Annotated in this window: 58 protein-coding genes (2 of these 58 cut by a window edge); 10 read left to right on the top strand and 48 right to left on the bottom strand. The window is 60.3% G+C overall.

Features of this window, described 5'->3' with window-relative positions; translation table 11 throughout:
* From A3AY_RS0103115 to edd, 5 genes are all read left to right on the top strand, one after another.
* Positions 1-570: the final stretch of a glutamine synthetase family protein gene (locus A3AY_RS0103115; protein ID WP_026203057.1), read on the top strand. 867 nt of this gene lie to the left of the window's left edge; 570 of the gene's 1,437 nt are visible here — the last part of the coding sequence; its start codon lies off the left edge, out of view; it ends in the stop codon at positions 568-570.
* 16 nt (positions 571-586) lie between these two features.
* Positions 587-1,873 (top strand): NAD(P)/FAD-dependent oxidoreductase, encoded by a 1,287-nt coding sequence (locus A3AY_RS0103110; protein ID WP_018324220.1) that lies wholly within the window; start codon positions 587-589, stop codon positions 1,871-1,873.
* A 94-nt stretch (positions 1,874-1,967) separates the two neighbouring features.
* Entirely contained in the window at positions 1,968-3,443 is a 1,476-nt protein-coding gene (gene zwf, locus A3AY_RS0103105) for a glucose-6-phosphate dehydrogenase (protein WP_018324219.1), read from the top strand.
* A 10-nt stretch (positions 3,444-3,453) separates the two neighbouring features.
* Positions 3,454-4,152, top strand: coding sequence for a 6-phosphogluconolactonase (pgl, locus tag A3AY_RS0103100; protein ID WP_026203056.1), 699 nt, complete (start codon positions 3,454-3,456; stop codon positions 4,150-4,152).
* Positions 4,153-4,236: 84 nt separating this feature from the next.
* Entirely contained in the window at positions 4,237-6,057 is a 1,821-nt protein-coding gene (gene edd / locus A3AY_RS0103095; RefSeq protein ID WP_018324217.1) for a phosphogluconate dehydratase, read from the top strand.
* 53 nt (positions 6,058-6,110) lie between these two features.
* Here the strand turns inward: edd and A3AY_RS0103090 are convergent, their stop codons facing one another.
* The 7 genes from A3AY_RS0103090 to A3AY_RS0103060 form a co-directional block, all read right to left on the bottom strand.
* The gene (locus tag A3AY_RS0103090; protein ID WP_018324216.1) at positions 6,111-6,476 is read right to left on the bottom strand and encodes a GFA family protein; all 366 of its coding nucleotides are present in this window, start codon (positions 6,474-6,476) and stop codon (positions 6,111-6,113) included.
* A gap of 100 nt (positions 6,477-6,576) precedes the next feature.
* Positions 6,577-6,984, bottom strand: coding sequence for a hypothetical protein (locus A3AY_RS0103085; protein ID WP_018324215.1), 408 nt, complete (start codon positions 6,982-6,984; stop codon positions 6,577-6,579).
* 135 nt (positions 6,985-7,119) lie between these two features.
* On the bottom strand, positions 7,120-8,208 hold the full coding sequence (locus A3AY_RS0103080) for an ABC transporter ATP-binding protein (protein WP_018324214.1): 1,089 nt from the start codon (positions 8,206-8,208) through the stop codon (positions 7,120-7,122).
* A gap of 60 nt (positions 8,209-8,268) precedes the next feature.
* Entirely contained in the window at positions 8,269-9,933 is a 1,665-nt protein-coding gene (bglA, locus tag A3AY_RS0103075) for a beta-galactosidase BglA (RefSeq protein ID WP_018324213.1), read from the bottom strand.
* A gap of 27 nt (positions 9,934-9,960) precedes the next feature.
* Positions 9,961-11,109 carry a carbohydrate ABC transporter permease gene (locus A3AY_RS0103070; protein ID WP_018324212.1) on the bottom strand — a complete coding sequence of 383 codons (1,149 nt, stop codon included), beginning with the start codon at positions 11,107-11,109 and terminating at the stop codon, positions 9,961-9,963.
* 1 nt (position 11,110) lies between these two features.
* Entirely contained in the window at positions 11,111-12,121 is a 1,011-nt protein-coding gene (locus tag A3AY_RS0103065) for a carbohydrate ABC transporter permease (RefSeq protein ID WP_018324211.1), read from the bottom strand.
* 310 nt (positions 12,122-12,431) lie between these two features.
* Entirely contained in the window at positions 12,432-13,790 is a 1,359-nt protein-coding gene (locus A3AY_RS0103060) for an ABC transporter substrate-binding protein (protein ID WP_026203054.1), read from the bottom strand.
* A gap of 297 nt (positions 13,791-14,087) precedes the next feature.
* Between A3AY_RS0103060 and A3AY_RS0103055 the strand changes: the two genes are divergently transcribed.
* Positions 14,088-15,119 (top strand): substrate-binding domain-containing protein, encoded by a 1,032-nt coding sequence (locus A3AY_RS0103055; RefSeq protein WP_026203053.1) that lies wholly within the window; start codon positions 14,088-14,090, stop codon positions 15,117-15,119.
* A 17-nt stretch (positions 15,120-15,136) separates the two neighbouring features.
* On the opposite strand, the gene folD is transcribed toward A3AY_RS0103055, so the two are convergent.
* Together folD and A3AY_RS34405 are read right to left on the bottom strand one after the other, a co-directional pair.
* Entirely contained in the window at positions 15,137-16,036 is a 900-nt protein-coding gene (gene folD / locus A3AY_RS0103050; protein ID WP_018324208.1) for a bifunctional methylenetetrahydrofolate dehydrogenase/methenyltetrahydrofolate cyclohydrolase FolD, read from the bottom strand.
* Between the two features lie 224 nt (positions 16,037-16,260).
* The gene (locus A3AY_RS34405) at positions 16,261-18,252 is read right to left on the bottom strand and encodes a GumC family protein (RefSeq protein WP_051108252.1); all 1,992 of its coding nucleotides are present in this window, start codon (positions 18,250-18,252) and stop codon (positions 16,261-16,263) included.
* Positions 18,253-18,560: 308 nt separating this feature from the next.
* Here A3AY_RS34405 and A3AY_RS0103040 point away from each other — a divergent pair, with 308 nt between their 5' ends.
* Positions 18,561-19,826 carry a lipopolysaccharide biosynthesis protein gene (locus A3AY_RS0103040; protein WP_018324207.1) on the top strand — a complete coding sequence of 422 codons (1,266 nt, stop codon included), beginning with the start codon at positions 18,561-18,563 and terminating at the stop codon, positions 19,824-19,826.
* A gap of 6 nt (positions 19,827-19,832) precedes the next feature.
* On the opposite strand, the gene A3AY_RS0103035 is transcribed toward A3AY_RS0103040, so the two are convergent.
* From A3AY_RS0103035 to A3AY_RS34400, 3 genes are read right to left on the bottom strand one after another with little or no spacing between them, the layout of a single operon-like run.
* Complete coding sequence (locus A3AY_RS0103035) at positions 19,833-20,711, bottom strand: DUF6492 family protein (RefSeq protein ID WP_018324206.1); 879 nt, start codon at positions 20,709-20,711, stop codon at positions 19,833-19,835.
* An 11-nt stretch (positions 20,712-20,722) separates the two neighbouring features.
* Entirely contained in the window at positions 20,723-21,538 is an 816-nt protein-coding gene (locus A3AY_RS0103030) for a WecB/TagA/CpsF family glycosyltransferase (protein WP_018324205.1), read from the bottom strand.
* Positions 21,535-22,812 carry a glycosyltransferase gene (locus A3AY_RS34400; RefSeq protein ID WP_018324204.1) on the bottom strand — a complete coding sequence of 426 codons (1,278 nt, stop codon included), beginning with the start codon at positions 22,810-22,812 and terminating at the stop codon, positions 21,535-21,537. Before A3AY_RS34400 ends, A3AY_RS0103030 begins: the two co-directional genes overlap by 4 nt.
* Before the next feature lie 160 nt (positions 22,813-22,972).
* Between A3AY_RS34400 and A3AY_RS0103020 the strand changes: the two genes are divergently transcribed.
* On the top strand, positions 22,973-23,962 hold the full coding sequence (locus A3AY_RS0103020) for a glycosyltransferase family 2 protein (RefSeq protein ID WP_026203051.1): 990 nt from the start codon (positions 22,973-22,975) through the stop codon (positions 23,960-23,962).
* A gap of 16 nt (positions 23,963-23,978) precedes the next feature.
* On the opposite strand, the gene A3AY_RS0103015 is transcribed toward A3AY_RS0103020, so the two are convergent.
* The 36 genes from A3AY_RS0103015 to A3AY_RS0102840 all read right to left on the bottom strand — a co-directional run bounded on the left by A3AY_RS0103015 (position 23,979) and on the right by A3AY_RS0102840 (position 54,987).
* Positions 23,979-24,548: a hypothetical protein gene (locus A3AY_RS0103015; RefSeq protein WP_018324202.1), complete on the bottom strand. Its 570-nt coding sequence runs from the start codon at positions 24,546-24,548 to the stop codon at positions 23,979-23,981.
* Positions 24,548-24,910 carry a hypothetical protein gene (locus tag A3AY_RS0103010; protein WP_018324201.1) on the bottom strand — a complete coding sequence of 121 codons (363 nt, stop codon included), beginning with the start codon at positions 24,908-24,910 and terminating at the stop codon, positions 24,548-24,550. The genes A3AY_RS0103015 and A3AY_RS0103010 overlap by 1 nt, the downstream gene beginning before the upstream one ends.
* A gap of 101 nt (positions 24,911-25,011) precedes the next feature.
* Positions 25,012-25,578: a rod-binding protein gene (locus tag A3AY_RS0103005; RefSeq protein ID WP_018324200.1), complete on the bottom strand. Its 567-nt coding sequence runs from the start codon at positions 25,576-25,578 to the stop codon at positions 25,012-25,014.
* Between the two features lie 117 nt (positions 25,579-25,695).
* A complete protein-coding gene (locus A3AY_RS0103000) occupies positions 25,696-26,109 on the bottom strand; it encodes a hypothetical protein (protein WP_018324199.1) in 414 nt (137 codons plus the stop codon).
* 7 nt (positions 26,110-26,116) lie between these two features.
* Positions 26,117-26,869, bottom strand: coding sequence for a flagellar biosynthetic protein FliR (gene fliR, locus A3AY_RS0102995; RefSeq protein ID WP_018324198.1), 753 nt, complete (start codon positions 26,867-26,869; stop codon positions 26,117-26,119).
* Positions 26,866-28,953 carry a flagellar biosynthesis protein FlhA gene (gene flhA / locus A3AY_RS0102990; RefSeq protein ID WP_018324197.1) on the bottom strand — a complete coding sequence of 696 codons (2,088 nt, stop codon included), beginning with the start codon at positions 28,951-28,953 and terminating at the stop codon, positions 26,866-26,868. Before flhA ends, fliR begins: the two co-directional genes overlap by 4 nt.
* A gap of 208 nt (positions 28,954-29,161) precedes the next feature.
* The gene (fliQ, locus tag A3AY_RS0102985; protein ID WP_018324196.1) at positions 29,162-29,428 is read right to left on the bottom strand and encodes a flagellar biosynthesis protein FliQ; all 267 of its coding nucleotides are present in this window, start codon (positions 29,426-29,428) and stop codon (positions 29,162-29,164) included.
* A gap of 6 nt (positions 29,429-29,434) precedes the next feature.
* Positions 29,435-29,848, bottom strand: coding sequence for a flagellar hook assembly protein FlgD (gene flgD, locus A3AY_RS0102980; RefSeq protein ID WP_018324195.1), 414 nt, complete (start codon positions 29,846-29,848; stop codon positions 29,435-29,437).
* The gene (gene flbT / locus A3AY_RS0102975; protein ID WP_018324194.1) at positions 29,839-30,288 is read right to left on the bottom strand and encodes a flagellar biosynthesis repressor FlbT; all 450 of its coding nucleotides are present in this window, start codon (positions 30,286-30,288) and stop codon (positions 29,839-29,841) included. The genes flgD and flbT overlap by 10 nt, the downstream gene beginning before the upstream one ends.
* Positions 30,285-30,632: a flagellar biosynthesis regulator FlaF gene (flaF, locus tag A3AY_RS0102970; protein WP_018324193.1), complete on the bottom strand. Its 348-nt coding sequence runs from the start codon at positions 30,630-30,632 to the stop codon at positions 30,285-30,287. The genes flbT and flaF overlap by 4 nt, the downstream gene beginning before the upstream one ends.
* 37 nt (positions 30,633-30,669) lie before the next feature.
* Entirely contained in the window at positions 30,670-31,716 is a 1,047-nt protein-coding gene (locus tag A3AY_RS0102965) for a flagellar hook-associated family protein (protein WP_018324192.1), read from the bottom strand.
* A 2-nt stretch (positions 31,717-31,718) separates the two neighbouring features.
* Entirely contained in the window at positions 31,719-33,140 is a 1,422-nt protein-coding gene (flgK, locus tag A3AY_RS0102960; RefSeq protein WP_018324191.1) for a flagellar hook-associated protein FlgK, read from the bottom strand.
* 23 nt (positions 33,141-33,163) lie between these two features.
* Complete coding sequence (locus A3AY_RS0102955) at positions 33,164-34,372, bottom strand: flagellar hook protein FlgE (protein WP_018324190.1); 1,209 nt, start codon at positions 34,370-34,372, stop codon at positions 33,164-33,166.
* Positions 34,373-34,485: 113 nt separating this feature from the next.
* Positions 34,486-35,157, bottom strand: coding sequence for a transcriptional activator Rem (gene rem, locus A3AY_RS0102950; RefSeq protein WP_018324189.1), 672 nt, complete (start codon positions 35,155-35,157; stop codon positions 34,486-34,488).
* 281 nt (positions 35,158-35,438) lie between these two features.
* Positions 35,439-35,990: a transglycosylase SLT domain-containing protein gene (locus A3AY_RS0102945; RefSeq protein ID WP_018324188.1), complete on the bottom strand. Its 552-nt coding sequence runs from the start codon at positions 35,988-35,990 to the stop codon at positions 35,439-35,441.
* Positions 35,941-37,521, bottom strand: coding sequence for a flagellar hook-length control protein FliK (fliK, locus tag A3AY_RS36950; protein ID WP_018324187.1), 1,581 nt, complete (start codon positions 37,519-37,521; stop codon positions 35,941-35,943). Before fliK ends, A3AY_RS0102945 begins: the two co-directional genes overlap by 50 nt.
* Positions 37,518-38,831 (bottom strand): chemotaxis protein MotC, encoded by a 1,314-nt coding sequence (gene motC / locus A3AY_RS0102935; RefSeq protein ID WP_018324186.1) that lies wholly within the window; start codon positions 38,829-38,831, stop codon positions 37,518-37,520. The genes fliK and motC overlap by 4 nt, the downstream gene beginning before the upstream one ends.
* A 5-nt stretch (positions 38,832-38,836) precedes the next feature.
* On the bottom strand, positions 38,837-40,030 hold the full coding sequence (locus A3AY_RS0102930) for a flagellar motor protein MotB (protein WP_018324185.1): 1,194 nt from the start codon (positions 40,028-40,030) through the stop codon (positions 38,837-38,839).
* Positions 40,027-40,683, bottom strand: a complete 657-nt coding sequence (locus tag A3AY_RS0102925) for a hypothetical protein (RefSeq protein ID WP_018324184.1) — start codon at positions 40,681-40,683, stop codon at positions 40,027-40,029. The genes A3AY_RS0102930 and A3AY_RS0102925 overlap by 4 nt, the downstream gene beginning before the upstream one ends.
* Positions 40,684-41,209: 526 nt before the next feature.
* Positions 41,210-42,184, bottom strand: coding sequence for a flagellin N-terminal helical domain-containing protein (locus A3AY_RS0102920; RefSeq protein ID WP_018324183.1), 975 nt, complete (start codon positions 42,182-42,184; stop codon positions 41,210-41,212).
* Between the two features lie 336 nt (positions 42,185-42,520).
* Positions 42,521-43,495, bottom strand: a complete 975-nt coding sequence (locus tag A3AY_RS0102915; RefSeq protein ID WP_018324182.1) for a flagellin N-terminal helical domain-containing protein — start codon at positions 43,493-43,495, stop codon at positions 42,521-42,523.
* A 274-nt stretch (positions 43,496-43,769) separates the two neighbouring features.
* The gene (locus tag A3AY_RS0102910) at positions 43,770-44,744 is read right to left on the bottom strand and encodes a flagellin N-terminal helical domain-containing protein (protein WP_026203050.1); all 975 of its coding nucleotides are present in this window, start codon (positions 44,742-44,744) and stop codon (positions 43,770-43,772) included.
* Between the two features lie 310 nt (positions 44,745-45,054).
* A complete protein-coding gene (fliP, locus tag A3AY_RS0102905; RefSeq protein WP_018324179.1) occupies positions 45,055-45,792 on the bottom strand; it encodes a flagellar type III secretion system pore protein FliP in 738 nt (245 codons plus the stop codon).
* Complete coding sequence (locus tag A3AY_RS0102900) at positions 45,789-46,340, bottom strand: flagellar basal body-associated FliL family protein (protein ID WP_026203049.1); 552 nt, start codon at positions 46,338-46,340, stop codon at positions 45,789-45,791. The genes fliP and A3AY_RS0102900 overlap by 4 nt, the downstream gene beginning before the upstream one ends.
* Before the next feature lie 44 nt (positions 46,341-46,384).
* Entirely contained in the window at positions 46,385-47,095 is a 711-nt protein-coding gene (gene flgH / locus A3AY_RS0102895) for a flagellar basal body L-ring protein FlgH (protein ID WP_018324177.1), read from the bottom strand.
* Entirely contained in the window at positions 47,092-47,586 is a 495-nt protein-coding gene (locus A3AY_RS0102890) for a MotE family protein (protein WP_051108283.1), read from the bottom strand. The genes flgH and A3AY_RS0102890 overlap by 4 nt, the downstream gene beginning before the upstream one ends.
* A gap of 47 nt (positions 47,587-47,633) precedes the next feature.
* Entirely contained in the window at positions 47,634-48,749 is a 1,116-nt protein-coding gene (locus A3AY_RS0102885) for a flagellar basal body P-ring protein FlgI (RefSeq protein ID WP_018324175.1), read from the bottom strand.
* A complete protein-coding gene (gene flgA / locus A3AY_RS0102880) occupies positions 48,746-49,267 on the bottom strand; it encodes a flagellar basal body P-ring formation chaperone FlgA (RefSeq protein WP_026203047.1) in 522 nt (173 codons plus the stop codon). Before flgA ends, A3AY_RS0102885 begins: the two co-directional genes overlap by 4 nt.
* Positions 49,268-49,284: 17 nt before the next feature.
* Positions 49,285-50,073, bottom strand: coding sequence for a flagellar basal-body rod protein FlgG (gene flgG / locus A3AY_RS0102875; RefSeq protein WP_018324173.1), 789 nt, complete (start codon positions 50,071-50,073; stop codon positions 49,285-49,287).
* Between the two features lie 12 nt (positions 50,074-50,085).
* Entirely contained in the window at positions 50,086-50,421 is a 336-nt protein-coding gene (gene fliE, locus A3AY_RS0102870) for a flagellar hook-basal body complex protein FliE (protein ID WP_018324172.1), read from the bottom strand.
* Positions 50,421-50,840 carry a flagellar basal body rod protein FlgC gene (gene flgC / locus A3AY_RS0102865; RefSeq protein WP_018324171.1) on the bottom strand — a complete coding sequence of 140 codons (420 nt, stop codon included), beginning with the start codon at positions 50,838-50,840 and terminating at the stop codon, positions 50,421-50,423. Before flgC ends, fliE begins: the two co-directional genes overlap by 1 nt.
* A 5-nt stretch (positions 50,841-50,845) precedes the next feature.
* A complete protein-coding gene (gene flgB, locus A3AY_RS0102860; RefSeq protein WP_026203046.1) occupies positions 50,846-51,226 on the bottom strand; it encodes a flagellar basal body rod protein FlgB in 381 nt (126 codons plus the stop codon).
* 244 nt (positions 51,227-51,470) lie between these two features.
* Positions 51,471-52,004 carry a hypothetical protein gene (locus tag A3AY_RS0102855; protein WP_018324169.1) on the bottom strand — a complete coding sequence of 178 codons (534 nt, stop codon included), beginning with the start codon at positions 52,002-52,004 and terminating at the stop codon, positions 51,471-51,473.
* 6 nt (positions 52,005-52,010) lie between these two features.
* Positions 52,011-53,405, bottom strand: a complete 1,395-nt coding sequence (fliI, locus tag A3AY_RS0102850) for a flagellar protein export ATPase FliI (RefSeq protein ID WP_018324168.1) — start codon at positions 53,403-53,405, stop codon at positions 52,011-52,013.
* Positions 53,406-53,480: 75 nt separating this feature from the next.
* Positions 53,481-54,206, bottom strand: coding sequence for a flagellar basal-body rod protein FlgF (flgF, locus tag A3AY_RS0102845; RefSeq protein WP_018324167.1), 726 nt, complete (start codon positions 54,204-54,206; stop codon positions 53,481-53,483).
* Between the two features lies 1 nt (position 54,207).
* Positions 54,208-54,987, bottom strand: coding sequence for a DUF1217 domain-containing protein (locus tag A3AY_RS0102840; RefSeq protein ID WP_018324166.1), 780 nt, complete (start codon positions 54,985-54,987; stop codon positions 54,208-54,210).
* A gap of 186 nt (positions 54,988-55,173) precedes the next feature.
* Here A3AY_RS0102840 and motA point away from each other — a divergent pair, with 186 nt between their 5' ends.
* The gene (motA, locus tag A3AY_RS0102835) at positions 55,174-56,052 is read left to right on the top strand and encodes a flagellar motor stator protein MotA (RefSeq protein WP_018324165.1); all 879 of its coding nucleotides are present in this window, start codon (positions 55,174-55,176) and stop codon (positions 56,050-56,052) included.
* 4 nt (positions 56,053-56,056) lie between these two features.
* Positions 56,057-56,393, top strand: partial view of a FliM/FliN family flagellar motor switch protein gene (locus A3AY_RS0102830; protein WP_018324164.1) — the 5' portion only. Its footprint extends 611 nt past the window's final position; 337 of the gene's 948 nt are visible here — the first part of the coding sequence; it begins with the start codon at positions 56,057-56,059; its stop codon lies off the right edge, out of view.

Below are 56,393 nucleotides of genomic sequence, written 5' to 3'. Positions count from 1 at the left end.
CATCAGTCGGTCATCGAGGTCAATACGGGACGCAACCTGTTTTCCAACGCCGACGGCTCGGCATCGAAGGAATTCTTCTCCTTCATCGGCGGCATGCAGAAATATGTCCCGAAGGCGCTGTCGATGATGGCGCCTTATGTGAACTCCTATCGCCGTCTGACGCCCGACATGTCGGCGCCGGTCAACAATGCCTGGGGATACGACAACCGCACCACGGCCTTCCGCGTACCGGTTTCGGAGCCGGTTGCACGGCGCGTCGAAAACCGGCTGCCTAGTTCGGACGCCAATCCCTATCTCGCGCTGGCCGCCTCGCTCGGTTGCGGCTATCTCGGCATTTTGGAGGCGCTGGAACCATCTGCTCCATCCGACGACACGGTCAATGACGGCACCATCGACCTGCCGCGCGGCCTGCTCGAGGCCGTTTCGCTGCTCGAATCGGAACCGGCCTTCGCCGACGTCTTCAGCCCCGAATTCATTGCCATCTATGCCGGTGTGAAGCGTGGCGAATTCGAAACCTTCATGCAGGTGATCAGCCCCTGGGAACGCGAATTCCTGCTTCTCAATGTCTGACCGGAAAGGTTAAGCCATGCCTTGGCAAAGCCCGATCTCGCCGGGGATCTGCTGGTATGAAGACACCGTGCCAGAGCGGCCGGAATATCCGGCACTGTCCGGTTCGATCGAGACCGACGTGGCGATTGTCGGCGGCGGTTTCACCGGCCTGCAGGCCGCCCATAATCTCGCCCTGAAGGGGGTTCGCGTCACGCTGATCGACGCCTGCCGCTTCGGCGACGGAGCCTCCGGCCGCAATGGCGGGCAGCTCGGCACCGGCCAACGCTGGTCGCCGGAGGAACTTGAGGATTCGCTTGGTTTTGCGCGATCGAAGGCTTTGTTCGATCTCGCCGAGGACGCCAAGAAATACCTTCTCGCCTTTGCGTCCACGCATGGCATCGACATCGAATATGTTCCCGGCCAACTCAACGTCTCTCACAAGAAAAGCCTCGAGAAGGATTACCGCGACAGCATCGAGATCGTCGCCTCTCGCTACGGTTACCCACATCAAAGCTTCATGGATCGCGACGAAACCGTCGCCCGGCTGGGGTCGACGCGTTACCTCTTCGGTATCCGCGACACCGGCACCGGGCATATCCAGCCGATGAAGCTGCTTGTCGGCCTGGCGAGGCAGGCAGCGCTGGCCGGCGCCTCGCTGCACGAGAAGACCAGGGCGCTGAAAATAAACCACAGCAATGGCCGGATCGTCATCGAAACCGACAGGGGCAACATCCGCGCGGAAAGAGCGTTGATCGCCTGCAACGGCTATATCGGCAATCTCGAGCCGGTGACGGCGCGGCATGTGATGCCGATCCGCTCCTTCATCGGCGCGACACAAGTCCTCAGCGATTTCCCGGACGTGCTGCCCGGCGGCGAGGCCGTTGCCGATTCGCGCTTTGTCGTGCGCTATTTCCGCAAATCCAAGGACGGTCGGCTGCTGTTTGGCGGGCGCGAAGCCTATACGGCCGACAATCCGCGCGATATCACCGACCATATCCGCCGCCAGATCGCGGAAATCTACCCGTCGCTGGCCAACATCGACATAACCCATGCCTGGGGCGGCTCGGTCGGCATCACCCTACCGCGACAGCCCTTCGTGCGCGAAGTCATGCCCGGCGTCACCTCGATCGGCGGCTATTCCGGCCATGGCGTCATGCTGTCAAACTATTGTGGCAAGCTCTATGCCGACCTCGTGACCGGCAACCGTTCGGATCTCGAACTTTTCCGGGATCTGAACATTCCTGCCTTTCCGGGCGGCACGCGGTTCCGTTCCGTGCTTTTGTTCCTTGCGCTCAGCTGGTATGCCTTGCGCGACAAATTCTAAAAGCCGTGCCTGTCATTTTATTGCATCGCACCCTAGCGCTTTTAAATCGATTAGATTATAAGCTCCCCAGACCAGAACGAGATCGAGATTTCTCATGAGTAGCCAGATCATTCCTGTGGAACCCTTTGACTATGTGGTTTTCGGAGGCACCGGCGACCTTGCCGAGCGCAAGTTGCTTCCGGCCCTCTATCATCGCCAGCTGGACGGCCAACTGAGCAATCCGACCCGCATTATCGGCGCGTCGCGCAGCGTTCTCAGCCACGAGGAATACCGTAAATTCGCCCGGGACGCCCTCAAGGAGCATCTCAAGCAGGGCGAGTATGACGAGGCACAGGTCAAGATTTTCACCGACCGCCTCTTCTACGTTCCAGTCGACGCCAAATCGGACAATGGCTGGGACCAGTTGAAGCAGCTGCTGGACGAAGGCAAGGACCGGGTCCGCGCCTTTTATCTCGCCGTCGCACCAGCCATCTTCGGCGACATCTCGGAAAAGATTCGCGACCACAAGCTGATCACCAAGATGACGCGCATCGTCGTCGAAAAGCCGATCGGCCGCGACCTCGCTTCCGCGCTCGAACTCAACGACACGATCGGCAAGGTCTTCAAGGAAGAACAGATCTTCCGTATCGACCACTATCTGGGCAAGGAAACCGTGCAGAACCTCATGGCGCTGCGCTTTGCCAACACGCTTTATGAACCACTGTGGAATTCCTCCTATATCGATCACGTGCAGATCACGGTGGCGGAGTCCGTCGGGCTTGAGAGCCGCGCGGGCTATTACGACAAGGCCGGTGCGCTCCGCGACATGGTGCAGAACCATATCCTGCAGCTTCTCTGCCTTGTCGCCATGGAGGTGCCGCCATCGATGAACGCGGAAGCCGTGCGCGATGAAAAGCTGAAGGTGCTGCGCGCGCTGAAACCGATCAACCCCAGCAATGTCGAAAGACTGACGGTGCGCGGCCAGTACAAGGCGGGCGCCTCCGCCGGCGGTGCGGTGAAAGGCTACCTCGAAGAACTTGAGGGTGGCGTCTCTAACACCGAGACCTTCGTCGCCATCAAGGCCGAGATCAGCAACTGGCGCTGGGCGGGCGTTCCCTTCTATATCCGCACCGGCAAGCGTATGGCGGGCCGCATGTCGGAAATCGTCGTCAGCTTCAAACCGATCCCGCACTCGATCTTCGACGAAGCGGCCGGTCGCATCGCCGCCAACCAGTTGATCATCCGCCTGCAGCCGGACGAAGGCGTCAAGCAGTCGCTGATGATCAAGGACCCCGGTCCGGGCGGCATGCGTCTGCGCAACGTTTCCCTCGACATGACCTTCGCGGAAGCCTTCAATGCCCGCAGCGCCGATGCCTATGAGCGTCTGCTGCTCGATGTCGTGCGCAACAACCAGACCCTGTTCATGCGCCGCGACGAGGTCGAGGCCGCATGGAAGTGGGTCGATCCGATCCTGAAATCCTGGGAAGCCGTTGGCCAGCCGGTTCAGGCCTATACGGCCGGCACCTGGGGTCCGAGCCAGGCGATCGCGCTGATCGAGCGAGACGGCCGTACCTGGCATGAAGTGATCTGAGGGCAACGGCATGAGGGCTACGATGCATGTTTTCGATAGCGGTGCCGCCCTTGCCGAAGGGCTGGCCGGCGCCGTGGCCTCGGCGCTCTCCGCGGCCATCGCCACGCGCGGGCAAGCCTGCATCGCCGTCTCCGGCGGTTCAACGCCGAAGGCCTTCTTCAAGGCGCTCTCCGGCAAGCCGATCGAATGGTCCAAAGTAGTCGTAACGCTGGTGGATGAGCGTTTCGTTGCCCCCGACAGCGACCGCTCCAACGAGAAGCTCGTTCGCGACAATCTGCTGATCGATGCCGCCGCCGCCGCTAGGCTTGAGCCGCTCTACTATCCGGCGCCGACCGCGGAAGCTGCGGCTGCAGCTGCAGCCAAGCAGACGGCCTCTATCGGCCGTCCCTTCGATGTCGCTGTCCTCGGCATGGGCAGCGACGGCCATACCGCTTCGTTCTTTCCCGGCGGTACCCGCCTCGCAGAGGCGCTCGACCCCGCCACGCCGCGCGGCGTGATGACGATGGAAGCCGAAGGCGCTGGCGAGCCGCGCCTGACATTCACTTTCTCCAGCCTTGAGGACGCGCGGCTTCTCGTGCTCCATATCGAAGGCAACGGCAAGAAAGAGGTTCTTGCCAAGGCAGAAGCGCCCGGCGACGAGGCGGAGATGCCGATCCGGGCGATGTTGCGCCGGGCCTCGTCTCCGCTTCAGGTTTACTGGGCACCATAAAGCCAGGATCCGGGGACCCAAGACCCGGATGACCGCAACCATGCTGACTAGAGGAGTCACGAGGACTCCGGAACAGGATATATCATGTCCGCTGATTCCCGCATTGCCGCCATCACCGCCCGCATTGTCGAGCGTTCGAAACCCTACCGCGAGCCCTACCTCGATCGCGTGCGCAACGCCGCAGCTAAGGGTGTGCATCGTTCGGTTCTCGGCTGCGGCAACCTTGCCCATGGCTTCGCCGTCTGTTCCCCCTCGGAAAAGGCTGCCCTTTCGGGCGACACGGTGCCCAATCTCGGCATCATCACCTCCTACAACGACATGCTGTCGGCGCATCAGCCATTCGAGACCTACCCTGCCCTCATCCGCCAGGCGGCGCATGAAGCAGGCGGCATCGCGCAGGTGGCGGGCGGCGTGCCGGCGATGTGCGACGGCGTGACCCAGGGCCAGCCCGGTATGGAGCTTTCGTTGTTTTCACGCGACCTGATCGCCATGGCGGCGGGTGTCGGCCTGTCGCACAACATGTTCGATTCGACCGTCTATCTCGGCGTCTGCGACAAGATCGTGCCCGGCCTGATGATAGCCGCAATGACGTTTGGCCACCTGCCGGCCGTTTTCATTCCGGCGGGGCCCATGACCTCCGGTCTGCCGAACGACGAGAAGTCGCGCGTGCGGCAACTGTTCGCCGAAGGCAAGGTCGGCCGCGACGAACTGCTCGAAGCCGAGTCGAAGTCGTATCATGGCCCCGGCACCTGCACTTTCTACGGCACGGCAAACTCCAACCAGATGCTGATGGAGATCATGGGCTTCCACTTGCCCGGCGCTTCCTTCATCAATCCAGGTACGCCGCTGCGCGACGCGCTGACCAGGGAAGCGACGAAACGGGCTTTGGCAATCACCGCCCTCGGCAACGAATTCACCCCGGCCGGCGAGATGATCGACGAACGCTCGATCGTCAACGGCGTCGTCGGCCTGCATGCGACCGGCGGCTCGACCAATCATACGATGCACCTCGTCGCCATGGCGCGCGCGGCCGGCATCGCGCTGACATGGCAGGATATTTCGGAACTTTCCGACATCATTCCTCTGCTTGCCCGCGTCTATCCGAACGGTCTTGCCGACGTGAACCATTTCCACGCAGCCGGCGGCATGGGCTACCTGATCAGTCAGCTCCTGAAAAAGGGGCTGCTGCACGACGACGTTCGCACCGTCTTCGGCCAGGGGCTCGATGCCTATGCGATCGACGTGAAGCTCGGTGCCAACGGCGCCATTCACCGTGAACCGGCACCGGCACAGAGCCACGATCCGAAGGTGTTGGCGACTATCGACCATCCGTTCCAGCCGACGGGCGGCCTGAAAATGCTGACGGGCAACCTCGGCAAGGCCGTCATCAAGATTTCCGCCGTCAAGCCGGAGCGCCATGTGATCGAGGCGCCCGCCAAGATCTTCCACGACCAGTCGGAACTGCAGGCCGCCTTCAAGGAAGGCAAGCTGCAGGGCGATTTCGTCGCCGTGGTCCGCTTCCAGGGTCCGAAGGCCAACGGCATGCCGGAACTGCACAAGCTGACGACCGTGCTCGGCATCCTGCAGGATCGCGGCCAGACCGTCGCACTAGTTACCGACGGTCGCATGTCCGGCGCTTCCGGCAAGGTTCCTTCAGCGATCCACATGACGCCGGAAGCCAAGGAAGGCGGACCGATCGCCCGGATCCGCGAAGGCGACATCATCCGGCTCGACGCCATCCAAGGCACGATCGAAGTGCTCGTCGACGCGTCCGAACTGGCGAGCCGTGCGCCGGCCGAAGCCGATCTCTCCCACAATGAATTCGGGATGGGTCGTGAAATGTTCGCACCGTTCCGGGCCGCAGTCGGCGCGGCGGAACACGGTGCCAGCGTCTTCTTCCACTAATGAGCAGGAGCGCCCCCGGTATCAAACCGGGGGCCTTCCTTTCCAGCTCTTGATCAGGGCAGCGGACCCGGATGCATGTCGCTGCGGCCGTCGTAACGCTCGATCTGCAAGTCGAAAATGTCGATGCCTTCGATGCAGCGCGCATTGACCGACACGCGCTCGCCGGGGTAGCCAGTGCGCATCAGGGCAACGCCGCATGTCGGACAGAAATGATGGCCCTCGGTGACGCAGCGCCAGACATAGGTGGATAGGCGTCGCCGTTCGCTGAGCAGCGTTATCTTGTTGGCAGGAACCTTCCAGTGGAGAAAGCCGGAGCGCCGGCAGGTCGAACAATTGCATTCGATCAGCTCGGAAATCTCCTCGTCGACTTCAAGGAAGATATCGCCACAATGACAGGATAGGCGATAGGGTCGTTCCATCGGTGATCATCTCGCTTTGCCGTGTCCGATGCCTATCAATCCGCCTCTCGCGAGCAGAGTCAAGCGTGTCGTCACCGACACTCAAACAGGATCACAACCATCAGCCATAGATGTCGAGAACCCGGTTCCGGTGGTTGGGATGGGTGCTGTAGACAAAGATGCGGTTGAGGTCGCGTTCCGACATCAGGCGCAGGAAACGCGCTTCCAGGAGATTGTTGGCGTGGATGCGCTTGACGATGCAGCCGATCATGCCGATGCGCGCGCTCGGAATATCGAGATAGAAGTTCTGGGGCAGCTTGAACTGCGTGGCGATGCCGATGACCGCGCTGCTTTTTGAGATCTGCAGCAATTCGCAGCGGCGCGAGGACAGGTTGAGCATACCGTTTTCGGTATATTCGATACGTGCCTCGTTGCGCGTTTCCTCCATCGGGAAGTTGGCCTCCCGATCGTACATGAAGGATTCTTCGCGGCTGAGATATGTCGGTCTGTCGGATGCCTGCCCCCGCATCGCTGCTCTCCCCTGCTGTGTTTTCAAACACGTTAGCAGCGGAGATTTTAACAGAGTGTGGAGCCGGGATGAAATTCGTGCTGGTTGCAACAAAATCCGGCCGGAACGGAGATCCGGACGGATTCATCGAGCAATCTAAGCGCGATAACTTTTGCCGCTTGCGTCGAACAGGTGCAGCTTGGCCTTGTCGGCGGTGAACCGAACCTTGTCGCCACGCTTGATATCAAGAATGCCGGGTATCTTGGCGATGATCGGTTCGTTTGCGACCAGTCCCTCGATATAAAGGAGAGTGACCTCACCTAGCGCTTCGATAATCGCGACCGTGCCCTCGAACAGGAAACTGTCGCCGGTCGAAACCCGCAGGTCTTCCGGGCGGACGCCGAAACTTGCCGTCTTGCCGTTTTCGGAGGCCGCGGTCGCGATGTCGAGAACATCCCGCTTGCCGCCCGTCAATTCGACCGTCGTTTCCGCGCCGGTCGCCACGATCTTCGCCGGAATGATATTCATCGCCGGAGAGCCGATGAAGCGGGCGACGAAAAGATTGGCGGGGCGCTCATAGAGTTCGAGCGGCGGGCCGACCTGCTCGATATGACCGGCAGACAGAACCACGATACGGTCAGCCAACGTCATCGCCTCGACCTGGTCGTGGGTGACGTAGATCATCGTCGTGTCGGCCATCGCCTCGTTCAGCTTGGCAATCTCGATGCGGGTGGCGACGCGAAGCGCGGCGTCCAGGTTCGACAGGGGCTCGTCGAACAGGAACACCTTCGGATCGCGGCAGATGGCCCGCCCGATGGCGACGCGCTGGCGCTGACCGCCGGATAGCGCCTTCGGCAGACGGTCGAGATATTTGGTGAGTTGCAGGATATCGGCGGCCGAGCGGACGCGCCGGTCAATCTCCTCCTTCGATTCCTTGGCGATGCGCATGCCGAAGGCCATGTTGTCGTAAACCGTCATGTGCGGATAGAGCGCATAGGACTGGAAGACCATGGCTATGCCGCGCTGCGAGGGCGGCACATCGTTGACCAGGCGATCGGCGATATACATTTCGCCGCCGGAGATTTCCTCAAGCCCGGCGATCATTCGCAAGAGCGTGGACTTGCCGCAGCCGGATGGCCCGACGAACACCACGAACTCGCCCTGCTTGATCTCCAGATCGATGCCGTGAATGACATCCACCGCGCCGTAGGACTTACGGATATCCTTCAGTTGCAAACCCGACATGTCATCCTCCCCTTCCATCTCTCATTTTTATCGGCACCCGCGGATGCCGGCTTGATCCGATTAATCGACACGGGCGAAAAAGCCGCTCCAGGCCGGCAGCGTGATCTTGTCGTCGCCCAGATGTGTTTCGAAACCGTGCCCTTCGAGCACTTCGAGCTTTTCGACCGGGCGGTCGACGGCTGTCGCCTCGCCGCTCATATTGAACAGGCACAGGATCGTCTCGTTGCCGAACCTGCGCTCGAAACCGAGCACCGGCGCCTCATAGGGGCGGAACTCGATCTCTCCCTTTGCGAAGGCCGGATATTGTTTGCGGAACGCCAGGAACCGCCGATAGTGGTTGAGCACCGAGCGCTGATCCGTCTGCTGCACCGAGACGGCACGGGCGAGATGCTCCTGCGGCACCGGCAGCCAGGGTTTGCCGTCGCCGAAACCGCCGTTGACGGCGCTGGCATCCCAGACCATCGGCGTACGGCAGCCGTCACGTCCCTTGAAATCGGGCCAGAACTGGATGCCGTAGGGATCCTGCAGGTCCTCGAAGGCAAGGTCTGCCTCGGTCAGGCCGAGTTCCTCGCCCTGGTAGATGCAAACGGAGCCGCGCAAGGTCATCAACAGGCTGGCGAGAAACTTCGCGTGCGCTTCGTGATCGCTGATGCCGAGGCTCCAGCGGCTGACATGGCGGACAACATCATGGTTTGAAAACGCCCAGCAGGCCCAACCTTGCGGCGCCGCCTTGGCAAAATCATGCAGCACCTGCGCAACACCTGCCGGCGTCAGCGGATCGGGGGCCAGGAATTCGAAGGCGTAGCACATATGCATCTTGTCGCCGCCGGACGTGTACTGGCCGGCGATCTCGAGGCCGATCTGGCTGTCACCGACTTCGCCGACGGCGGCGATCGCCGGGTACTCGTCCATGACGGCGCGGAAGCGCTTCAGGAACTCCAGGTTCTCCGGCTGGTTCTTGTCGTAGAGATGTTCCTGATAGTTGTACGGATTGACCGCCGGCGCCGTGTTGGCATTGCGGCGCTCCGGCGCCAGCGCCGGATTGTCGCGCAGCTGCTTGTCGTGGAAATAGAAGTTGATCGTGTCCAGCCGGAAACCGTCGACGCCGCGCTCCAGCCAGAAGCGCTCGACGGCGAGCAAAGCATCCTGAACGTCCGGGTTGTGCAGGTTGAGGTCCGGCTGCGACGTCAGGAAGTTGTGCATGTAGTATTGCAGCCGCGTCGGGTCCCACTGCCAGGCGGAGCCACCGAAGATGGACATCCAGTTATTCGGCGGCGTGCCGTCGGGCTTGGAATCCGACCAGACATACCAGTCCGCCTTCGGATTGAAACGGCTGGAGCGGCTTTCGACGAACCAGGGATGCTGGTCGGACGTATGCGACAGCACGAGATCGATCATCACCCGGATGCCGAGGCGGTGCGCCTCGGCGATCAGGTCGTCGAAATCGGAAAGCAGGCCGAAGATCGGATCGACACCGTTGTAGTTCGACACGTCATAGCCGAAATCCTTCATCGGCGAGGTGAAGAACGGCGAGATCCAGATCGCGTCAACGCCGAGCGAGGCGACATGCGGCAGGCGGGCGGTGATGCCCTTCAGGTCACCGATGCCGTCGCCATTGGAGTCCTGGTAGGAACGCGGGTAGATCTGATAGATCACCGCGCCGCGCCACCAGTCGCGGTCGGCCGTCAGGGTGGAACTACCCGCCGGGGTCGTGCTCATGTTCATTTCAGTCCAATTCCCATTTTCAGAAGTTCAGCCGCCCTTGACCGAGCCCGCCAGCAGGCCGCGTACGAGATAGCGCTGCAGGCTGAAGAAGACGATCAAAGGGACGATGATGGTGATGAAGGCAGAAGCCGTCAGGATCTCCCAATTGCCGCCGCGCGAGCCGAGCAGGTTGACCAGGCGCCCGGTCAGGACGAGCGAATCGTTGCCCGTGCCGAGGAAGACCATGGCGACCAGCAGGTCGTTCCAGGTCCAGAGGAACTGGAAGATGGCAAAGGACGCGAGTGCGGGGAAGGAGAGCGGCAGGATGATCTTGACGAAGATATCGAAGTCGCTGGCGCCATCCACACGGGCGGACTCCATGATTTCACGCGGCAGCCCAGCCATGTAGTTGCGCAAGAGATAGATGGCAAGCGGCAGGCCGAAGCCCATATGCGCAAGCCATATGCCGACATAGGTCTTGGCCGGGACACCAAGGAAGGCTCCGACGCCGTTGTACAATTTCAGAAGGGGAATCAGCGACATCTGCAGCGGTACGACCAGAAGGCCGACGACGACGGCGATCAGGATCGCGCGGCCGGGGAACTTCATCCAGGCCAGGGCATAGGCGGCAAAAGCGGCGACCAGGATCGGAATGATCGTCGAGGGTATAGCGACCGTCAGCGAGTTGATGAAGGAAGCGCCGATGCCTTCCGCCCGCATGACTTCAATATAGTTGTCGATGGTGAAGCGTGGCGGAACGGCTGCCGTATAGAAGATCCGCTGGCCGCGCGTGCCTTCCATCCCCTTGTCGGAGACAATTTCAAACGTCCCGTCAGCCTGTACGGTGAGCCTTTCGCCATCGCTGAGATCTGCTGTCTGTCCCGGCTGGAATGCCGTCGGCTCGCGACTGTTGAAGCCGAAAGCGGAGACTAGGCCGGTCGACTGGCCTTCCAGCAAATTGCCGGAAATGACGAACTTGCCGTCCTTCTCCACCTGCTTGTCCGCGCCGGGCGCACGGTAGACGAGGCTCTGTGTCGAGGTGGAAAGAGCGGTCCACCAGCCCGAGACGGCGAGCTGGTCCTTGTCGCGAAGCGACGAGATCAACAGGCCGGCGGTCGGCAGAGTCCAGAGCAGGACCAGCAGGATGACGGAGAGATGGACGACCCAGACAAGGGGAGAACGAGCAGAAGCGATCATCTCAGCGGCCTTCCATTTCCTTGGCAGCGTTGCGGATGTTCCAGATCATGATCGGGATCACCAGCACCATGATGACGACGGCAATCGCCGCGCCACGGCCGAAGTCGCCGCCACCGCGGAACATCCAGTCGAACATCAGGTTGGCGAGGACCTGGCTTTGCCACTGCCCGTTGGTCATGGCGAGAACGATATCGAAGACCTTGAGCACCAGGATGGTGATCGTCGTCCAGACGACGGCGATCGTGCCCCAGATCTGCGGGATCATGATCTTGAAGAAAATCTGCAGGCCATTGGCACCGTCGATGACGGCAGCCTCGATGGTCTCTTCCGGAATGCCGCGCAGCGCCGCCGACAGGATGACCATGGCGAAACCGGTCTGGATCCAGATCAGGATCACCATCAGGAAGAAATTGTTCCAGAAGGGCAGCGTCATCCAGGCTTCCGGTGAACCGCCGAAAGCAACCACCAGCGCATTCAGAAGACCGATCTGCTCGGAGCCTTCCGGGCGGAAGTCATAGATGAATTTCCAGATAACGGAGGCACCGACGAAGGATATCGCCATCGGCATGAAGATCAGCGTCTTGGCAATATTGCCCCACCAGATGCGATCGGTCAGCGCCGCGATGATCAGGCCAAAGAAAGTGGCAGCGGCCGGAACGACGAGCAGCCAGAGGAAATTGTTGTAGATCGATTGGCGGAATTCGCCGTCATTGATCATCCATTTGAAGTTGCTGATGCCCACGAACGTCTGTCCGGATTTGTCGTGGAAGCTCAACCAGACGGATTCGATCACCGGGTAGATCAGGTAGATGGTCAGCGACACCATCGCCGGCCCGAGAAAGAGCCATGGACGGATCGTGTTGGTGATGCGCAGGTTGCGCGACGCGACCTTGCCGGTCAGACCTTTCGACGGAAAAATCCGGTCAAGAATCCAGTTCGTCCCGTAAAAATAGGCGACGCAGGCGAGAACCCCCGCGGCCATCGTTGTGATGGCAAAAAGCAACTGCTGCATGGCAACTTCCTCCCCTGCAATACATGGCCATCAGCGCGGCCTATCCGCCCGTGCCGCTTGATCCCAGCACCGTCTGGATACCGCGACAGGCTGAACGGTTGGCTGCCGGCGATGATATAGTCGTACGCCCGGCGTGGCTGTCCCGTTCAGAGACGCCTTTCAACCCTCTCGACATCCGCTCATCCCGCTACAGGACCGAAGCAGAGTTTCGGGTCTCCAGTCTTTTTTGATTGTGGTGCCGGAACAGATCCCGGCACCGTTTCATTGGTGACTCAGAAGGCTGGCGGGTCATCCGCCGACATCTTCGACCTTACTTGATCGCGTCCCAGGCCTTCTGGACATCGGCTGCGACATCAGCGGACGACTTGCCACCGACATAGTCGACCATACCGGTCCAGAACGCACCAGCGCCGATTTTGCCCGGCATCAGATCGGAACCATCGAAGCGGAAGGTCGTGGCGTTGAGCAGGATTTCGCCCTGCTTCTTCATCGGACCGTTGGCATAGGTGTCCTTGTTGGCGCTCTTGAGCGGCGTGAGGAAGCTCGACTGCGCCATCCAGACTTCATGCGCGATTGGCGTCTTCAGGAACTCGATGAAAGCGCGCGACGCCGGCGTGTCCTTGGTGATCATGGCGAGCGTGCCGGCGCCGAGAACCGGGTTGCCGAGGTCGGCCTTGCTTGCGTAAGGCGGCATGTAGAAGAAGTCCGCATCCTCGCCGACAACCGTGCCTTCCGGGAAGAAAGACGGGATGAACGACGCCTGATGGTGCAGGTAGCACTTCGGCGGAGAGGAGAAGAGGCCCTTCGGGCTGTCGCGGAAGTCGGTGGACGCCACGGCTGCGGCACCGCCATCGACGTTCTTGTCGTTCTTCGCGAACCAGCCGAATTCATCGATTGCACCGACGACAGCCGGATCGGTGAACGGAATGGCGTTGGTGGTCCACTTGTCGTAGACATCTGCCGGCTGCGTACGCAGCATCATGTCTTCGACCCAGTCGGTCGCCGGCCAACCGGTGGCACCGCCGGAACCGAGACCGATGCACCACGGCGTGCCGCCATCGGCAACGATCTTCTCGGTGAGCGCCTTCAGCTCTTCCATCGTCTTCGGAACTTCATACCCCGAGTCCTCGAAGTTTTCCGGCACGTACCAGACGAGCGACTTCACGTCGATCTTGTAGGGGAATGCGTAGAGTTCCTTCTTGCCGTCCTTGCCCGCATAGGTCGATAGATCGACCCAGGACTGACCGGCAGCATAGTTGTCGAGAAGCCACTTCTGGGTCTCTTCGCCAAGCGGCGTCAGATAGCCTTTCGAAGCAAGATCGGCGATCAGGCCCGGCTGCGGCAAGACGGCGACGTCCGGCGGGCTGCCGGCCTGCGTATCGATGACGATCTGCTGCTCGTAGTTTTCGGAGGACGAGTATTTCACGTCCACACCGGTCGCATCGCGGAAATAATCCAATACCGACTCGACCAGCGCCTGGTCTTCGCCGCGCCAGGGGCCGAAGATCGTCAGCGTCTGACCCTTGAGGTCATGACCCTTCTTGAATTCCTCGTAGCTTCCCCAGTTGAATTTGGAATCTTCGCCCGGCTTGAATTTCAGCTCGGCGGCATTGGCGGCACCCGCCACAAGCGCGATGGCTGCCACTCCCATCAAGAATGTTCTCTTCACGTCATTTCCTCCCAAGAAAGACCCAGCCAAGTTGGCGCCGGGCGAACATCATTGCGCCTCGAAATTCAAAGCGCTTTGAGTTTGCTAACAAATCATTTCGACCGGCAGGAAGTCAAGGACTTTCCCGTAAATGGCGAAAAATCGGCGAAATCCTGCAGCGCAGCGAATGTTTGCAATGCAATAAAGTGGATTTTTCTGGTTGACTGCTACCACCGGTGATACAAAATCCGCCGCGCGCTGTGGATGGAAAGCAAAAATCAAATGCAAATCAAAGCGCTTTGGGAGGACGCGCGGACCATGAATGTGAATTTGAAACAGCTCGCAGAAATGTTGGGCCTGTCGCAAACGACGGTCAGCCGGGCGCTCAACGGATATCCGGAAGTCAACGCCGAAACACGCCAGCGCGTCTTAAGCGCCGTGCGCGAAACAGGGTACCGGCCGAACCGCGCCGCCCAGAGACTGGCAACCGGCCGGGCAGGCTCCATCGGTCTCGTCATGCCGATCGCCCAGGGGATCGATTCGGACGTCCATTTCGGCGAATTCCTGGCCGGACTCGGCGAGGAGTCCGTCAGGCACGATTTTCATTTCGTCATCAATCCGAGCGCGCCCGAGGACGAAGAAGCAACGTTCAAGCGGCTGGCCGCCAGCGGCAATGTCGATGCGCTGTTCCTCGCCTATGTGCGCGCCAACGATCCGCGCATCGCCATGCTGAAATCGCTGTCGATCCCCTTCGTCGTCCACGGCCGGGCAATCGAACAACCGGCCGACTATCCCTTCCTCGACATCGACAACACCGCGGCCTTCTATGACGCGGCGCGGCTTCTCATTCAGCTCGGACACCGGCGGATCGCCCTGATCAACGGCCCGGCCAATCTGACTTTTTCGATCCGCCGCAAAAAGGGCATGCAGCGCGCGCTGGAGGAAAACGGCCTGCCTTTCGACGAGAGCCTGTCGCAGCATTCGCTGATGACGGATGAATATGGCCACCGCGCGATGCAGCAGTTTCTCGAGCGCGACGAGCCGCCGACCGCCGTTCTGTGTTCCAGTACGGTGATCGCGCTCGGCGCGGTCCGAGCAATCAACAAGGTCGGCTTGCAACTCGGCACGGATATCTCGCTGATCGCCCATGACGACGTGTTGCCGATGCTGAAGCCGGAAAATTTCAGCGTCCCGCTGACGACCACGCGCTCGTCGCTCAGGGCAGCCGGCTCGCGTATCGCCGCCCGATTGATTTCCCGCATCATGAAGACCGGAGACTATCCGGATCAAGAGCTCTGGCGGGCTGAACTGATCGTCAGGGCGTCGACCGGTCCTGCCCCAAAGTCATAGGGCCGGCGACAGATGCGTCAGAATTTCGGCGCCTTCTTGCCGGCCTTGCGGTAGGCGGCAATGACCGTATTGGCCATCAGCATGGCGATGGTCATCGGGCCAACGCCGCCCGGAACCGGCGTGATGACCTCGGCAACTTCTGCGCATTCCGCGAAGGCGACATCACCGACGAGGCGGAACTTGCCCTCGCCCCTTTCGGGCGCGGCAATGCGGTTGATGCCGACATCGATGACAGTCGCGCCGGGCTTCACCCAGTCGGCCTTGACCATTTGCGGACGGCCGACGGCAGCAACGAGGATATCGGCGCCGCGGCAGACGGCGGGCAGGTCCTTGGTGCGCGAATGGGCGATGGTCACGGTCGCGTTGGCCGCGAGCAGCAACTGCGCCATCGGCTTGCCGAACAGGTTGGAGCGGCCAATGACGACGGCGTTGAGACCGGAGAGATCTTCTCCATGGGTGCGTCTGACAAAAACCATGGCACCGGCCGGCGTGCAGGAGACAAGACCGCCGTCGAGATCGCCGGTCGCGACCTTTCCGGCATTGACGACATGCAGGCCGTCAACATCCTTTTCCGGCAGGATGGACTGGATGATCGGCTCGGACTTAAGATGCTTTGGCAGGGGAAGCTGCACGAGGATGCCGTGCAGGCTTTCATCCTCGTTCAAGGTCTGAACCAGAGCCGCGAGTTCCTCCTGCGTCGTTTCCTCGGGCAGCGTGTGCTGGACCGAGGTGAAACCGCATTCCTTCGCCATCCTGCTCTTGGCGGAAACATAGGCATGGCTTGCGGGGTCGTTGCCGACGATGACGACGGCCAGACCGGTCTTGATGCCCGTCTCGTCCTGCAGCGTCTGCGACGCGGCTTTCACGGCGTCGATCACCGAAGCTGCAACTTGCTTGCCATCAATCACGGTCGTCACGGTATTCTCCCAGATTTTCGCTTGTTCCGTTTCACTCTAGTTTCAGAAACAAATATGAGTGGCCTCAATGCGTCCTATGCTGTCCAGATCGAATAAATTCAAGTCCGATCGGGCGGTCGCGCTGCGGAAACACGACCGGTCCGCGATTTTCTATCATTGTTGCAGAATGAAGCTGACGGGCGCTCGCCGTGCACCGATCCGTTTTCACAAATCAGAAAAATCGACTAACGCCGTTCGCTGGGGCGCGATCTCGCATAGCGCTCGACGCGGGCGCGCAGCGCGCGCAAATCGGCCTGAACCTGCGCCATGTTGCCGCTATCCTTATCCTGCTTCCGCGGGTGGTCGCTGAGGAGAGATGGAGCTGCGTCCCGGCGCGCGGGAAGAACCGAGAGGGCAGCCGCCGAGGCAGCCGCATGATGCACCGACGGCACCCGGGTCCGATGCTCCGCCAGGACGGCCAATGGGTCGGCGAAGTATTCCGAGCCCGCCCGATCGGCCGGATGAAAATGATCCTGCCCTGGCAGGTCGCGCTGCGGAACTGCGCTCACCGGTTGGTTCGACCGTTGGAACACGTCTCTCAGGCTTCTGTAGGCGCCGAGCGCGATGCCCAGCCCGACGCCCGCCGCGAACCCTGCAATCAGACCGCCGATCGCGATCAGCTTGCGTGAGGGACCTCTGGCCTGCAGCGGCGGTTCCGCGGAGGAGATGACGCGGATATTCTTCGAGGTGAGCTTTTCCTCCTCGCCGGTTTCGCTGGCCCGCTTCAGGAAGGATTCGTAGATGGTTCGGGTCGCATTCGCCTTGCGCTGCAGTTCGCGCAATTCGATGAAGTCGGCGGACGAATTGACCTGCTGCGCCTTGCGAACCGCCAATTGCTGGACGAGATCTTTCTCGGTGCGGACAGCGCGCTGCAACTCGGTTTGCGCCGTTGCCTCGATGCGGCGAAGCTCGTTGCCGATTTCGGAACGCGCAATCTCGAGCGACTGGACGGCGGCAAGTCTCTGGGGATGGCGCGGCCCAAGGCTCGCGTCGAGCGCACCCAATTGCGCGCGCGCCGTCGAATACTGCTTGCGCAACTCCTGCAGGCTAACCGAGCTCAATTCCTCAGGAAACGCGCCGCTGAGGACGTCATTCAACCGGGTCTTCGTGGCCACGTCCGCCTTGGCTCTCGCCTCGGCGATGCGGTTGCGCACGGCGGCAACCTGATCGTTGAGGGAAAGAAGCTGCTTGTCGGAAATCAGTTTGCCGTCAGCATCGACGATGTCGTGGTCGGCCTTGTATTTTTCGACCGCGTTTTCAGCGGTATCCAACTCCTTGCGCAGATCAGCCAACCGACTGTCGAGCGACGCCGTGGTTTTCTGGAAGAAGCCGGACTGAGCCGCCTGCTCCTCTGCGAGGAATGTCGAAACAAGACGGTTGGCGATCAGCGCCGATTTTGCCGGATCGCGGGTCTGCACCTCGACGGTGACGATGAAGGTCTTCGGATCGCGCGATACGCTGACGGCTTCGCTCAAGGTTTCGAGCGTGCGCGGATTGACGCCCGATGCCGGCGCCGGCTTTCCCCTGGCGGGAGAAACGATCTCGCGGATGACGCCGATCCCGGCCGCCAGGCCGCCCTTGCTCGTGGAACTTCCGCCGAATTCCGCGTCACGGTCGAGACCCAGATCAATCGCGACTTTCTCGAGAACCGTGCGCGATCGCAGCACTTCGAGCTGACTGTCGACCAGCGCCAGAATGGCCTCGGTCGCCAGGCTTTCCTTGGACAGGTCCGAATCCGTCAGCCGCACCTCGCGCGGATCGATATAGAGCTTGCTCTCGGAAACATAGAGGCTGGGGGTCGACATGGCGAGCAGCACGCCGCCCACCGCACCGGCAACGGTCAATGCCACGACAACCTTGCGAAGCTGCCAGACTGATCTGAGGATCGTGGCAAGGTCGATCAACGGCCGATCCTGTTCCCCCGGGGGCACTTCGAAGGAGGAAGGCACCGCCAGCGAAGAATAACCGGCAACAGCATTCTGCGTCTCGGTTGCTCGTGCCGGCTCCACCTTGTCGATGCCACGCTTGAACCAGCCGGCAAGAAAACCGCCGGTTTTGTTCGGCTCGTGTACGGTCTCCTGGCGCGCGAGACGCCGGTCGTCCTTGCGGACCTGTCCCGCGTGCGGCTCGACCGCCGGGCTGCCCAGCCGGCTCAGCAGCGCGGCGGCGCCATGCACTGGTGCGCGCCGCTCCGCGGCAGAGGATGGTGACGGACGGCGCGACGTTTCCGCCCCGCTTGACGAAACGTCAAGAAGGGAGCGCCGAACCACAGTCCGTTTGTTGTCATCCGGATCAAACATCGAGGCCTGCAAGCGCCCGCGATCGGGGCAAAGGACGAATTGTGAACGAAGCTTAGATTTTTATGGGAAACAAACCGTTAACACCCGGCCGCCAACGCCCGGCAATTGCTGCAAATTCCTGCGCTTCAAACTGCTCATTAAGCTTTAGCGACTAGAAAACGGGACAGCACATCTGGACCCAGCACGTGATCGATTTTGCCAAGACCCTCTATGCGCGCCACAGCGGCGTGATCCACGCCTATCTTTCCATGACGGGCGGGTCGGCAGGCAGGCTCGTGCTGTCCCTTGTCTATTTCATCTGCATCGCCAACGGGCTTTCCGTCGCGGAGTTCGGCCTGTTCGCGACGGCGTCCGCCGCCGGCATCATGATCTCGCGGGTGCTCGCCTTCGGCTTCATGTCGCCGCTCTACCGCGTTGCCACCGTCAAGCCCTTGCTGCTCGGCACCTATAGTGCCGGGTTTGCAGCCGGCGCCCTTCTCTCTTTGCCGTTCATCGTCATTTTATCCCTTGCCGTTTACTACGCCGTCTTCGAACGCGACATGGCGCTTGGCGTCTTCCTCACTTTCATGGCTGCCGAAATCATCTGCTGGCGCGGACTGGAAGTCGTCGTCATCGTGCTCAACGGCCTCGGACGCTTCGGTCGCGCCGCGCTGATGGTGGTGATCGGCACGGGCATGCGCACGGCGGCAGCGCTTGCCTTTTCGCTGTCGCATTGGACGTCACTCGCAGATTGGTCGCTGTTTTACCTCGCAGCCAACGGGATCGCGCTGTTGATCGCCATCATCTGGTTTTTTCCCAAGGTGCGGCTGCGCTGGCGGCCGGAACTCTACATTCGCCGCTGGGTGGATTCCGTCTCGGTCGCAGGTTCCGAAGTGCTGTTCTACATCCAATCGGAATTCGACAAGATCGCCGTGCTTGCCATCGGCGGCCCTCAGGTTTCGGGCATCTATGCGATCATCATGCGGCTGGCAGACCTGACGGCGCTTCCGGTGCGTTCGTTCAACATGCTGCTGGTGCAGAAGATCATGCGTACGCCCGGCACGATCTCATCCTGGCGGACGCGACTGACGATCGAAGCTCTGGTCGCAGCAGTATCCTTCTTGGCAATAACTGCCATGGCCATCTATCTCTGGATTTTTCCGCGCGGACTTGGAAACAACGTCGCCGAGGCGGCCCCCTACCTGATGGCTGTGCTTCTGGTACCCTCGTTCCGCAATCTGGTCGAATATCACTCGGAACTGCTCTATGCGACGGGCCGCACCGTGCGCCGGATGTTCAACCTGATTGTTGCGGGTGTCGTGAAAGTCGCCCTGCTCGCAGCGGTCTTCACGGCCAGCACCGATGTTTCCTATTGGGCGCCCCTGCTCAACGGCGTGTATCTGGCGCTCTATGGCGCATCGTTCGCGCTCACCTATAGCGCCCTGCGCCACGAAGCCAGCCGGGCGATCTGAGGACGATCAAGCAGCGCGTTCGAAAATGACGTTGCGGATGTCGGCGAGATCGTGTCCGACAAAGGATTGCACGCCGATACCGATGTGATGCGGCGACATTTCCGACAGGAAATGCCTCAGGCCACTGATATCACGCGCATAGCTGTCGTCGAACCAGAGGACGTGGCAGAGCCCGTCGGGAGATGCCGCGTGGCCCTCGCCCTTCAACACTTCATCGACAAAGCGACCGTAGATCATGCATTCCGAAAACTGCCGTGAGCGGATCACCGCACGGATCCAGTCGCGCCCATGCAGCGCCTCGACGTGATCGAGCAGCGCGCGGCAGCTATCGGTGCGCCAGGCGATCAGGGTGTTGATATAATCGTGGGCGGGCAGGCTGAACGGGCCGATGCCGAGCAGCCTGTCGGAATGGGTAAGCCATTCGAGATGGTTGGAGCGCATCCGCTCGCCGATCGCCCCATCCTTGCGGTAAAGCGTCAGCCGATCACCCTGCCAGAGGTCGGCAGGATCGAAGTCCCGCAGGAAAACCACATCGGAATCGACCGCGAACATCGTCTCTTCCCTGATGTGGCGGCAGAGCGCCATCCGGCGCAATTGCTGCACATGCCAGCCACGCAAGGGAAGGCTGTAGGGACTGATCCAGAGTTTGCGGCGGCCTGCCGACATCGGATCCGGCACGGCACGCAGCCACCAACGCAAAAGATCACTCTCGCTGATGACCTGACGGCGTGAGCCTTCCAACTGGCGAAACAGGGCAACGTCAAACGGGGCAACCAGCAGGTAATGAACCCAATCGCCCTTCAGCCGCATATCCATGCTTTCGCACAGCAGGCGGCATCGCTCGAAATCATTGGCGTAGGAGGCCGTCACGACAGCGGTGCGCATCATGGTATCCGTCAGAACGATCGAGATTCGGCGGGCTGCCCGCTGACCGGCGATGCCTTCGCGCGCCCTGCCAGCTTGTGGCGGACAATGTAATACATGAACAGCGGATTTCCCAGGAGATAGCGGCGCCACAGGCGCTTCGGCTCGTGAATCAGCCGGTGCAGCCATTCCAGCCGCAAACGCCGGACGGTCGCTGATGCACGCGGCACCTCTTCCGCCATGAAGTCGAAGAGCGCACCGACGCTGATCACCAGCCGCGCATGGCCGGGACCGACATGGCGGTCGATCCATTTCTCCTGCTTCGGGCTACCCATCGCGATCAGCAGGATGTCCGGCTCGAGTTCGCGAACCCTCGCCATCACCTCGTCCGACTGTGCCGCGTCGAAAAAACCGTCGGAGACCGGAATGAACTCGTGCCACGGCGAATGCTTTTGGAAATTCGCCGCTGCCCGCTTCAAGATCTCCGCACGCGCGCCGATCATCGCAACACGCCTTGGCGTCGTCATATAGGTCATCAGCGCCGGCACGAAATCGGTACCGTTCAGATTGGCCGGGAAGACCTTCCCGTGGAACAGCCACGAGGCGATGTCGACGCCGTGGCCGTCAGGCAGAACGATATGGCGCTTGAGTGCCGCCCGATATTCCGGATCGCGCATCATCAGATTGGCGTTGTTGGCATTGAGGAACGAAATGACCGTCTGCCCGATCGGCAGCGACGCGATTTCGTCGGTAAAGGCGAAAGCATCCGCCCAACCGAAGTCGCAGACCGGCACGTCGAGTATCATCCGCTGCGACGCAGTGATGGATGGGCTCGGGGAGACATTCATTGTGATTTTCCTCCCTCGAGCACGGCAAAGCCATGGGATGCAGTGCGGGCTTTCTTTTCCATCGCGAATGGTGTCTCGGCGGCGAAGCGCTGAGCAGGCGACGAGGTGGGTTTTGCCAAACCGGCAAGGCCCCGCTCGAGCGTTCCGAGCAACCTGGCTTTCTGCGCACGATGGAAGGTCGCGCCCGTAATGCGCTGGCGGTCGCCGGCCCGCACCTGCGCCACCTTCTCGGTCAGCAGCCGCGCGAATTCGGCCGGATCGTCGGCGACAGAACAATTGGCCGGGATCTCGCCAATGCCGCGCAAGGAGGCGCGCGTGGCCACGCTCGGCATGCCGAGCTCGAAGGTCTCGATGGTTTTCAGCTGGACGCCCGTGCCGCCGCGACTGATCAGCGGGATGACGGCGCCGGCCTCGACGAAGGCGCGGGCATCCGGCACCCTGCCGAGGAAACGCAGGCCGGGATGGGAAACTGCGGGCGCATCCGGCATCTGCCCGGCGATGCCGATCGACATATCGGCTGGCAGAAGCGGCACAACCTTGGAAAGGAACCAATCGAGCCCGATCCGGTTCGGCTTCCAGCTCCAGGTCCCGATCAAAGCCAGATCATGTTCCGGCAGCCTTGCGACACCGTTTTCCGGCAATTCCCAACGCGTCACCAATGGCAGGACGGCGGCGCGATCCGAGACCGCGTAACCGAAGCCGAAACGATCGGCTTCTGCGAACGTCCAGACCGCGGCAGCGCCCCGCGTGAGTTGCCGCTCGACCCGTTCAAGAAGACTGGCCTCACGTTTGAACAGAAGCCGTTCCAGCAATCCGGACGCCGACGCCGCATTCTCGAGCGCAGAATCGGCCTCGACGTTATGGGCGACATAGATCGTCGGATGCTTCTGGAACACGGCGGCGAAAGCGCCCGGCAATTGTATGGAATTGAGGATGATCGCGTCGAACGGCTGGAGGCCTTGCAGCAGCATCTCGATATGCTCGGCGCGGGTCTTCAACATCTTTGCCGATGACAGGGTCGTTCGATTGAGAATGGCCGTTGCCAACCAGCGAAGTTTCGTTGCAACGCCAACCTTGGCGTTGGCGACCTCGAGCTCGCCCAAGAGACATGTGTCGCTCTCCGCAGCCGCAGCCTGTCCCGGCTGGAGATAGCCGATCACGCTTACCCGGTGGCCGAGCGCGCAAAGGCCGTCCAGAAGAATACGGTTGGCAATGTCGAACCCCGATGAAGGGTTCTCCACCGGTACCAGAGAGGAAACCAAAACGAGATGCATGCTGCCACGCGAGACCTGAGAACAACTGCGCGGACTGTAGCAACGCGGCGTGAAATCCCCTTTAAACCATTCATTCAAAAGCGAATTTGGAAATTTAGTATCTGTTTAGGAAGATTTGCTTTAGTGTTTGCCAAAGCGATGCCTTCAACAGGTTCCCACCATGACCCCGCCTGCCCCGGATGTGACTGTGTTCTACCAGACGACGGTGGATGCGGCAGAGAGCGTCGAACTCGTCGTCACCCTGCCGACATTTCGACGGCCCGAACATCTGATCAAGACCCTGAAAACCGTGATTTCACAGGAGCCTGGCAGCCCCTTTGCGATCGTGGTGATGGAAAATGACGCAGACGGTCTTGAAGGAGCCGAAGCGGCAAGAACGTTTTTTGCCGGCCACCGGATCAACGCCGTTGTCTTGATCGCCCATCAGCGTGGCAACTGCCACGCCTATAATGCCGGCTGGTCGATGGCGCTTACCACCTACCCCAATCTTAAATCCATCGCTGTTATCGACGACGACGAGATTGCCGCGCCCGACTGGCTCGACCGTCTCATATCGGTACATAGACAGACCAGAGCGGATCTGGTGGGTGGACCGCAACTGCCCGATTTCGAGGACCAGAAGCGCAACGACCAGAAGCGTCACCCCGTCTTCATGCCTCACTACGAGACAACCGGCCTGGTCCCCATCCTCTACTCCTCCGGAAACGTGCTGATCACGCGGCCCGTCCTCGACGCCATGCCGCAGCCGTTCCTCGATCCGGTGTTCAATTTCATTGGTGGCGGGGATAGCGACTTCTATCGCCGCAGCAAGGAGAACGGTTTCACATTCGCCTGGGCGGCCGAAGCCTGGGTTGCCGAGACGATCCCGGCGCGACGGACGGAAGTGTCGTGGATCAGGGCGCGAAGCCTGAGGAATGGCGCGATTTCGGCACTGCTCGAACATCGCGCGGCGCCAGGAGTTGCCGGCCGCATGAAGACAATTGCCAAATCGCTTGCCCTGCTTGCCGCTTCGCCCATTCGCGGCATTTCCCTGTGGCGATCAACCCGGCTTCCCGCGGCGGGGCTTTACCATTTTTACGTGGCCTGCGGACGGTTGATGATGGAACTCGGCCTCGTCAACGAACAGTACCGCAACCCGGAAAAGAACTGAGAAACGCCGGACGATCTTATTGCGCGGCGGCTGCGGCGCGCCGTTCGGCCTCAGGGATCTCGTCGTGAGCGGTTTCTCCGTTCTTGTCGACGATCGCAACAGGCTGCTGCTGCGGCTGGCTCGCACCCTTGGCAATTCGGGCGACATCCGCCTTCGACAGGTATTCCAACTGTTCGACAAGCACGTCGAAGATCACTTCGTCGCGCATGTCCTTGTTCAACCCGTCTTTCACCGCCGTCTTGAATTGGGCAAGGTCGAAACTGGTGCTGTCGGCGACGTTGATCAACTTCTTGCCGACAAGAATGTCAAACAGCGCGTTCGTCACCGTCTCCTTGAGCGGCACATCCAGGTGCTTGATCTTGTTCTTGTCGACGGCAAAGGACAGTTTCGTCAGGAAATAGCCCTGCACCGCCCCGTCAGTGATCACCGGTACCGTAATAAGTTCGCCTGGAACATACTGCTGCAATGCGCGGCGGTCTGCCTCCGCATCCGATTCCACCGGCGCCGAGGCATGCTGGATCGAGAAATAGACGGAACCCAGCGTCACCGCGCAAACCCAGACACCGGTGAAAACGAGTTTCAACATTACAAGTACCGGAACTGCTGTTCGGAGTAGATGCCATCCGCCTCGGCGTTTTGCACGGCGGCCTTGAGGATTTCCACCACCGACCGGCAGGCTTCCATATGAGCGTTCACCTTCTGCGAATTCGCCAGAAGCTTCGACTTGATATGCCGTGACTGCGAAACGAAGGCCGGCGAAATCTCGCTCGGCGCGGTGTTGCGATGCAACATCGTCAACTCATACAGGCAGCGGCTCTTGCGGGCATTGGATGCCTTCAGATCGAAGCTCGGATCGACGCCGATCCGGTTATTCTCGTTGTCGAGGATCATTTCGAGGCGACCCAGAACATTCTGGATACGCACGTCACCCGATGCTGCAACTTCCATCATTTCGCTCCCGTTGGCGCCGGCATCATGCAGATCCTGTGCTTGTCATGATGCGCGGCGCGTTTTGTGTCAGACCAGTTCGGAAAATCCGCGTGATTGCCTCAGGCCTGTTCGTTCTCGTTGCCGGTGCCCATGAAATTGGCGACCGCCTTGCGCTCGTATTCCTGCACCATGCTAAGCGCGACATTGTTGTCGTTGCCGTCGAGCGATGCATTCACGCGACCCGGGCCGTCCGATCCGACGATGCGGTCGGTTATCATGCTTTCGGCGATACCAACGCCGTCGCCCTGCGCCATGACGTTGCCGATCTGCTCAGCCATCATGCTCTTCCACATGTCGCCGGAAGTGCCCTTGCCGTAAACCTCTTCGCTCTCGGTGGGCAGCATCGATTTCACGAAGTTCTGCAGCACCATGGCCTCGAACTTGCGGTAGCTTTCCGGGATCTTCTTGGCCTCGGCGCGATTGTTGATGTCGCCAAGGCTGTTGGTTGGGCTGTCCTGATTGAGGACCGCAACCGTATTGGCAAAGCCGGTCCCGTTTTCAGCAAGGCTCGTTGCCTGGAAGGCAGCTCGATTAGCCTTCAGCCGCGCCTGCGCCTCCTGCACTTCGGCCGGATCGGCGGCCCGCACGACATCCAACACCAGATCGCTTGGAGGAGAAATGGCCATGTGGTTTCCTCTCGTCACGGAACACGCGGCGCTACGGTCAGCACCGGCGACAGCTCCATAAATTCAGCAGTTTAATCAAGCAGATCGAACGCGCAAACGGCCGATGCTGCAGCCGCACTATGACGGGTCAAGCTTACCGGAAGCTGGTGACTTGCCCATCACATGCTGATCGACGAGATCGTAAATGGCATTGTCGTCGGCGGTGCGGTCCTCCAGCACGCGCGCATCCTTCATGTTCTCCTCCAGCCTGTCGCCCTTTGCCCGCTCCTTGAGCACGCGGGTTTCGTGGACCTGCTGGATGCCGAGAAGCATCTGGTCCTTCTGTGCAAGGCGGCCCAGCTGCGAGGCATAGTGCCCCGAAAACATCGCATGCAGCGGACTTGCCGATCCCATGGCGTCGACGACGACATCGATGGTTTCGGCGAGATCGCGCCGCTGTCTCGCGGTTTCGGCCAGCTCGCTTTCCGCCATCTGTTCGAGGTGGCGCTGTACGGCAACAAGACGCTTCAATTTTTCCGACCGGCTTTTCATCGTCCGGCTAGCCCCCTTGCATTATCGGGCCGAAGCCGTCGGCGAACAGGCGCAGCATCGCGGCGATACCGAGATAGAGAAGGAACATCCCGCCCATGATCAGATAGGGAAGCGAGATGAAGTAAAGCGGCATCTGCGGCGCCAGCTTGTTGACCATACCGATGGCGACGTTGAACAGGAGACCATAGATGAGGAAGGGACTGGCCAGCCGCAGCATGATGTAGAACGTCGTTTCAAGGGCATTGGTCAACGTGATCAGCACGCCCTGCGGGTCAAAGCCGACGCCGAGCGGCATCACCTTGTAGGAATCGACGATGCTCGACAGGATGACGTGGTGGAAATCCAGCATGAACAGGACCATGAGGCCAGCAAAGCTGATCAGGTTGGTGAGCTGGTTCTCGGCGGTGTCTTCCAGCACATCGGCGGTCGGCGGCGCGTTGAAACCGATCATCATGGTAATGACCGTTCCAGTGAACTGCAGGCCCAGCACATAGTAGCGCGCGATCAGACCGATGACGCCGCCGACCACCGTTTCGGTGGCGATAATATAGATGTAGGTGTGGCCCTTGCCGGAAACCTGCGGATAAATATCGTTCCACATGATCGGCAGCACCGCCATCGAGATCGCCACCGCGACGAAGAGGCGTATCTGCACGGGGACGCGAGCGGTCGAAAATCCCGGCATGACCATGATGCAGGCGCCGATCCGGCAGAATGCTGCAAAGAGCGCAAGCACCGTGCCTTCCAGATCGGAGATCATGAGATCGAGCCAATGATCTTGATCTCGAGACCCTTGGCAAGTTCGACGTGGCTTAGGACAGGCAATGTGGCGAACAGGCGCTCGATGATCATGCGCACATAAGAACGGGATTCGGGCGAACTTACCAGTACGAACGGCATGCCTCGATCAAGATGTTCGCGGATAACCTTGGTCGCCTGCTCGCTGAACTCCTCCAGATGGCGCGGATCAATGTCGAACTCGACGATTTCGCCCTTGGCGTCGCGCTTCAGCGCCTGGTGGAAGACCATGTCCCATTTGTTGCCGAGGCGCAGAACGCGCAGCGTGCCATTGTCGGCGAGATCGCCGCATAGCTGCTGCGACATCCGCACGCGCACATGCTCGACGATCTGTTCGGTCTTGCGCACATGCGGGGCGAGTTCGGCAACCGCTTCCAGGATCAGATGCAGGTTGCGGATCGAGACGCGCTCGGCGAGCAGCAGCTTCAGCACCGCCTGCAGACCGGAGTAGGACATATGCGAGGAGCAGATTTCATCCGCCAGCTTGCGGTATTCCGGATCGAGCCGCTCGATCAGAATTTTCACGTCCTTGTAGGACAAAAGCTGCGGCAGGTTGTTGCGGATCACTTCGGAGAGGTGCGTCAGCACCACCGAGACGTTGTCGATCGGGTGGAAGCCTTCGCGCTTCAGGTCCTCTGTGAAGGTTTCGAGGATCGACACCGCCGGCATGCCGAATGCGGGTTCGCGGATATCGTCCCCGGGAATGCTCGGTTTGCGCCCGCCGCCGGTAACGACGATGACTTCGCCGACGCGAACCGTGTTTGAGGCGATCGTCGTGCCATGGATACGGACATGGTAGGCCTTGTCGGGAATGCTGATGTCGTCCGACACCTTGATTTCCGGCACGATCAGTCCGTACTGGCCGGCGAACTTGCGACGCATCTTGCCGACGCGGAAGGCCAGTTCCTGATGGGCGCCGAGGAGGCGGGTGGAGACCTGCTTGCCGAGCAGAAGCTCGATTTCGGCGGTCTTGAGAACCGATTTGACCGAGTCCTTCTCGCTGTCCGTCTTCTGCTGGGCCGTCTGCTGCTCCTGCGCGCGCTTGAGCTTGCTGGCCGCTTCGAGCTGGCGCGGGATCATCCAGCCGAGGAAAGCCATGCCGCCGCCGAGGACGGCGAAGGGGATGAAGGGAAGACCGGGCATCATGGCGAGCAGCAGGATCAGGCCGGCCGCGACCATGAGCGCCCGCGGATAGGCGCCCAGCTGGTTGACGACCGCCTGGTCCGTCGAACCGGCCGTGCCGCCGCGCGAGACGAGCAGACCTGCGGCCAGCGACACGATCAATGCCGGAATCTGCGACACCAGACCATCGCCGACCGAGAGCTTGACGAAGACATCGGCGGCTTCGCCGATTGACATGCCATGCCTGGCATAGCCGATGATGATACCGCCGAAGACATTGATGGCGGTGATCAGCAAGCCGGCGATCGCGTCACCGCGCACGAATTTCGAAGCACCGTCCATCGAACCGAAGAAGGAGCTTTCCTCTTCCAGTTCACGCCGGCGGTGTTGGGCTTGCTTCTCGTCGATCAAACCCGCCGACAGGTCCGCGTCGATCGACATCTGCTTGCCGGGGATGGCGTCCAGGGTGAAGCGGGCGCCGACTTCCGCAATACGCGTCGCGCCCTTGGTGATAACGATGAAGTTCACGGTGATCAGTATCAGGAAGACGATCAGACCGATGACGAAATCGCCGCCCATGACGAGTTGCGCGAAACCTGCAATGACGCCACCGGCCGCGTCGTGTCCTTCATGCCCATGCGAAAGGATGACGCGCGTCGTCGCGATGTTGAGCGACAGGCGGGTCATGGTGGAGATCAGCAGAATGACCGGAAAGGACGAGAAATCCAGCGGTCGCTGAATCCACAGCGCCACCATCAGGATCAGGACCGAAAATGCGATGGAGAACGCCAGCCCGATGTCAATCAGAAAGGGAGGAATCGGCAGAAAGAGGATCGACAGGATCATCACGATGCCGAGCGCAAAGCCGATATCACGGCCCTTCGGTGCGACCTTCGGGATGACTAGAGCGGGAGGTGTCGCCATCGGATATTCCGTCTCTTCATGAGAGGCAGGCAGCATTCATGGCTGCCCATACTGGCAACAGGCGTAACGCGCCAAACTTGCGCGAAGATGGCATCGATAGCTGAAAGAGGCGCAACAAATCGATTTCAGTTTCAAAGTGCTTCAGCGTCTCTTGCGCGCCGTGGTTGGCGCGCGCCGCAGGTTCGTCGCGGGTTTTGCCGCAAGCGCGTCAGAAGCCGCTTTGGATGCGTGAGAAGACAATATCGGTAAAGAGGGAAATCTGCGAACCGACAAAGGAAGCCGAAAGCGCAACCGTGACCAGAACGGCAAGGATTTTCGGCACGAAGGTCAGGGTCATTTCCTGCACCTGCGTCAGCGCTTGAATGAAAGCGATGACGACGCCGACCACCATGGCGGCGAGAACGGCGGGCCCGGAAGCGACGACGACCGTCCAGATCGCCGCCTGTACTATATCGAGGGCATCCGCCTCATTCATCAGCTATCACTTAACGGTAACACCCGGGCCGACGGTAAGCTCCTTACCGGTATCGAGCACGGCGATGATTCCATCCGAATATAGCTTCACTTCCTTGACGATGCCAGTCGTCTTGCCGTCCGCGCTCGTCACCGTCTTGCCGATGACCGCGTTGGCTTCGCTGAGCGAGGTCCGCTGCAGCAGGCTTTCCAGGTTGGTGTTGGTCTTGATCGTCTGCTCGACCTGCGAGAAGGTGGCGAGCTGGGCGATCTGCTCCGATGAATCCATCGGCTCCGTCGGATCCTGGTTTTTCATCTGCGCGACGAGCAGCTTCAGGAAGCTGTCGTAGTTCAGGCTGGCCGAAGCCGCATCTGTGGCCGAGGACGTCGGGGATGTCGAAGACGTCGTGCCGGTGGTCGTCGTAACGCCGCTTACCGCCATGGTGCGATCTCCTTGCGAATCTGCTCGATCGTCGCAGGGGCGATTTCGTGGCTGTTGAGAATCCGGTCCTCGATGGCATAGAGGCCGCGGATCGCCTTCAGAGCATCGAAGGCGCGACCCTGCGTAACCATGCCGTCGATCCGCTTAAGCTCAGACACTACGTCTTCGTTCTTGAAGCAATTCAGCAGCATGACGACCGACTTGCGGAACATGTTGGTCGACTGTTCGGCACCTTCGGGATTGATGAGGATCATCTGGGCGATGAAATAAAGCTGCTTCAGCGGTGTGGTGGCATCTTCCGGCTGCAGCACGTGGTTTTCGAGCAGGAATGTCACGTCATTCAGAAACTCGACAGCGACCTTACGGTCGACACGCAACACCGCCCCATTGACAAAGATCCGTTCGCCCGACTTCAGTGAGATACGCAGTGTGCTTTTCATTTTAGTCCATCCCTGATGATGGTTGTGATGTCTATGATGCCCTGGAAGTTGGAAGATTCGCGTTTGCGAATCTTTTCCGTTTCGCCCAGAATCCAGATGGCGATGGAAATAAGGTTGGCGCGCAATTCGTCGTTCAGTTGATTGTCCGACGCACGAAGATCCTCGATGAACCGGATCCAGACCCGCCGCGTGTAGTAGATCGCCTCGATGGCCTCCCTCGAATACCCTTTCTGCTGTTTTGCCGCTGCAAGCAGCGCAATCGAGCGGTCGAGCACCTGCCTTTCGCGATCCTTGGAGTCGGCGACGCCGTCCTCCATGATCTCGGCGTATGAAAACTGATACATTCAGACATCCTTCATGTTTGTCCTGGTCCTCGCCGCGTCAGAGGAAATTGATCAAACTCAACTGCTGAAGCCGCGAGGTAAGCGTGTACGAGGTCTCAATCTGGGTCAGCAGCGTGTTCATGCGCGTCGACGCCTCGTAAGTATCAATCCCTTCGATATCCGTGATGTGGGTGTTGACCAGCTTGAGTTGGGATTCCAGGGAGGTGTTTGCCTTCTTTAGACGAGCCTCCGAAATACCGAGTGTGCTGCTCGTCTCGATGAGACCGGTTATGCTTTGCTGCACATAGTTCTGTGCGGCGGAGTTTATGGAGCTACGCACGTCCGACGCTACGTCCGCGCCCAGCAGCTCGACAGTTATGACCGCGGCAAGGGCAAATTTGCGCACCCCGTCGGTGTTGACGTTCGCCGTGCTTGCAACCACCTCGTTGGCGCTGATGCGGCTCATGACGTTCTGGCTTGAAGCGTCCGACCAGTCCGTATCCCACTGGGCCCCCGTATACATCGGCTCCAGCGTGTTCTCGATGAAATCGGTCATCTGCGCCGACGTAAAGTCGCGCATGGTAGCGATGCCGTTGGTCGACATATAGGTCGAAAGCGCGGTATCGAACGAAGCCTTGGCCGGAGAGGTATCCGTATATTCGGTGAGCGGCTTGATGTCGGTATTGATCCCCGACATCAGGAATTCACCGTTGAACTGGACGTTGGCCGCGGCGGAGAACGAGCTGAGCGCGCCGTTGATGTCCGTCTTGGCGATCGAGAGCCTCGTTGCGTCATCGTTGCCCAGGGTGGCGATCAGCGTCGTATTGATCTGCTCGGCCGCCGAGCGCATCGTCTCGAGCGACATCTGCGAAGCGGAAAGCCGTTGCGTCACCACGGCATTGGTGTCCTTGAGATTTTCCAGGCGCTCAAGCTCGTTCTTGAGGCTCACCGCGCGAGACGTGCTCGATCCGAGCTCGACACCGCTGTCGGCGTACTTGCCGGTGGTGACTTCCTGCTGGAGCTTGAGAACTTCCAACTGGCCCTGCTGGATGGTCATCCGCATGGCGTTTTGAACTGCCAGGTTGGAAACGAAGGACGTTTTCATATTTATCTCACGCTATCCAGAAGTGTTGTCAGCATTTCATCGACCGTGCTGAGCAGCTTCGCCGATGCTTTGTAGGACTGCTCGAGGTCGAGCATCAGCGCGAGTTCCTCGTCAAGGCTGACGCCGGTCGCGTTGCTGAGCGCCTGTTGCGTCTGCGCCAACATGACCGATTTGTTTTCGTCCGCCGTCGTCGCGCTTTTGCGCAACTGCTCCAGCCAACCGATCGACGACGACGCGTAGGTCATGATCGTGGCAGTGCCGCCGAGATCCGCGGCGGTGTCGAAGGACATCGGGGTATCCATTGCGACGATATAGCTGTCGAGCAGTTCGGTATAGCCCGAGCTTGCCGTCGGGTTGGAGCTTGCGCCACCATTGACGGTACCATCCCTCAACGTGGTGGGATCGGCTTCGGCAGCTGGATTGACGGCCAGGCTGGAGGCTATTCCAGCGGTAATCGTACCGGCAGCCGGCACAGTGGTGCCGGACCATACAAAAAGACCGGGGGCACCATTTTCCTGGAACATGGTGACAAGACCACGCGCCATTTCGTCGAGTTGCGACTGAATCTTGGGCGCCAGATCGTCGCGCAATTGCAGGAGGCTCGCAAGCGTCCCCTCGGCGCTGGTGTTGCCTCCGGTTCCCGCCTTGATGGCAATGCCGTCGACGAGAATCGGATTTCCGGTCACAGTTGCATCATAGTTCGACGTCGGCGTGAAGGTGACCTTGCGCGGGATCGTTTCGAACAGCACCGTTCCGTCAGCGGAATAGATGACGGTATCCATGTTGCTGCGGGTCACCGTCGAGATGCCGACAATCTCGGCCATCGACTTCAGAAGCTTGTCACGCTGGTCCAGCGCGTCGCTTGCATCCGCGCCTGTCGCCAGGGCGCCAACGATCTGGTTGTTGATCGTTTCGAACTTGGACAGAAGTTCATTGAGAGTCCCGACCTGCTCGAGAATCTCCTTGTCGGCATCCGCACGGACTTCCTGTACGGCGGTAGCGCTCGTGCTGATGGAGTTTGCAAGGTCCTTCGCATCCGCAACCGTCGACGACGCAATGGTAATGTTGCCTGGCGACGCGGCATAGGTCTGCAAGCTGCTTCGGAACGTTGCCAGATAAGTGGACGGTGACGAGGGATACTCGTCGCCGCCAAAGACAGACTGGATCGTCTGCAGCCCGTCGAGAAGTCGGGACTGCGCCGATGACTGAGAAATGCTCGAGATGGTCTGCTTGAAAAGCGCGTCGTCCTGCGCCCGCTGAATCTTGACGTAATACTGCCCTTCCGAATCCACGCCCATCATCGCCAGCCGACGAACGTAGTCCCCGTTGCTGGAGTTGGCGATATTCTTCGACACGACGGCGGTTTGCTGCCCCGTGTTGGTGAATATCGTTTGGGCCGTATTAATTGCGGAAGCGAGCGACATGGCGCAGTCCGTCCTTTATATGATCAACGCTTCAGGTTCACGAGGACGTCCAGCAGATCGGCGCCAGTCTGGAAGACTTTCGAGTTTGCCGTGTAGCTGCGCTGAGATTCGATCATCGCCGTGAGCTCTTCGGCGATATCGACGTTCGAGTTTTCAAGTGCGCCCGAGATGATGTTTCCGAAATCGCCAGAGCCTGCGAAACCCGTGACGATGACACCGGAATCCACACCCTGGGAGTAGACATTACCAGCCTGTGGCACAAGATTGTCAGGGCTCTGCACGTTCGCCAGTGCAATGCGATAGCGCGGCTCAAGCGTATTGTTTTCGTACTTGACGTAAACGATGCCGTCGTCGTCGATCTGGAATCCGGCGACCTTGCTCGGTGCGTTTCCGTCGATCGTGCCGCCATCCGGATTGAACTTATAGCCGAGCTGCGTGGTCTTGCTGAGGTCGATCTCCAGCGAGCCGAGGTCGGCCCCCGTGCCGGCAAGGCCCGTTTTGGCCGTCGTGGTAATCGTCGCCGGCGATGTCGTCAGGACGCCGTCAGCGTCGAACGCCAACGCTTGCGTACCGAGCGAATCGCCCGACTCGCGGTCGATGATTTCAATAGTCCAGGCGTTATCGGCGGTCTTTTCGTAATTGAAGTCGAGAATGCGGGTGTTGCCCTGGCTGTCATAGACGATCAGCGAGGTCGTCGATATGGTGCCGACGGCGTCGCCGGAATTCAAGTTGGCTCCCATCGATCCCGCCGTCGAACCGGTCGCGACGAGGCCGTCGGAGGCAAGATTGACCTTGCTCAAGCCGTCGAAACCGTTGACGACCACGGTCGGATCGTCGCCGTCGCCGTATTCATAGCCGAGCAGGGTGTAGCCCGCGGCATTGACGAGGTTGCCGTCGCCATCCTGCGTGAACGCGCCGGCACGGGTGAGAAATTCCTGGCCGTTGGCACCTTCGACGATGAAAAAGCCGCCACCATCGAGCGCGAGGTCGGAGCCGGATGTGGTAAAGACTTTCGCGCCTTCGGTCCCGATGCTGTAGCGGACCTTGGTCTCAACGCCGCCGGAATTGTAAGCACCGTCACTCGAAGGCAGGATCATGGAAGAGAATTCCGTCGATGCCCGCTTGTAACCGGTCGTATTGGCGTTCGCGATGTTTTCCGCGACCGTGCCAAGGCGGTTTGCCTGAGCGTTCATGCCGGAACTACCGGTTCGCATCATTCCGAAAAGACTCATGTCCGATCCTCGTTTTCGTCGTTATGGCAACTCTAGGAAGCGGGCCTTGCGTGAACCTGTCTTGGTAGGCCGGATCGGACGCTGCCACATCCGAAACGGCCAGCACGAGATCGTCAGTTCCAGTCGATGCAGTAGCCGAGGAAACGCTTGGAATCGATCGGATCGAAGCCGAGCTTCTTGCGCAGCTTCTTGCGCAGCTTGCTGATGTGGCTTTCCACGACGTTCTCTTCGACGTCCTCATCGAAGATGCCGTAGATGGCGTTGAAGATCTGGGTCTTGGACACGCGCCGGCCCCGGTTGGAGACCAGATATTCGAGAATGCGGCGCTCGCGGCGCGGCAGGGGGAACACGTCGCCATGCACTTCCGGGTCCCGGCCGTCGGAGAAAACCCGGATCGGGCCGATGTCGGTATAATTCGCCAAGGCCTTCAGGCGGCGGCGGATGGCCGCTGCGCGGGCAAGGATTTCCCTGGGGTGAACCGGCTTGCGCACCACGTCATCGACGCCGCAGTCGAAGAACGCCAGCGTTGTCTCCAGCGAGGGAGAATCGCTGATGGCGATCACCGGCGCCGAAGACCGGTCGCGGATGGCGCGAGGCAGGCTCATCGCCTTCTCGCCCTGGCCGATCAGAAACGCCTCGACGGCATCGATATCGGTGTCCGCCGCTGTTGAAACCCAGTCGCCAAAGTCGCTTGGATGGAACCCGGTGGAGGGCACGCCCTCCCGCCCAAACAAGGAAGTATATCCGTCTTTCACGAGCTCACGCTCATCAACCACTACGATCATTCGTCCGCCTCCGAATCAGTATGGTGCCTCGATGGCACAAGAGATACGAATCGGGCGATTCATGAACAACTATGGGAACTTACTGGCGGAAATTAACAGTAGATTAAGATTTCTGTACCGATTTGATCTATATGTAGTACGTGCATCAAAATGAGCCACTAAAATTCATGTGGAAACGTTAACGCGTCGTTAAGAAAGCGTTTGCAGTCATTTTTCCACCGCAATGTTGACGCAATCGCACAGCGCGGAAAAAGATGCCGATAAATATCGTTAAAGTTGCATTATCGGCAAAAGTTCGACGCGTTTGCGGTCCACTTTCCATAGCCGGTCGCGACCAGATTGGCGATCACCCGGCAGACATATTTCTTTTGCGCAGGGTCGTTGTTGGGCCCGGCATGGTACCGGGCAACGGCCATCGTCCAGGTCTCGTGCCTGGCATGCAGATCGGCCAGGAAGCGGGCGGCGTATTCGACGTTCTTCCTCGGGTCCAGCATCTCGCGCGGCGAGGCAAAATTCTCGCCGTGGAAATGGTAGTTGATCTGCATGCAGCCGAGGTCGATCAGCTTGGCGCCTTGCCCACGAGCCTCGGCAAATCGCTGAAGCACCTCCTGGGCGCTGTTGGCGAAGTAAGCCTTGCCCTCGATGTTCATGGCATAAGGCTGGAGCGATCCCTTACGGCCGGTTTCCGTCAGACCGACGGAATAGAGGATGCCCGCCGGAATCTGATACTTCGCCGCCGCCGCCGTAATCTCGCTCTCGCAAATGCCTGTATTGGCATCAGCGCTACATATAGACGTCACCAGTCCGGCCAGGCTCAGCACCAGAAGACGCATCGCTCGTGCCTTCATTCCTCGTCCACCTCCCGCGGTCCTGCGGCTCGCTGCCGCTATCATTGTTCTGGCGCCTGCCCTCGGCCGGACGGTCGCCCGCCGCTTCGCGGCCCTGCTGACCCGTCTGATTTTGTGCTTGCTGCTGTGTATCGTTGGCGCCGGACCTGTCCGTGCTATTGAAGACAACGCTGACCTGATCCACGGCGAACCCCTGCGCACGCAGCGCTTTCACCATCGCGTCCTGATCATCGCTGAGCTGCCGGAAGGCGTCGCCGGTTTCAACCTTCAACTCGACCTGCAATTCGTCATCCTTGAGCCGCAACGTGGCCGTCACGGTGCCCAGATCGATCGGATGCATCTGAATCTTCAGCGTGTTGAGAACCTTGCCGGTAGAGCCCTCAGTCAGCGGCCCCGAAGCCTCCGCGCTCGACTGCAAGGAGTTCACCCATTCTGGATTGCTGGCGATCTGGCTTGTGATCGTCGATGCATTGCTGGTGGGCGCAAGCCCGAGATAGCGGCGCGCTTCAACCACTGTCACCGCTTCGGCCTTGGCAGCTGTCGTCGACGCGCCGCCACCGGCCTTGTCCTCATCCGATGCCACGTTCATGAAGACAGCCTGACCCTTGCCGTCCGCCCGGGTGAACCGGAATATCCGATCGGACCCTGCCTCGGTACTATTCTGAACCGCGTTGGCGTCAGCCTCCAGGCCGACCGACGCTTTCGACCCCGCGCTATCCTTCGGAGTCTTCGCTTTACCGGCGCTCTCGGCCAGTGCCTGGAACTCGGACAGCACCGGCGTCGTGTCCGCTTGCGCCGTCGTGCCGAGCGCCTGGGGGGCGCCGAGGAGCGCCAGCAGATGGCTGACATCGGCGGGCGCCATTGCTGCACCGGCGGTATCGAGCGAGTTCGACGGCAATGCTTCGTCCGATGTCGTTGCGTTGGAATCGCTGTGTTTCGAGTGAGCCTTCGGATCCTTCAAGAGCGCGTTCAACTTTTCGCCTGCCTGCTCATCGAGAATCTGGCCGGCACCGGCTGTCGCATTCGTGCCGAGATTGGCAAGATCGATCGACGCCCGAAGGCTGCCTTTGCCATCGGAGGGCGTCAAATTGGACTTCTGATGATGAGCCTCCTGTTCGACGGTGGCCTCTTCCCCGGTCTGCGGCATCAGCATCGGCTTCGCTGCTGCGCGCAAGGCGGCATTGGTGCTTCCGAGCATCTCGCTGTCATCCGCTGCACCAGGCAGGGATAGCGAACTGTCCTGATCCGTCACGGCGGCGTCGCCGCTGGCTGCGATGTCGGTCGCAGCATCAGTGGTCTTTGGGTTCCGCAACGCCACGAAGGTCGCCTGCGTGCCGCCGTCCGTTGCCGCCTTCCCGCTGATCGAAACCGTTGGCTGTTTCTTCTTGCCGGCATCGGCAAACGCATTTTCGAAGGCCGAACGCTGGCTGGCAGCGTCAGCTTCTTTTTGCTTGCCGGCGGAATTGGCTGAACGTATCGGGCCCGCACCCAGAAGGCTGTCGTCCACAAATATCATTTCTCGTCTTCCCCCTTCAGGAGAGAATCGATCTCGTCGAGTTTTGAACGACCTGTGCTCAGAAACGCATCGAGAAGCGGATCAGGCGGGCTCGCTTCTGACGCGTCCACCTGTTGCTGTGTCTTCTTCGATTGCGTCTCGCTCACCGCAGCGTCGGGCGCCGCTGCAAATGGGCTTTCGCCGCTGCCCGTCTCCGGTTCGCCCTGCCCTTCAATGTTTGCGGGGGCGATATTAGGAACGGACGCTTGCGTCAGGCTGTCTGGGTCGGGCGCGCGCAACACTTCGCTGGCAACGACCGTCGCTGCCTGGCGCAGCGCGCGATCACGCGGAGAGAGCTCTGCGTCGGGAATGGCACTAATGCCCTTCACTGCTTCGAGAATATCCTGGGACGGAACGCCGACGAGCCCGGAATAGAGGTTGGCCAGCGTCTTTGGCCCCGCATCGGCGACATCCGAAAGCGATTGGGCACGTTCGGAGGCAAGTGTCGCCAGTTCCTGCATGCCGGCGATCGCCGCGCGCCGGGCAATGCGCAGATAGACCTCACGCTGCCGGGGCTTGTCCATGAAACCAAGAATTTCCTGGATCTTGCCCTCGGTCTGCTCACCGTAGTTGGCGACAGCCAGTTCGACGAAGACATCGGCGAACTGGCTCGCATAGGGAGACGTCAAGAAGCGCCGCGCATAGGACAGCGAATAGGCAAAGCCCTTGTCCGGCATGTGTCCGCGGGTTGCCAGCGCGATCGATCGCCGCAAGGCGGCTTCCTCGATATTCGTGCCCGGTGCCGTCAATCGTGCCCAATCATAGTATTTCAGCGAGGCGGCAGGATCCTGCTGCGCGCTGCCATTGCCGAGCACCAGATAGAGATAGGGACCGATCCGCGCATTCCGGTATTCCGGAATGGCCTTTTCGAGATTCTCGACCATCAGCCCGCCCTTGCCGGTCAGGTAATGGCTCAGCGCATCGACAATACGGTTGTCGAAATTTCCTTCGACGTCGCGGTCAGCGAGATAGGACAGCGTTTCCGGATTGCCGCCGCTCATGGCATAGATGAAAGCAGCGTCCACGTTTCTTGGATCATCGAAAACGGAAGGCTCCGCAGATCGCAGACGCTTGTCGATCGCGCCGAGCATGAAACGCTGCATCTCGGCTGCCGAATGATCGCCGAGAACGATCGAGTCCTGGATATACTGCAGCGACCGCAGCATCTTGTAGGGCGCCAGATCCTCCAAATCGCCGGCATGCGCGGCGAGGCCCGGAAGGACCCCGATCGCGCAGGCGCCGAGAAAGAGGGTGCGGATCGCCTTCAGCATCGCGATCAGCCCCGATCTGTCTGCAGCAGGATTTCGATGCGCCGGTTGGCCGGCGCCAGCGGATCCTTCGGAACCTGGAGGCGCTTGTCCGCGAAGCCACTGATCTGGCTGACACGGCTTTCGGCGAGACCACCGCGAACGAGCATGTAATAGGCGCTCTGGGCACGATCGGACGAAAGCCGCCAATTGTCGTAGACGCCTTTCTTGAAAGGACGCCCGTCGGTATGGCCGCGGATGGCGATCGCGCCGGTGCGCGCCGACAGGAGCTTGCCGATCTTCTCCATGGCTATCACCATGTCTTTCTCGGGCACGGCCGAGCCGACACCGAACATCGGCGTATCTGCCTGTTCGCTGATTGTGACAAGCAGGCCTCCCTCGGTTGGTGTCACCAGCAGGCCTTCGGCAAGCTTGCCGGCTGCCCCGCCGATTTCCTTCTCGATCTCGGCCTTAAGGGCCTTGGCGGCATTGTCATCGGGCTTGGCCGACGTAACCTGTTCAGGCTGAGCAGCCTGATCTTCTGTGCCTGGCTGACCTTGTGCGGCTGCGGCGGCTTCCTTCGACGCATCGGCCGGCCCATCTCCGGCCTTGGCTTCCAGGCTGTCGCCGCCCTTTTGCGCGTTCTGCAATTCGACCTGCTTCGTCCAGAAATCCGGATCGAACGGGTCGCGATAGGCTTCGCCTCCTTCGGCGCCGGTAGCGGGACCGGAGGTTGACGCGCCGCCATCTCCTTTGGCGCTGATATTGGCATTGCGGCCGGTTTCGTTGACGATTTCGGACATGACCGAATAGGGGTTTTCGAAGAAATCGGCATCGGAATATTGTGTTTCCTCGCCGGAAGTCGCCGTCAGATCATCACCGCTTTTCGCCGATCCCCCGGTCTTGGTCTCCGTGCCGTTAACCTTGGACTTCATCTGGTCTTCTTCACCCTTGGCGTCCTTGGCCGGCTGCTTGACGCCTTTTTCGGACGGCTTGGCATCGGTCAGCTGCACAGGGTTGAAATAGGAGGCGAGCGCTGCCTTGGTCTGCGGGTTGGCCGCATTGATCAGCCACATGACGAGAAAGAACGCCATCATCGCCGTCATGAAGTCGGCATAGGCGATTTTCCACGCGCCGCCATGATGGCCGTCGTGATTGCCGCCATGGCGCTTGACGATGACGATTTCGTTCTTGCCGTGGTGATGGCTTTCAGTCTCGCTCATGCCAGCACCTTCCTGACGGTATCCGCCCAGGCGGCCATTCGCGTCACCAGAATAGAATCGCCGAACTCGACCGAAAGGTCGATGTCAGCGGTTTCATGGTGGCGGAAGATCAGTGTTTCGTCATTGAGACGACGCTTCAGCGCCTCGAACTGAGCCAGCGGCCCTTTCACCGTTATCTTCGCACCTTCACCCGCACCAACCGCATGGGCGATCATGCGCGCCAGGTCATCGGCGGATTTGCGCAAAAGCACCTCCTCCATCACTGGCGCCAACACACGCGCCGTCTGGTCGGAAAGCATGGTCGCGAGTTGGGACGCCATGTCGGAGAAGCGATCATAGATCATCGCCGCGATTTCATTGTCGCAGCGCACGCGCAACGCCTCCAGCTCCGCGGCGTGGCGCTCGTTCAGGGCGGCGATTTCCGTTGCGTGCAAGGAACGTTGCTCGGCTTCGGCTTCACGGCGCCCTTGCGCGAAGGCGTCGCGACGCTCTGCCTCCAGATCGACCTGCGGTTCGGCCTGCGGCTTCATGGCAAAAGCACCGTCGGCGGGAAAGTCTTCATCGAGGTCCGGGAAATATCGCGGCGGAACCATCTTGAGATCGACTTTTGGAGCACTGAAATCCTTGAGATAGCGGGAAATGGAAGCGCTCATCGGGTGCCTCCCGTGACACCGGTTGTCGTTTTGGCCACGGTTTGGCCCGCCCCCTGACGGGTTGCGAACGGCATTTGGCTAACGGGCTCGAAAGCAACAGACTGTGACACTTCCCGAATGTCTCCTTCAGGACCCCGCGGAACGGCAAAGCCGCGTGGCCCGAACATTTTCAATCCGTACCGGCTCGCCGCCCGAAGAATCCGGTGGCGCGGGCCGCATACAACGGCAGCACAATATTCATATTGCCTGGCAACCGAGATGAGGATGGTTGCGGTTGGAGACTACCCAGCCAAACTTGTGCGAAAATGTGGTCGGTCATGTAATCGGAGGTCCCGGCGATCGGTTTCGGGACTTTTGGAAAAGGTGTTGGACCGCGCTTGGGCAATTAGCGCGGTCCAACCATTTCCGCCCATGCCGATGACCGGCAGCATGGGGGAAAGATATCGCCGCCGCTTCGCGAGACGGAGGCGGCGACAAACCCGCAAAACGAAGACCGTGCCTATGGCCTCCGGCCCTCCGGCATCGCTTACTGCTGGAAGAGACGCAGGATGTTCTCGGAATTGGTGTTGGCGATCGAGAGGGCCTGGATGCCCAGTTGCTGCTGCGTCTGCAGCGCCTTGAGGCGGGTCGATTCCTCGTTCATGTCGGCATCGACCAGACGGCCGACACCCTTGTCGATCACGTCCATCAGGTTGGCAACGAAGTTTTCCTGCATGTCGATGCGGCTGGTAATGGCGCCGAGGGTCGATGCGGCATCGGTGAGGTTGCTGAGCATGGCATCGACCGCGCTGATCATGCCATCGACGTCGTCGTCCGGGGTCGTGGATGTGAGATCGATCAGCACCGAACCGGTCGGCGCGGTGCCGCCGGAAACCAGGACAAGGTGATAGGTCGCGTTGGCCGTACCGGTGCCGACAGCAGCGCCCTGCTCGACGGCAACGCCCTTAGTGAGCTGGCCGAGCGAGGAGTTCTGGGTGTCGATCAGGATCGACTCCGCCGTGTCGTAATCCAGTGTCGTGACGGAAACCGAACCGTTCGTCGAACGGTTGAAGGACGCCACAATCGACTTGATCCCCGCCGGTGTCGTCGTGTCATTGTAAAGCCAGTTTTCGCCAGAGAAAGATGCCGATTCGGCAGCGGATGCGAGCTGGTTCTTGAGTTCGTTAAGTTCCTTGTTGATCTTGGTCTTGTCGACGCCCGGTTCGCGCGCCGCGACGAGCTTTGCCTTAATCTCGGAGACGACTTCGATGGCCGAGCTCATGCCGGCATAGGAGGTATCGACCTTGGCGGCGCCCAGCCCGAGCGCGTCCTGAACGGTGGACAGGGCAGTATTGTCCGAACGCATGGTGGTCGCGATCGACCAGTAGGCGGCGTTGTCCGCGGCGGTCTCGACGCGATAGCCGGAGGAAATGCGGCTCTGCACGTCTTCCATGTTCGTATTGATCGAACGCAACGTCTGGAGGGCGGCCATAGCCGCGGAATTGGTGAGGATGCTGGTCATTGGTCATTGCCCCAGTTCAAAAATTAAACGGAACATTCCGGATTGATGACCGGCAGCGACGGGACCAGCGTCATGCAAACTGCCCCATGTTTAGCCCAAGGACAGCCTGTCGCTCTTAACGAACACTTAACGGTCACATGGTTAACAAACACTTAACGTCGTTAGCAAGTAGGTAATCAAAATGAACGAAAATAAATCTGAATTGCCGAATCGTTAAGATAAGCCTGTCGCCGCGACGGAAAACGGAAAAACCGCGCCCCTTGCGAGACGCGGTCTTTGGGACTGGCGGCGGACATTTTGATGACGTCCGCCGGCTTTGTCGTTCCCCTGTTCCGATTAACGGAAGAGCGAGAGGATGTTTTCCGAGTTGGAGTTGGCGATCGACAGCGACTGGATGCCGAGCTGCTGCTGCGTCTGCAGGGCCTTGAGGCGGGTCGACTCTTCGTTCATGTCGGCGTCGACGAGGCGGCCGACGCCCTTGTCGATCACATCCATCAGGTCGGCCATGAATTCGTCCTGCATAGAGATGCGGGTGTTGGTGGCCCCCAGCGTCGCGGCCGCATCCGTCAGGCTGGTCAGCATCGCGTCAACGGCGCTGATCATGCCTTCGATGTCGTCGTCGGCGGTCGTTGCCGTCAGAGCAATCAGGATCGAGCCGGTCGGAGCCGTACCACCGGCAGCGAGGATCAGGTGGTAGGTTGCATTGGCAGTCGTAGCGGCAGTCGCGCCGTCCGGCTGGGCAACTGCCACAGCCTTTGTCAGCTGGCCGTTGGCCGAGTCCTGCGTGTCGATCAGAACCGAAGTCGAAGCGTCGAATTCCAGAACACCGACCGAAACGGTGCCCGCCGAGGACCGGGTGAACGAGCCGACCATTTCCTTGGTGCCGAGGGGGGTTGCGGTGTCGTTGTAGAGCCAGTTTTCGCCGGAGAAGGACGCCGACTGAGCGGTCGACACCAACTGGTTCTTGAGCTCGGTGATTTCCTTGTCGATCTTCGTCTTGTCGACGCCCGGTTCGCGAGCAGCAACCAGCTTGGCCTTGATTTCGGAGATGACATCGATGGCGTTGTCGAGGCCGGTATAGGCCGTGTCCGTCTTGGCAGCGCCGAGACCGAGAGCGTCCTGAACGGTGGAGAGAGCCTTGTTGTCCGACTTCATGGTCGTTGCGATCGACCAGTAGGCGGCGTTGTCGGCTGCGGTCTCGACGCGCAGACCGGAGGAAACGCGACCCTGGGTCGTTTCCATACTGTCGTTGATCGAACGCAGCGTGGAGAGTGCTGCCATCGCAGCCGAATTGGTGAGAATGCTCGTCATGGTAAAACTGCCCCTTTTGAACAGGTGAAATGGAAGGGACATTCCGGTCGCTACCGGGAAACAGCAGCCAGCTTCATGCCTGCTAACGCGTTAAATTTCTTGGTTAACCCGCTGTTTCGATGGCCATAGGAAACACCAACATGGTTAAAGAAAACCTAAGCGCCGGAAACTTATTTTTGAGGGTAATAAAAAACCGCACCTCTTGCGAGATGCGGTCCTCTGTAGGTCGCTAACGGGCCGTTTGGGGGGATGGCCCGTCCGCGCCGTTTTCGTTTTAGCGGAACAGCGACAGGATGTTCTGCGAGTCCGAGTTGGCGATCGACAGCGCCTGGATGCCGAGCTGCTGCTGTGTCTGGAGCGCTTTGAGGCGCGTCGACTCTTCGTTCATGTCGGCATCGACGAGGCGGCCGACACCCTTGTCGATCACATCCATCAGGTCGGCCATGAATTCGTCCTGCATAGAGATGCGGGTGTTGGTGGCGCCCAGCGTCGCGGCGGCATCCGTCAGGCTCGTCAGCATCGCGTCAACGGCGCTGATCATGCCTTCGATGTTGTCGTCGGAAGTCGTTGCAGTCAGTGCGATGAGGGTCGAACCGGTCGGAGCCGTGCCGCCTGCAGCGAGGATCAGGTGGTAGGTTGCGTTGGCAGTGGTAGCGGCAGTCGTGCCGTTCGGCTGGGCAACAGAGACAGCCATGGTCAGCTGGCCCTTGGTCGAGTCCTGCGTGTCGATCAGAACCGAGGTCGAAGCGTCGAATTCCAGAACACCGACCGTAACGCTGCCCGTAGAGGACCGGGTGAACGAGCCGACCATTTCCTTGGTGGCAAGCGGTGTTGTGGTGTCGTTGTAGAGCCAGTTTTCGCCGGAGAAGGAAGCCGACTGGGCTGTCGAAACCAGCTGGTTCTTGAGCTCGGTGATTTCCGAGTTGATCTTCGTCTTGTCGACGCCCGGTTCGCGGGCAGCAACCAGCTTGGCCTTGATTTCGGAAACGACGTCGATGGCGGCGTTCAAACCGGTGTAGGCGGTATCTGTCTTGGCAGCGCCGAGACCGAGAGCGTCCTGAACCGTGGAGAGAGCCTTGTTGTCCGAACGCATGGTCGTTGCGATCGACCAGTAGGCAGCGTTGTCCGAAGCGTCGCCCACGCGCAGACCGGAGGAAATGCGACCCTGGGTCGATTCCATGTCGGCGCTGATGGAGCGCAGCGTCGAGAGAGCTGCCATTGCAGAAGAGTTCGTCAGGATGCTTGTCATTGGGGTTGTCCCTCTAGATACAAAATACAAGATTGGGGACATACCGGACTGTAAATACTTACCGGTGATGACGGCTCGGCATCATGCCACTCGGCCCCTGTTCGTCAGGCGGTCCAAATCCGTCATGTGAGGGTAATGTCGCAGGGAAATATTGCGATTTGTTTAAACGCAGTCCGAGTATCAGCCCGCTAGGGGCCACAGACGGGTCAATTCAAATTTCGATTTATTGTTATAATTCAAATGTTTGACTTATTCCGCCCAAGCACACGCTTGGCGGCAAATTGACCGTCCGTTAACCACGCCAACGAGATCAGGTGAAAGACCGGACGAGGCTGCCGACGAGCAGGTTCCAGCCGTCGATCAGGACGAAGAAGAGGATTTTGAAGGGCAGCGAGATCGACGTGGGCGGCAGCATCATCATGCCCATCGCCATGGTGATGGTCGCGACGATCAGGTCGATCACCAGGAATGGCAGCATGATCAGGAAGCCGATCTCGAAACCGCGCCTGATCTCCGAAATCATGAAGGCCGGTACGACGGCGCGAAGATCGACCTTGTTGTCGGCGACGACATTCTGGCCCTTTTCCCGGGCGATATCGATGAAGAGCTGCAGGTCCTTGTCACGCGTATTGGCGAGCATGAAGTCACGGAATGGTTCCGAGATGCGCGTCATCGCCTCGGTTTCATTGATCTGGTTCTGCAACAGCGGATTGATGCCGTTCTGCCAGGCGCGATCGAATGTCGGCGCCATCACGTAGAAGGTCATGAACAGCGCAAGACTTACCATGATCATGTTCGAGGGTGTGGTGGCGAGACCCATGCCGGAACGCAGGATGGCGAACGCGATGACGAAGCGCGGAAAGCTCGTCACCATGATCAGGATGCCCGGCGCGACCGACAGGACAGTCAGAAGGCCGAACGTGCGGATGATCCAGGACGCGACAGAGCCGTCGACGGGTGTTCGAAGTATGTCGGCGGGAAAGCCTTGCGCGCCCGCGATGCCCGACATCGCCATCATGGCGGCTATGAATGCGATGGTGCGAATCATTGAATGACGAATGTCCTGAAGATGACATTGGTTACGCGCCCTTCGGAGCGAAGGTCAACCCGTTCTTCTATGTCATCCTTCAGATACTGAAATCCGCGCGGCCCCTGGATCTGCTGCAGCGAAACCGTCTTCATGTATGCGGCTATATCCTGATGGATCTGCTCGGCCATGGCCACGTCCGGCGTGCCTTTGAAAAGCAGCGCAACTTCGAGCCGGATCCAGTTTTCGGTGGGATAAGCAAGATTGGTGGTGATCGCATCAAGCTGGACGACACCATTGGCCTCGGTCGCTATTCGCGGCAAGCCCTCGTCCTTCTTGCTGCTCTCTTCGCCGCCCTCGCCTGCCTCCTTGGCCTTCTTGTGGGCAACGGCGGCTTTTGCCTGCTCGACTATCTTGGCCTCTTCCACGCTCAGCGGCTTTGGGGCGAGGACGCCGCCGACCAGCCAGCCGCCACCGCCTGCCAGCAGCGTCAGAACGACCAGGGCAACGAGGGGCATCGTCTTCGATGACCCCTTGGCCGCGGGCGAAGCCGTATCGAGATCTTCCATGTTCAAATCCATCTCGTTGTGCCGCGCGGACGCGCAGGGTCTCGTCAGATCGGCGAGACGATGTCCATGACCTGCTGGCCCCACGGCGGCTGCTGTACTTCGCTCAAACGGCCACGGCCGCCATAGGAAATGCGCGCCTCGGCGATCTTGTCGTAGGAGATCATGTTGTTCGCATCGACGTCATACGGCCGGACGATACCGGCGACGTTGAGGATCCGGATTTCGTGGTTGACGCGCACTTCCTGCGAACCGCTGATCAGAAGGTTACCGTTTTCAAGCACACCGGTCACGACGGCGGCAACGAGCAGAACCAGCTTTTCGGACCGTTCCGTCGTACCCTCGCCCTTCGTGCTGGTGTTCGAGCCGTAGTCGAGGCCGCCCTTCCAGCCGAAATCACTTGATTCGGACTGGCCGTTGGCGCCGATGTTGAAGCCGCTGTCATTGGTGCGGCTGCGATCGGTCTTGTTGTCGAACGAAGCCTTGTCGTCGATGCGGATATCGACGGTCAGGATGTCGCCGACATTGAGAGCGCGGGCATCCTTGAACAGCGCCGCCTGATTGTCGCTCCAGAGCGAAAAACCGTTGGCAACGTGGCGCGGCTCCTTGGGATACATCGCCATTTGCGGCGTCTGCGCATATTGCAGGCCGCTGCCGATCGGGCTCATCGAAGGTGCCCTGCCGATTTCGTTGATGGTCTGGTTCTGGCATCCCGACAGCAGGCTGGCAGCGAGAAGAACCGAAAGCGGATATCTCATGACGGTTCCTTAGACGTTGTTGAATCGCTGGCGCTGGAGATGATGTTGGTGAGAACGGCGGCCTTGTCGCTGCTCATCTCACTGAGGATGAGGCTCGACTGGCGGGGGGGCAGCTTCATGACGATCGCCGCGGCAATGGCGGGATTGACTAGCTCGAGCTGTCCAGCCGCCGCATCCGCCTTCATGGTCTTGTAGATATCGACGAGACCAAGCTCGGCCTGCTTCAGGAAATCGTTTCGGCGTTTCAGCCAGTCCTCGTATTCGGCCCGGCGCTCCTCGAGTTTGGCGATGCGCGCATCGACCTCGGCCTGGAGTTTTTCCAGGTCCTTCTTCTGCAAGAGGTAGCGCTGATCGCGTGCAGCGTCGGCAATATTGGTGCAGAACTGCTGGATTTCGTCGCCATTCGCCGGAAGGACTGTGGCCGGTGCTGCGACTTCCTGCGCGAAGGCGCCGGGCATGGCGAGCATAGTGCAGCCGACCGCCAGCAGCATCAGGCGGCGGCGCAGGCTGTTCGGCTGGGCAGAAGGACTAGGTACGGTCATTGCAATACGAGCTCCGCCTGGAGGGCACCGGCCGTCTTGATGCCCTGGAGAATGGAAATGATACCGTCCGGCCTCACGCCGATGCTGTTGAGCCCGGCGACCAGAGACCGCAGGTTCGAGCCGTCGAGAATGGCGACCGTGCCGCCGTCCTGCGACGCGTCGATGGTCGTGTTCGGCTCGACAGCCGTTTCGCCGTTTGAAAACGGCTCCGGCTGCACAATAGTCGGCGTCTCGCTCACCTGAACCGTCAACGTGCCGTAGCTGACGGCAACCTTGTTGATCCGCACGTCCTGTCCGATCACAATCGTCCCGGTACGCTCGTTGATGACGACACGCGCGGGCACGTCGGTCTCGATGACGAGGTTTTCTATATCGGCCATCAGGCGGGAGAGATCAGCCATCTTCGGCTTGTCGATGATGACCGTCTGGGAATCCTGCGCCTGAGCGATGTTGCCGCCGAACTGGTTCTTGCTGTAGCGGTTGATCGCTACAGCCATGCCGACCGCGGTGGAGAAATCGGGGTTTCTCAGCTGAAGGACGAGATTGAACGCATCCTTGAACTTGGCCGGCAATTCGCGCTCGATGATGGCACCGTTCGGAACGCGGCCCGACGTGGTGACACCTTGCGTCACGGAGGCGGCATCGCCCTGTGCATTGAACCCCGTGACGACGACCGACCCTTGAGCTACCGCATAGATCTGGCCGTCAGCTCCGGAAAGCGAGGTCATCACCAGCGTACCGCCGCGAAGCGAGGTGGAATCGCCGAGCGATCCGACGGTCACATCGATGCGGCTGCCGGCGCTCGCGAAAGGCGGCAGATTGGCTGTGACCAGAACCGCTGCGATATTCTTCGCTCGGGATTCGTCGTCCTGTGTCGAAATACCGAGGTTCTGCAGCATGGCGCGCAGCGATTGCGCGGTGAACGGCGAGGAACGCAGGCTGTCGCCGGTTCCCTGAAGGCCGACCACGAGACCGTAGCCGATCAACTGGTTGTCCCGCCCTGACTGGACCGAGGCGACATCCTTGATGCGCGAGGCAGCCTCAACCGGCGTGATCGCGGTTGCGAAGACGACGATAAACGCCAGGCACCATTTGCCGAAACGAAAGATCATTTTGCCACCACATGAATTGTTCCGTCTTTCATCACCGTCCCGGAAACAATGACGCCAGAATCCGTGTTGCGAACCCGAATCAGGTCGCCCACCGCGGCATTCTCCAATGGGGAGCCACCGGCCGTTATGGTCAGCGGCCCGTTGGTAAAGACGATCCGCACCGCCTTGCCGCGCTCGACCGTATAGGGATCGCGCAGGCCCGACATGAGGATGACCCGCCCCGCGAGCAGCGTCCGGCTGGTTACCTTGCCGGTCACCTGCTCGGTCGACGTCGCATAGTCGCCCGTGAGCGCAGGGTTGGTCACCTCGACCTCTTCGAGACGGCTAGCTTCGATGATTTCGCCGGGATAGATCGTCTGGGTGGGAATGACCGCCATGCGCTTTTCGGCATGCACCAGGCCCGGAGACATTGTCCAGACGCAAACAGAGCCTGTCACGGCCAGCGCCCGCAGAAGAAATCCTCCGCGGGTGGCAGCAGCTGTCACGATCGATGCCTTGGCAGTCCGGCGAAACATCATGTTTGCCATTCCCTCTGTTATCTCAGGTTCTTGCTGACCGTCGCAGCCATTTCGTCGGCGGCCTGGATGATCTTCGAATTCATTTCGTAGGCGCGCTGGGCGGAGATCAGGTCGGTGATTTCCTTGACCGGATCGACGTTCGACGCTTCGAGGTACTTCTGTTTGATCTGCGCGTAGCCCGGGTCGGCCGGCGTGCCGATCACCGGCTCGCCGGAAGCCGGCGTCTGCTTGAAGAGATTGTCGCCCTGCGGCTCAAGACCCGCCTCGTTGACGAAGTTTGCGATCGTCAGCTGGCCGATTTCCTGCGGCACGGTGTCGTTGCCGATACGGACCGTCACCTGGCCGGACGAACTGACCGTGATCTCGCTCGCATTCTGCGGCACGGTGATTTCCGGAATTACCGTGTAGCCGTCGATCGTGACGAGCTGGCCGTCGGCATTGGTGTTGAAGGCGCCGGCTCGGGTGTAGGCCGTCTCGCCGTCCGGGGTTTCGATCTGGAACCAGCCGCGACCGATCAGCGCCAGGTCGAGGTCGTTGCCGGTGCTAACCAAACTCCCCTGCAGATGCAGGTTGCGCACAGCAGACGTCTGGACGCCGAGACCGATGTTGGCGCCTTCCGGCACGATCGCCTGGTTGGCGCGGTTCGGTACGCCCTGCGCGCGCTCGGTCTGGTAGAGAAGGTCGGAGAACTCCGCCCGCGCGCGCTTGTAACCGGTGGTGTTGATGTTCGCGATATTGTTTGCGATCACTTCCAGGTTCAACTGCTGGGCGTTCATGCCGGTCGCGGCGATCGAGAGAGCCTTCATTATTCTTATCCTTTAAATCGGCATGCGTGCGATTTCGAGATAGGCGCTGACCACCTTGTCGCGGATGGCGATGGCGGTTTGCAGCGACTGCTCGGCACTCATGACGGAATCGATGACTTCGCGAGTGTTGGCCTCGCCGCGGATGCCCTGGATGGAAGCCACTTCCGATTGCTTGAGGCTGTTGGTCATCTCGGCCGCCATGCTGCCCATGACGTCTGCAAAGCTCTGCGAGCTGCCGGCCGCGGCTGCGCCGCCGAGGACGTTCTGTGCCGACGAGGCGCTCGATGTGCTGGTGATATCCTTGACGGTCGAAATTGCCGCGCTGATGGTCTCAATTGCATTGATCATTATTGCGAAGCCCTCAGGAGGTCGATTGTTGCGGAGATCAGGTCGCGCGCCTGCTTGGTGGTCTGGAGATTGGCTTCATAGGCGCGGTTCGCTTCCCGCATGTCGGCCATTTCGATCAGCACGTTGACGTTCGGCAGCTTGACCATGCCCTTGTCGTCGGCAGCCGGATTGCCCGGATCGAACTCGATGGTGAAATCGGAATCGTCCGTTCCAAGGCGCTGGACCTCGACGGTGGAGGCGCCGCTGGCGCGATCGATTTCCGCTGCAAAACTGACGGTCTTGCGGCGATAAGGATCGGTTCCGGGCGCGTCGCCAGTCGAGCGGGCGTTGGCGATATTTTCCGAAACGATGCGCAGCCGCGTCGATTCCGCTTCCAGACCCGAGGCTGAAACTTTGAGAGCTGAAACCAGAGGATCCATCGCGCTTATTTCCGTACCGTCATGAGCATCATCCGATGAAACGCCTTTACGAGCCCGGTGTTGAGCTCGTAGTCGCGCTTGACCTCGCCGGTCTTCATCAGTTCCTGCTCCAGCTGCACGCTGTTGCCCGACTGCTGGACTTCCGCATCGCTGATCAAGCTGATTTCCGTAACCTGGGCGGCGGTGCTTCCGTCAGTCAAATGGGCGGGATTGGTGGCTGCCATCTGAAAGCCGGTTTCCTGCAGCACGCTTTCGAACGGCTTGACGTCCTTGGCGGCGTAGTGCGGCGTATTGGCGTTGGCGATGTTGCCGGCGACGACGTTCTGGCGGACCGCCAGCCATTGCGCCTGTCGCGACGCGAGATCAAAAAGCTGTATAGGTTGCATCATGCGACTCCATGCTTGTTGATGGAGAACCTATGCAAGCAATCTTGCGTGGGACTGAATTGAGAGGCGATGCGCTGCAATGCTCGCCGCCTTGCAGCGACAGCTTCGTCGCGCATGCGCATAACGCCGGTCGAAACGATGGAACGGGGTTGGTTCGGCGCATTGCAACGCCTTTGTGCCGGCAGCCCGCTACCCGGCAGCGACGACATGCAGGCAGATGGCGGCACGACGTCGATACGCCTATTCACTCAGCCTGCTGGATTTCGCCCTTGGAGGTGATCATCACCCAGCGCCCGTTGCGCTGCTCCAGTGTGGCAAGGCGGCTGTTGTCCGGCAGGATCGAGCCGATCCGGACAATATACATGCCGCTACCATCTTCGATCAGCGCACGGCCATTGGCGACATGGACGAGCTTGAAGCCAACAGCCGCCGGAAACGGCTGTTCCAGGCCATCGTCCACGCCCAGCTTCCTGCTCTCTCGCTCCGGAACCGTCGCTGTGGTCAGTTGATCAATCGCCGCCTGCGTGGCGGCATCACGGTCCGTCATGGCCAAGGGCGAGGAGACACCGCCGGAGCCGGCGCGACCCGGCAGGTCACGGGTGCTGCCCTGCCACAGCGACGGCATCGAGAACTCGTCCTGATGCAGGAAAGCATACCAGGGAAAGAATGTCGCAAGGGCTGCAAGGGCGATACCGGTCGCACCTAGCGCCTTGTCGATCAGCGGCGTGCGGTCGCTGCGCTTGCGCTGCGGCACGACTTCGTCGGCATCATATTCCATCACCGCTTACCCCTTTCGCATGTTCTGCGCCTGGCCGCCGGTCGCCGCCGCCTTCAGCGCATTTGCAAGGTCGGTGAACGCATCGAGGGCCGGCCGCTCGCCCGGCGTCTGTTTCAGGATCTCGTAGATGACCGGAACCTGCTTGATCGCCATGTCGAGATCCGGGTCGCTGCCCGCCCGATACCCACCGATCAGCCTGAGGTCGCGGGTTTCCTCGAAACGGTGGATCAGTGATTTCAACCGCGCCACCAGCTTTTCCTGATCCGGCGTCCAGGCTTTACGGGCGAGACGCGAGACCGAAGCAAGCGGGTTGACCGGCGGATAGCGGCCCTCTTCAGCCAGGCTGCGATCCATGACGATATGGCCGTCGAGAATCCCGCGGGTGGAGTCGGCGATCGGGTCGTTGTGGTTGTCGCCGTCGACGAGAATGGAAATGATCGCAGTGATCGTGCCGGTCCCCTCTGCTCCCGGACCGGCGCGCTCGAGCAATCGCGGCAATTCGGTGAAAACTGAGGCCGGATAGCCGCGCGCGATCGGCGGTTCGCCGGAGGCTGTCGCGACCTCGCGGATGGCATGAGCAAAACGGGTGACGCTGTCGATGATCAAAAGGACGTTGTTGCCCTGGTCGCGGTAATGCTCGGCGATCGTGACGGCCGTCAGCGGCGCCATCTTGCGCAGCATCGGGCTTTCATCGCTGGTCGCCACCACAGCGACCGACTTGGCAAGGTTATCGCCCAGCGTATCCTCGATGAATTCGCGCACTTCACGGCCACGTTCACCGACCAGCGCGATGACGACCTTGTCGAAAGCATCGGCGCGGGCCAGCATTGACAGAAGCGTCGACTTGCCGACACCGGAACCGGCGAAGACGCCGAGACGCTGGCCGAGGCAGAGCGGGGAAAAGATGTCGATTGCCCGGACACCGGTGCGGAAGCCGTGCTCGACGCGCTTGCGGGTCATCGACGGCGGCGCCGTGTTGGAAATCGACCGGCGAACATCACCCTGCAACAGCGGGCCGCGGCCATCGATCGGCTCGCCCAGCGAATTGATCGTGCGACCGCACCAGGATTCCGTCGGCGCAATACGGAAAGCGCCCTTGCGGATCACCGTGTCATGAATACCGATCGGATCGCCGGGCTCGATCGGACAGACGACGACGGTCTCCTGCTCGACCTTGACGACTTCGCCGAGATGAATGCCCGTCGCGCTCTTATGGGCAACAAATTCACCGAGGCGCACGTGCCGGGAAAGCCCCGTCACGGTATAGTAACCGGCGGAAATCGTCTGGACGTGACCGCCCGGGGCGACCGAAAACTCCGGATTGGAATAACGCCCGACAAGGCCCGCGAGCGCCGCGAGCGATGTCGAGGAATTACGGATCTGGAGTTTCTCGTTCTGCATTCCGGTTCCTGCCGTCTAGCTTCCTGCTCTTCCGAGCATCTTCGGGCCTGGCTTCCGCCGTTTGAAAAATCAGGCCTACTTGCTGCCGCCCAGCGTCTTGATCGCCTCGTCGAGCGAACCTTCACTGTCGCGCATGAGCGAAGTGATGTTTTCGAAGGCACGCGACACCATGATCAGCTGCGACATTTCCTGGACCGGATTGACGTTCGATTCCTCGACATAACCCTGCATGACGCCGACATCGAAACGGTCGACGACGGGCGCGGCGGCCGAGTTCGGGATCACCGCGCTGTTGTCGTGTCGAAAAAAGCCATTGGCGAAATTGGCTTCGTAGAGCCCGAGGGCAGCAACCTGCGTTCCATTCTGCTGGATGGCGCCGTCTGCGCCCACCTTGATTTCACCCGCCTGAGAGTTGAGCCGGATCGGTGCACCGCCGGCGTCGAGGACCGGATATCCGCGCAGGGTCACCAGATCGCCTGTTTCAGTCAGCGTGAAGCGGCCGTCTCGGGTCAACGCGGAACCGGCTGGCGTGTCGATCTGGAACCAGGCATCGCCCTTGATGGCGAAATCCAGCTGGTTGCCGGTCCGGTCCAGGCCGCCATTGTTGGTATTGAGGAATTCCTGACCTTCGGACACGAAAGAGACTTTGGTCGGCCGCGTATCGCCAAGCAACTGGTTGAACTTCACCTCCGTCGAACGGAATCCGACGGTGGTTGAATTGGCGACGTTGTCGGCCAGCGTGTTCATGCGCTTTTCAAGCGCTATCTGGGAGGAGACAGCAACATAGAGACCGGTTTGCATATCAGCGTCCCCCGAGTTTCAGCGTATTGATGGAAAGCAGCAGATCGGAGGAGATGCCGTAGCCGCTGGAGGAACCGAAGACGGCGAGCGGATCGTAGGGGTCCGAGGAATTGTTGAGTTCCCAAAGTGTCGTGAACCGATCAAGCATCTTCGACAGCTTGGTCGGATCCTGGAAATCCTTGATGTCGATGGCACCTTCGATCGCAGCCGCCTGCTTGTCGATGTCGGAAGCGGCAAACTCGTCGGGCATCTGCATCAGCGTGCGTGTCACCTGCGCCAATGCTTCATCGGCGAGCAGCCCATAGGCAGTGGTGATCGAGGGGGCCATGCGCGCGAGGTAGAGCGCCAGGCGAACGCCGGAATTTTCCTCGCCGGCATTCTGCTCCAGGGTCTGACGCGCATACTTGTCGATGACACCCTTCTGCGCCTTGTCGAAAGACGTGGCGCTCGTGCCGTGGCGGGCGAAGTTCAGAGATTCGACCAGATCGGTGTAGCGGCTGTCGGTCAATTGCTTGGCAAAGGCGTCATCGCTGTCGATGCCCTCGGTCAGCACCTTGCGCATGAAGGCCTTGGCATAGCCCATGTCTTCGAGACCGTGTGCCTTGATCGCATAATTATACAGCCGTGTGTCGGCGAAGAAATCATCGATCGTTTTGACGTTGCCGATATTGGCCAGATAATATTCGGTCTCCCGAGCAACATCGGGCTGCTCGGATACGCGTTCCAACGATTTGGTGAGGTTGCCTGCTATCATCTGGTAGCTGGTATAAGTCGTCGTCACGACATTTCCCCGTTCATCCATGAGACATGGCGCAATTCGCGCCGATTGGGCGGAAAACTGCCGGAGCTTGCTTGTGCGAACCTGTTTGCGCGGAAGCCCATGGGGAGGGAGGCCGACAGCCAGCCTCACGCAAGGCTGAAGGCATAACGATACGGTCGAAAATCCACCTTTGCGGCAGGTATCGAAATGAACATCATCATCGGGCTCGTCTTGACGATTGGCTGTATCCTTGGCGGCTTCATTGCCATGGGTGGTCACATGGAGGTCCTGAACCAGCCCTTCGAGCTTGTCATCATCGGCGGCGCCGGTCTCGGCGGCTACGTGATGGCCAATTCGATGAAGGTGCTGAAGGATACCGGCAAGGCGCTCGGCGAAGCCTTCGCCCACAAGGTGCCGAAGGAGCGCAACTATCTCGATACTCTGGGCGTTCTCTACAGCCTGATGCGCGACCTGCGCACGAAATCGCGCAACGAGATCGAAAGCCACATAGACAACCCCGACGAATCCTCGATCTTCCAGTCCGCGCCAACAGTCTTGAAAAACAAGGAACTGACCGCCTTCATTTGCGATTACGTACGCCTGATCATCATCGGCAATGCGCGCTCGCACGAGATCGAGGCGCTGATGGACGAAGAGATCAATACCATCACGCACGACAAGATGAAGGTCTATCACGCGCTGACCACGATGAGCGACGCCTTTCCGGCGATCGGCATCGTCGCGGCCGTCCTCGGCGTCATCAAGGCGATGGGCGCAATCAGCGAGGCGCCCGAGGTCCTCGGCGCCAAGATCGCCGCAGCCCTCGTCGGCACGATGCTCGGCATCTTCCTGTCCTATTGCATTACCAGCCCGGTGATCGCCAACATCAAGGCTGTCCGCGACAAGCAGAACCGTCTCTACATCATCGTCAAGCAGACGCTGCTTGCCTACATGAACGGTTCGGTGCCCCAGGTCGCGCTCGAATACGGCCGCAAGACCATCTCCGCCTACGAGCGTCCGTCGATCGACGCCGTCGAGCAGGAAATGATGAACCCCGGCGGCGGCGGCGAAAGCAAGGCGGCTTGATCCCATGACGGCAGCATCGAAAGACAACGTCTACACCTTCGACCGCAAGCTGCTCGCCCGCATGACCGGTGCGCTCGGCGATACCAAGACCATCGGCAAACTGTGCAGTGATATCGGCCATGTCTTTGCGGAGTTCCTGCCGGACATCTTCCAGAACGAGACCGGCCTCGATATCGAGATCGGCTATGCCGGCTTCGACACGGGGCTGAAGTCGGAGCTGATCGCCAGGCTCGGCGACGGCGTGGCGCTGTGTGACACGTCACTGCGCAACTGGTGCCCGGACATCGTTCTCAGCTGCGACAGCCCGGTGATCATCACCCTGATGGAAATCCTGCTCGGCG

This window comes from Rhizobium giardinii bv. giardinii H152, from assembly GCF_000379605.1.
GTDB classification, from domain to species: Bacteria; Pseudomonadota; Alphaproteobacteria; order Rhizobiales; family Rhizobiaceae; genus Pararhizobium; species Pararhizobium giardinii.
Note: the sequence above shows the minus strand (reverse complement) of the source record. Positions and strands in the feature narration are given on the sequence as shown.

Coding starts and splice junctions, on each gene's coding strand:
- A3AY_RS0103110 (WP_018324220.1), top strand. CDS start 587: ATGCCTTGGCAAAGCCCGATCTCGCCGGGGATCTGCTGGTATGAAGAC.
- zwf (WP_018324219.1), top strand. CDS start 1,968: ATGAGTAGCCAGATCATTCCTGTGGAACCCTTTGACTATGTGGTTTTC.
- pgl (WP_026203056.1), top strand. CDS start 3,454: ATGAGGGCTACGATGCATGTTTTCGATAGCGGTGCCGCCCTTGCCGAA.
- edd (WP_018324217.1), top strand. CDS start 4,237: ATGTCCGCTGATTCCCGCATTGCCGCCATCACCGCCCGCATTGTCGAG.
- A3AY_RS0103090 (WP_018324216.1), bottom strand. CDS start 6,476: ATGGAACGACCCTATCGCCTATCCTGTCATTGTGGCGATATCTTCCTT.
- A3AY_RS0103085 (WP_018324215.1), bottom strand. CDS start 6,984: ATGCGGGGGCAGGCATCCGACAGACCGACATATCTCAGCCGCGAAGAA.
- A3AY_RS0103080 (WP_018324214.1), bottom strand. CDS start 8,208: ATGTCGGGTTTGCAACTGAAGGATATCCGTAAGTCCTACGGCGCGGTG.
- bglA (WP_018324213.1), bottom strand. CDS start 9,933: ATGAACATGAGCACGACCCCGGCGGGTAGTTCCACCCTGACGGCCGAC.
- A3AY_RS0103070 (WP_018324212.1), bottom strand. CDS start 11,109: ATGATCGCTTCTGCTCGTTCTCCCCTTGTCTGGGTCGTCCATCTCTCC.
- A3AY_RS0103065 (WP_018324211.1), bottom strand. CDS start 12,121: ATGCAGCAGTTGCTTTTTGCCATCACAACGATGGCCGCGGGGGTTCTC.
- A3AY_RS0103055 (WP_026203053.1), top strand. CDS start 14,088: ATGAATGTGAATTTGAAACAGCTCGCAGAAATGTTGGGCCTGTCGCAA.
- A3AY_RS0103035 (WP_018324206.1), bottom strand. CDS start 20,711: ATGCGCACCGCTGTCGTGACGGCCTCCTACGCCAATGATTTCGAGCGA.
- A3AY_RS0103030 (WP_018324205.1), bottom strand. CDS start 21,538: ATGAATGTCTCCCCGAGCCCATCCATCACTGCGTCGCAGCGGATGATA.
- A3AY_RS34400 (WP_018324204.1), bottom strand. CDS start 22,812: ATGCATCTCGTTTTGGTTTCCTCTCTGGTACCGGTGGAGAACCCTTCA.
- A3AY_RS0103020 (WP_026203051.1), top strand. CDS start 22,973: ATGACCCCGCCTGCCCCGGATGTGACTGTGTTCTACCAGACGACGGTG.
- A3AY_RS0103015 (WP_018324202.1), bottom strand. CDS start 24,548: ATGTTGAAACTCGTTTTCACCGGTGTCTGGGTTTGCGCGGTGACGCTG.
- A3AY_RS0103010 (WP_018324201.1), bottom strand. CDS start 24,910: ATGGAAGTTGCAGCATCGGGTGACGTGCGTATCCAGAATGTTCTGGGT.
- A3AY_RS0103005 (WP_018324200.1), bottom strand. CDS start 25,578: ATGGCCATTTCTCCTCCAAGCGATCTGGTGTTGGATGTCGTGCGGGCC.
- A3AY_RS0103000 (WP_018324199.1), bottom strand. CDS start 26,109: ATGAAAAGCCGGTCGGAAAAATTGAAGCGTCTTGTTGCCGTACAGCGC.
- fliR (WP_018324198.1), bottom strand. CDS start 26,869: ATGATCTCCGATCTGGAAGGCACGGTGCTTGCGCTCTTTGCAGCATTC.
- flhA (WP_018324197.1), bottom strand. CDS start 28,953: ATGGCGACACCTCCCGCTCTAGTCATCCCGAAGGTCGCACCGAAGGGC.
- fliQ (WP_018324196.1), bottom strand. CDS start 29,428: ATGAATGAGGCGGATGCCCTCGATATAGTACAGGCGGCGATCTGGACG.
- flgD (WP_018324195.1), bottom strand. CDS start 29,848: ATGGCGGTAAGCGGCGTTACGACGACCACCGGCACGACGTCTTCGACA.
- flbT (WP_018324194.1), bottom strand. CDS start 30,288: ATGAAAAGCACACTGCGTATCTCACTGAAGTCGGGCGAACGGATCTTT.
- flaF (WP_018324193.1), bottom strand. CDS start 30,632: ATGTATCAGTTTTCATACGCCGAGATCATGGAGGACGGCGTCGCCGAC.
- A3AY_RS0102965 (WP_018324192.1), bottom strand. CDS start 31,716: ATGAAAACGTCCTTCGTTTCCAACCTGGCAGTTCAAAACGCCATGCGG.
- flgK (WP_018324191.1), bottom strand. CDS start 33,140: ATGTCGCTCGCTTCCGCAATTAATACGGCCCAAACGATATTCACCAAC.
- A3AY_RS0102955 (WP_018324190.1), bottom strand. CDS start 34,372: ATGAGTCTTTTCGGAATGATGCGAACCGGTAGTTCCGGCATGAACGCT.
- rem (WP_018324189.1), bottom strand. CDS start 35,157: ATGATCGTAGTGGTTGATGAGCGTGAGCTCGTGAAAGACGGATATACT.
- A3AY_RS0102945 (WP_018324188.1), bottom strand. CDS start 35,990: ATGCGTCTTCTGGTGCTGAGCCTGGCCGGACTGGTGACGTCTATATGT.
- fliK (WP_018324187.1), bottom strand. CDS start 37,521: ATGATATTTGTGGACGACAGCCTTCTGGGTGCGGGCCCGATACGTTCA.
- motC (WP_018324186.1), bottom strand. CDS start 38,831: ATGCTGAAGGCGATCCGCACCCTCTTTCTCGGCGCCTGCGCGATCGGG.
- A3AY_RS0102930 (WP_018324185.1), bottom strand. CDS start 40,030: ATGAGCGAGACTGAAAGCCATCACCACGGCAAGAACGAAATCGTCATC.
- A3AY_RS0102925 (WP_018324184.1), bottom strand. CDS start 40,683: ATGAGCGCTTCCATTTCCCGCTATCTCAAGGATTTCAGTGCTCCAAAA.
- A3AY_RS0102920 (WP_018324183.1), bottom strand. CDS start 42,184: ATGACCAGCATCCTCACCAATTCCGCGGCTATGGCCGCCCTCCAGACG.
- A3AY_RS0102915 (WP_018324182.1), bottom strand. CDS start 43,495: ATGACGAGCATTCTCACCAATTCGGCTGCGATGGCAGCACTCTCCACG.
- A3AY_RS0102910 (WP_026203050.1), bottom strand. CDS start 44,744: ATGACAAGCATCCTGACGAACTCTTCTGCAATGGCAGCTCTCTCGACG.
- fliP (WP_018324179.1), bottom strand. CDS start 45,792: ATGATTCGCACCATCGCATTCATAGCCGCCATGATGGCGATGTCGGGC.
- A3AY_RS0102900 (WP_026203049.1), bottom strand. CDS start 46,340: ATGGAAGATCTCGATACGGCTTCGCCCGCGGCCAAGGGGTCATCGAAG.
- flgH (WP_018324177.1), bottom strand. CDS start 47,095: ATGAGATATCCGCTTTCGGTTCTTCTCGCTGCCAGCCTGCTGTCGGGA.
- A3AY_RS0102890 (WP_051108283.1), bottom strand. CDS start 47,586: ATGCTGCTGGCGGTCGGCTGCACTATGCTCGCCATGCCCGGCGCCTTC.
- A3AY_RS0102885 (WP_018324175.1), bottom strand. CDS start 48,749: ATGATCTTTCGTTTCGGCAAATGGTGCCTGGCGTTTATCGTCGTCTTC.
- flgA (WP_026203047.1), bottom strand. CDS start 49,267: ATGATGTTTCGCCGGACTGCCAAGGCATCGATCGTGACAGCTGCTGCC.
- flgG (WP_018324173.1), bottom strand. CDS start 50,073: ATGAAGGCTCTCTCGATCGCCGCGACCGGCATGAACGCCCAGCAGTTG.
- fliE (WP_018324172.1), bottom strand. CDS start 50,421: ATGATCAATGCAATTGAGACCATCAGCGCGGCAATTTCGACCGTCAAG.
- flgC (WP_018324171.1), bottom strand. CDS start 50,840: ATGGATCCTCTGGTTTCAGCTCTCAAAGTTTCAGCCTCGGGTCTGGAA.
- flgB (WP_026203046.1), bottom strand. CDS start 51,226: ATGCAACCTATACAGCTTTTTGATCTCGCGTCGCGACAGGCGCAATGG.
- A3AY_RS0102855 (WP_018324169.1), bottom strand. CDS start 52,004: ATGGAATATGATGCCGACGAAGTCGTGCCGCAGCGCAAGCGCAGCGAC.
- fliI (WP_018324168.1), bottom strand. CDS start 53,405: ATGCAGAACGAGAAACTCCAGATCCGTAATTCCTCGACATCGCTCGCG.
- flgF (WP_018324167.1), bottom strand. CDS start 54,206: ATGCAAACCGGTCTCTATGTTGCTGTCTCCTCCCAGATAGCGCTTGAA.
- motA (WP_018324165.1), top strand. CDS start 55,174: ATGAACATCATCATCGGGCTCGTCTTGACGATTGGCTGTATCCTTGGC.